Raw genomic sequence first — 54,568 nt, forward strand, 5'->3', positions numbered from 1 at the left:
ATGCCACGGTTGTGGAAAAGTTGCGTCCGGGTGCCGGACGGGGCGGAGACATTGAACATCTTGATGGTCGCGTGCTCGGTCAGCACAATGGCGTGATCCACTACACGATCGGCCAGCGCCGGGGGCTTGGGGTTGCGACGGGTGACCCGCTCTATGTGGTCAAGATCGACGCGCCCAACCGCCGGGTCATTGTTGGCCCGCGTGAAGCCTTGATGACGTCCGGCCTGTTGCTGGAAGAACTCAATTGGCTGGGCGAAGGATCGCTCCAGGCGGCTGCTGATGCAGGGATGCCCGTGCTCGTCCGTGTGCGGTCCACGCGGCCGCCCGTGCCGGCCCGTTTGGGGTGGAGTGATGGCGTTCCCGTGATCTGGTTCGATAATCCGGAAGAGGGTGTCGCGCGTGGCCAGGCCGCCGTGCTCTACGACGCAGAAGGCAGCACGCGTATTCTGGGCGGCGGCTTTATTCTGAAGCCGATCCCGGCCGATGAGCGGGTTGTTGCTGCCTAGCGGGGCTTTCGGGCGCCGGTCACTGACAGCCCGATACCACCGAGTACAATCAGCGCAGCAATTGCAAAGCGTAGTGTCAGATCCTCGCCGAGCATCGCGATGCCGCCAAGCGCGGCGAGGATCGGGACGCTGAGTTGTGCGATGGCCGCGGTGGCTGAGGTGATACGGGGCAGGATAGCGTACCAGAGTGCATAACCGAGCCCAGACCTAACAATGCCTGACAGGCAGGCCAGCAAGACGCCTACTGGGGTCAACTCTGGCCCGATGGCGAAGAGACCTAGCAGGCTGAGCGGAGCTGCCAGCGCGAAGTTTGCTGCGGTATCCTCGGTGGCATTTTGTGCACCGCGACCGAGGAGTGAATAGATTCCCCAACCGAGCGCCGCGATGCCCATCAACGCCGCGCCCACTGGGTCGACCGGAGCGGCGTCAGTCGGCCAAAGAAACCAAGCCAGGCCACCTGCCGCCACGAGTGCACCGATCCATTTCAGGGCCGGGACGTGCTCTCTGGCCAGCAGGGCGCCAGCGAACATGGTGATTTGCACACCGCCGAACAGGACCAGCGCCCCGACGCCCGTATCGAGCGACAAGTACGCAAACGAGAAACCGAGCATGTAAGCGAGCAAGGCGGCGACGCTGACCCCCCGCTTTGTAGACAAGAGAGCCGGACGTGTCGAAGACTGTGCGAGCACGATCAGGCCGAGAATGATCGCGCCGCTGAACAGGCGGATCACTGCGAAGCTTGCTGGATCAATCAGGTCGCCCGCGAGTGCCAGCCGGTTGAGCACCGAATTGGCAGCGAAGGCGAGCATGGCGAGCAGGGTGAGTGCGAACAGCTTCATGCTGCACCGCTCCGCCACTGTCGACAAAGTATCATTCCATCCAGTCCGGCGGCGCGACTTTCGACCCATCGCCGCCCATGTCTGGCTGGGGGTGGCGCTCCAGAAGCTTCTCGACGATTGCATCTGCAACGCGGTCTGCCTCACGCAATGCTGGATAGCTCCATGTTTCCAATGTGCCCCCGAACCAGCGAGCGGCGCCATGATCGATCAGGCTCTGGTGCAAGCTGTCGAATTTCTTGGAGCGACCTTCCAGACGCGCGATGTGGATTGGCAGATCATGCCAGGCCGCATCGGACAGCATGTTGGCGCTGTCCTCTGTCACGATGGCGCAATCGGAAAAGACCAACCATGCAAGATAGGGATTGTCGCCATCTTCGGGGCCGGCCCAGAATCGAGCTCCGACTTCATCCGCCATCGAACGGAACCTGGATACAATCGGCACAGGCGTGCGGCGCGATGTTGTAATCCGCAGACGCCAGCCTTGCCCCGCCAGGATGCGAAGCTGGGATTCAAGACGCTCGGCAGCAGCATCGGTAAATGTATGTGTGCGGGAGTTCCCCCCCAGAATGACGATCGCGCTCTTGTTGCGCTCGTCGGCCAGATCGGCAAAGGATTGGCCCGCATCTTCGATCAGGTCAGGGGCAAAATAGGATGGCGAACCGATCGTCTGAATGACATTCGGGCCGTTTGTCTCGTCATGCGCCGGTGTGACCAGAAGGTCGAAGTTTTCTGAGGGAATCCTTGGGTCGAGGATTTGGACGGTCAGCGTTTTTCCGCCGGACAGTTCCCGCACGGCACGAGTCAGGGCAGCTGAACGACGGCCCGCAGCAATCCAGATCGTTGGCCATGGCGGGGTTAGCAGGTCGCGCTGATTCTTCGGCAGTGAAGCCAGGGGAGACGGCCATTTGTCCGCAGGCAACAGGGTCCACGGCAAGCGTGGGCTCAGCGTCAGAGGTTCGGAGCGGTGCGATTCACCATTAATGTGAGCAATCTGAATCCATCGCCGCGTATCACCCAGTGCCTGCAGCACTGCGCGAACCTGAGCAGCATTGCCTGCGCGGCCGTCCGAGACCGCCCAGACGGATGGTCCGAGCGACCCCGCCTCTGCCATTTACAGGTACTCGACCTTGGCAACTTCGTAAGCGCGTGCTCCGGACGGGGCGGCCACTTCGGCTTCGTCGCCTTCTTCCTTGCCGATCATTGCACGAGCAATTGGCGAGGTGACGGAGATCTTGCCGTCCTTCACATTGGCTTCGTCTTCGCCAACGATCTTGTACGTGCTCTCTTCTTCCGTATCGACATCAATCAGAGTCACAGTCGCGCCAAAGCGCACCTTGCTGCCACCCAGCTTGGAGACGTCGATCACGTCCGCGCGGGCAAGCTTGTCATCGATCTCGGCGATGCGGCCTTCGATGAAGCTCTGCTTCTCCTTGGCAGCGTGATATTCAGCGTTTTCGGACAGATCACCATGCGCACGCGCTTCCGCGATCGCCGCGATAATATTCGGGCGCTCAATGGATTTCAGCGTCTTAAGTTCTGACTGAAGCGCAGCATGGCCTTCAGCGGTCATGGGAATGCGTTCCATCTGTGTCACCTCTATTGTTGGCGGCAAAATCGTTGTCTTAATTGGTAATGGCGTCAAGTGGGGCTGATCAGGCCGATTGCAAGGCGCGCACCGAGATTTCCCGGTCTTTCATACTCTCAATGGCCTGCACCGAGGCAATCGAGGAGGCCAGAGTTGTGAAATACGGTATCTTGCGGTTTACGGCAGTCCGGCGAATGGATGCGGAATCTGCAAGCGATGCTGCACCTTCGGTCGTGTTGAAAACCAATTGCACGTTGCCATTGATCATGGCGTCCAGAATGTGCGGCTGGCCTTCGAGAACCTTGTTGATCCGGCTCACTTTCAGGCCTTCAGCCTCCAGAAAGGCAGCTGTTCCGGCGGTGGCGAGGATCGAGAATCCGAACTCCGTAAGCTTTCGAATCGCCGGAACGATGGCCTTCTTGTCGGAATCTCGCAGAGACACGAATACCGTTCCTGAGTCTGGAAGATGGACCCCGACGCCAAGCTGACTTTTCAGAAAGGCCATGCCGAAATCATCATCCCAGCCCATGACTTCGCCGGTCGACCGCATCTCCGGGCCGAGTTGCGGGTCCACACCGGGGAAGCGGGCGAATGGGAACACCGCCTCTTTCACCGCCACGCGCCGAGGATTGGCCTGGGTCAGGTCGAATTCTGTCAGGCTCATGCCCGCCATTACCTTGGCCGCAATTCCGGCAATCGGGGCACCAACGGCTTTTGCAACGAATGGTACGGTCCGACTGGCGCGGGGATTGGCTTCCAGCACATAGATTTCGTCATCCTTGACGGCGAACTGAATATTGATCAGGCCGCGTACTTTCAATGCGCGGGCAAGGGCAATCGTTTGCTCGGCGAGGCGCCCCTGAAGTGCAGGCGAAAGCGTATAGGGCGGCAGGGCACAGGCGGAATCGCCCGAATGCACACCTGCTTCTTCGATATGTTCCATGATGCCGGCGACGTGCACATTCTTGCCATCGCACAGCGCGTCCACATCCACCTCGATCGCATCGGACAAATATCGGTCAATGAATAGCGACGCATCGCCGGAATCCTTGGCGACGCTCAGGGCTTCGGCAGCAAATTTGCGCAGGTCTTCATCATTGCGGGCGATTTCCATGGCCCGGCCGCCCAGCACGAAGGAGGGTCGCAGCATGACCGGATACCCGATCTCGTTGGCTTTGACTTCGGCTTCTTCGACAGAGCGGGCCGTGCGGGACGGTGCTTGCTGGATGCCAAGATCGTCGAGCAGGGCTGCAAATTGCTCACGGTCTTCGGCGAGGTCGATGGAGGCCGGGCTGGTGCCAAGAATTGGCACGTTTTCCTGGTCAAGCGTGTTGGCGAGTTTCAGTGGCGTTTGGCCGCCGAATTGTACGATCACTCCGTTCAGCGTGCCGGCCGATTGCTCTTTGTGGATAATCTCCAGAACATGTTCTTCCGTCAACGGCTCAAAATAGAGCCGGTCAGATGTATCATAGTCCGTGGACACCGTTTCCGGATTGCAATTGACCATGATGGACTCGATGCCGATGTCATCCATCGCGAATGCGGCATGACAGCAGCAATAGTCAAACTCGATGCCCTGACCGATCCGGTTGGGGCCGCCCCCAAGGATGATCGCCTTGTTGCGATCTGATGGCAGCGCTTCGCATTCAGCTTCGTCGGCGCCGAATACGGGCTGTTCATAGGTGGAGTAAAGGTAGGGGGTCTTCGCGGCAAACTCGGCTGCGCATGTATCGATACGTTTGTAGACCGGGCGCACGCCGAGGCCGTGGCGTGCATTGCGGATTTCCGCTTCGCCCTTGCCGGCCAGCTTGCCGAGGCGCTTGTCAGAGAAGCCGAGCATCTTCAGGCGCAGCATGCCTTCATGGTCGTCAGGCAGGCCATCCTTCAGGATGCCAGCTTCAACCTCCATCAGTTCCGCGATCTGGCGCAGGAACCATTTGTCGATAGAGGTGATTTGATGAACTTCGTCCACGGATAGACCCTGACGCAGGGCTTGCGCCACCACGCGCAAGCGGTCCTGTGTCGGCACGCCAAGCGCCGTGCGCAAATCAGCTTCTGTGTCGAATGCGATATCATCAAGCCCGGACAGGCCGGTCTCCAATGAGCACAGGGCCTTCTGCAGACTTTCCTGGAATGAGCGACCAATCGCCATGGCTTCGCCGACGGATTTCATCGCCGTGGTCAGTACGGGGTCGGCGCCCTTGTACTTCTCGAAGGCAAAGCGCGGTATCTTGGTGACAACATAGTCAATTGTCGGCTCGAACGAGGCAGGGGTGACACCTGTGATGTCATTGTCCAGTTCATCGAGCGTGTATCCCACGGCCAGTTTTGCGGCGATCTTGGCAATCGGGAAACCGGTGGCTTTCGAGGCAAGCGCAGAGGAGCGCGACACACGCGGGTTCATCTCAATCACGACGAGGCGGCCATCCGCGGGGTTGACCGCGAACTGGACGTTAGATCCGCCCGTCTCTACGCCAATCTCGCGGAGCACCGCGATCGAGGCGTTCCGCATGACCTGGTATTCCTTGTCGGTCAGCGTCAGCGCCGGCGCGACCGTGATGGAGTCGCCAGTATGGACGCCCATCGGGTCGATATTCTCGATGGCACAGATAATGATGGCATTGTCCGCTGTGTCGCGGACCACTTCCATCTCGTATTCTTTCCAGCCCAGCAGGCTTTCATCGACCAGGATCTGCGCCATGGGGGAGGCAGCAAGACCGGACCGACAAATTTCTTCATACTCTTCGACATTGTACGCAACGCCGCCACCGGTGCCGCCGAGCGTGAAGGCCGGGCGGATGATGGCGGGCAGGCCAACTTCGTCCAGCGCGGCCATGGCGCGCTTCAGGCCTTCGATCCGATCATACTTGCCGTCTTCACTCTTCGGAGATGCGATGATGGCGGCGCGGGGATTTTCGAGACCGAGCCGATCCATCGCTTCGCGGAACAGCTTGCGGTCTTCGGCCATCTCGATGGCTTCGGCCTTTGCGCCGATCAGCTCCACGCCATGCTTTTCGAGGATGCCGGCATAGTGGAGGTCCAGCGCGCAATTGAGTGCGGTCTGGCCACCCATGGTCGGGAGCAGGGCATCCGGCTTTTCAGCCTCGATAATCTTTTCGACAACTTCCGGCAGGATGGGCTCGATATAGGTTGCGTCAGCGAGCTCTGGATCGGTCATGATCGTTGCCGGGTTCGAATTGACCAGGATCACCCGGTAGCCTTCGCTTTTCAGCGCCTTGATCGCCTGCACACCGGAATAGTCGAATTCGCAAGCCTGCCCGATGATGATCGGACCGGCACCAATAACCAGGATAGAGCGGATATCCGTGCGCTTCGGCATGTTGCTTTTCTCCTACCGGCCAAACGGCTGCTCCATAGCTGGGAGTCGGGGGCGGGGGCAAGACTAAAGGGGTGGGTTTCCGTTATTAGCTGCAATTGACCGTCGCGGGGCGATCAGGCTGCAAGCTCAGAGCGCTCCATTATGGACCGTCGAATGCTCATGAACCAGGTGCCACCCACCTGTGATTTTCTCCCAGATCTGAGAAACTGCCTGCGTCTGGTTCATCACCCCGTCTTCATGAGTGATGCCGCTCAGCTCGGTGAAGAAGTTTGCGGCGGCCATGTCTTGGGTGCGGCGCAAATTGATCGCGGATACGATGCTGATATGCCAGCGCTTGAACGTGTCTTCCAAAACCGGCTGCCAAAGCTGACGATATTGGGCAAGGTTTTGGCTTATCGCGACGTCGCTGCCAAAATCACTAAGCAGGCGGATACACCCAGAGCCTGTGAGGGGTATGGCTTCTCGGTCGGCATGGCCTCGCGGCCAACAGCTGTACCAGGCGCGGATCCTTTCACGGATCGCGCGATCATCTGGCGCAATCCACGGGTCGTCTGAAGCAGTTTTGTTAAGGGGCGTTACCCGTCCCATGAAGTCTCTCCTGTTTAACATAGGTAAAAGGGAAACGCGTTGTCGCGCAGGGCGTTCCGATTTTGGGCGGGGAGAGACCGGGGTGATTTGGCGGCGAAACTGTGCCGCGAAAGAAAAAGCCCCGCATCCATTGGATGCGGGGCTCACCATCACTTTGGTGCCTCGGCTGCTTACCAGCGCGTGCTGTCATTCGGGTAGCGGTCATAGATGTCCGCTCGACCGTCTCGGTCGGTGTCTTTTTCGTCAGCCTGGTCTTTCACGCCCGGCATATCGCAGTCTTCCGACTCCGTGCAGCCCTTTGCTGCGCCAGCAGTGCCGCCCAGAACGGCGCCAATCGCAGCCCCGCGTTGCGCGTCACCATCGCCGACATTATTGCCAATCACAGCACCCGCGGCTGCGCCAGCAGCAGCGCCATAGGCAGCGTTGCGTTCAGTGGTGCCAGTTTGGGTGCAGGCGGCCAGAGCGAAGGCGCTGGCGCCGATAGCGGCGAGTTTCAGATAAGCGGTCATAAGACATTCCTTTCCGTTGTGTACGGGTCAGAAACGTCTCCTTGGTGGCTTGGTTCCGTTGGATTTCCGAGGCTTACGGGATGGTAATACCGTTTGCTTGTCAGCTCCAACGCTTGGCAAGTTTCTGGTCGGTCGACCTTGCATCTTGCTTTGCGGCGCCTTGATATCCGGTAATCGTATCTGCCACGAACGGGTTGGTTTGACGCTCTTGGCCAAAAGTGGACAGCGGACCATGACCCGGCACAAACCGCATTTCATTGCCAAGTGGCCAGAGCTTGCCGGTAATCGAGTCGATCAGTTGCTGATGGTTCCCGCGCGGGAAATCAGTCCGGCCGATGGAGCCCTTGAACAGGACGTCACCAACAAAAGCGAGCGCGCCTTCTTTCTGATAGATCACAACATGGCCCGGCGTATGGCCCGGACAGTGTGCGACGCCGAATTTTGTACCAGACAGCTCCAACTCGTCGCCATCATGAAGATACTTGTCCGGAGTCACATTGCGGCCATCAGTGATGCCGTATTTGGCGCCTTGAGATTCCAGTTCATCCAGCAGCCACTGATCGTCCTCGTGGGGGCCAATGATTGGGCAGCCCGTGCGCTCCGACACTTCGGTGGCCGCGCCGGCATGATCCAGGTGTCCGTGGGTCAGCCAGACGCCGACGATCTTCACACCGAACTGCTCTGCTGCGCCCATCAATTTTTCGACCTCGCCGCCCGGATCGATGAAGACGCCTTCCATTGTGTCTGTGGACCAGATCATCGACGTGTTCTGTTGCAGCGGCGTTACGGGAATGATGCGAATTTCGAGCTTGGGCGGGGGAGCTTGGTCTGTCATGCCTCAGAAATAGCGTCCCGACATGGTTTCGTGAAGGTGCAAGCGTGCTTTCCCTCGCGGTTCTTCTTGGTTTAAACGGTTTACCAAGCAGATTTGACGGAGATTGCCCATGCGCCTGCCGCGACACGCCTATGGCCACAAGACCCGCAGTAGCGGGATTGGTGGCCTCTTGCGCAGCCGGTTCAGCCTGATCCTTGTCGGCTTGTTCCTGCTGTTTCTGTATTGGCAAGCCAACCAGACCGAAGTGCCTTTCTCGGGCCGCAAGCAACTGAACACCGTCCCGATCGAGAAAGAGGTGCAGCTGGGCCAGCAGTCCTATATCCAGATACTGAACCAGGAGCAGCAGCAGGGAAATGACGTCCTGTGCGCAGATGGCAACAATTGCGAAGGCACGGAGGCGGAATACACTCAGGCCGTTCGCGAGATTGGCGCACGCCTCCAGCGCGCCGCAGTCGAGCTGGAACAGGATCTCCTGCGCCAAGGCGCCTCCTTCACCCCGGTCGCCGACCAATTCGACTGGACCTACTATGTCGTCGATTCCGACACGCCGAACGCTTTCTGCCTGCCGGGTGGGTATGTTGCGATTTACACGGGCATTCTCGACATCACGGGAAACTATGATGGCAAGGTCGACGCCGAGGATATCAGCGATCTCGACAAGCTGGCCGTGGTGATGGGGCATGAGATTGGCCATGCCCTGGCCCATCATGGTGCTGAGCGGGTCAGCCAGCAACGCGTCGTCCAGTTCGGGCAGATCGCTGTCGGCGTGGGCCTTGGCGACATGGACGCCTCTCAACAGCGCGCCATCATGCAGGCTTTCGGCATCGCGGCCCAGGGTGGCATGCTCGCCTATTCGCGCAAGCATGAGACGGAAGCTGACAAGATCGGGCTCGATCTACTGGTTCGCGCCTGTTACGACCCGCGCGAAGCACCTGATCTTTGGGAGCGGATGGGTCAGATTGGTGGTGGCCAGCGTCCACCGGAGTGGATGTCCACGCATCCGGCGTCCGAAACCCGGGCCGAAAATTTCCGGAAATGGATGCCGGAGGCGATTGCGGAATATGAGCGTCGCTGCGAACCGCTGGGCTAGGCGCTGTCCTCGTCGCCGCGCAGGCGGTCAATAATCGCATCCCGCCAGCTTTCCGGCATCAGGAACAGTGCCCACGCGCCTGCCTCGTAATGTGCACGACGCCAGATATCGAGCGGATTGTACCCGCCATTGGGACAGGCGGCGAGCGCCTTGGCCTGCTTGCCCGGATGGCTGGCATAGACGGCCTTGGCGCGCAGGATATGCATGCAATTGGAGATGAAGACGATCTTCCCACTCTCCGAGGCGCTGGTGGTGTTGGCGAGGCTTTCCAGGCCGGAAATCGTATCGCGGCTCTCGACATCGGCGCTGACCTTCGCGGCCTGGCCGGACCGGCGCGCCGCGAGCAAGGCCATCTCCTGGCTGCCGAGACGGCCTTCCTGGGGGCGATGGCCCCCCACGACTTTCAATTGGTCCAGCTTGCCCGCTTTCAGCAGGGCGACGCCCTTGTCGACCCGCGCAGAGGCATCGGATACATTGTCGGTATAGAAGATGATCCCGCGTCCCCCCGCCAATTTGCCAGTTTGGTCTGAAAGCCGGGTGACGCCCCAGAAAAGAAGCGTCGCGGCGAGGTCCACGAGGACCAGCCAGATCAGCAAGGTTCGGATGCGTCGAATCACAGCCGCTATAATCACCAACTGGCCCCGGCCTGCTAGAGCCGAGCCGCAACAATGACTACATATTTGCAGTTTCAGCCGGTGGGGCCAGCCGGCTCCAGAGAGGCGAGATAATCTTTCACAGGCGTGGTGATCTGGTCTGGCAGGTCGTCCAGCGCAAACCAGCCGCATCCGCCATGCTTTTCCGGTTCCATGACACGTGGTTCGCCTGACACGATGCGCGCAGAATAGACTGGCGCAACCCAATGCTTCCCGTCACCCTTGTCGATGGTCTCGGCAATGCAGGCGAGGCCGGTCAGCTCGATGGTGACACCGAGTTCTTCTTCGATTTCGCGCCGGGCGGTGTCCTCGGCGCGTTCGCCAAAATCGATCTTGCCGCCGGGCAGACCCCACGCTCCCGCTTCGGGTTGCTTGAGACGTTGGATAAGCAACAGGCGCCCGTGCGCATCGCGAATGGCTGCGCCGCAACCGGCGCCGGGAAGGGAGTTAGAATCAGTCATGCTTACCAGTTTACAGGGCCATGGCGCGATTGGCAGGGCGAAATTGGAACCGTGGCCTGCCGGATCGCATTGCGTTTCTTCACAATTCAATTAGCCTTTGAGGCGCTACTGGAGATGTTTGGCATGGCCTACACAATCACCCGCACACTGGATGGCATCACGCTCGAAGAAGCCGACAAGCGCACGCGCGCAGCGCTGTCTGGCAAGGGGTTTGGGGTTCTCACCGAGATTGATGTCCAGGCGACGATGAAGAAGAAGCTGGATGCCGACATGGCCGGGTACCGCATTCTTGGCGCGTGCAATCCGGACATGGCGTTCGAGGCCATCAAGATGGAGCCCAGGGTCGGCGCGATGCTGCCTTGCAATGTCATTCTGCGCGAAGTCGATGGCGGCATTGAGATCAGTGCGATTGATCCGGTCGCGTCCATGCAGGCGATTGAGAATCCGGAACTCCATGCCGTAGCCGGGCAGGTGCGTGACATGCTGGAGGAGGCATTGGAGGCGATCTAGCCGATTAGAACAAGTGGGGGGGAAAACATGGCAAAAGTGGTTGGGTTGGGTGGACTGTTCTTTCTTTGCAGAGACGTGGATGCGACGCGGGCGTGGTATAAGCGGGTACTCGGTGTGCAGATTGACGAATATGGGGGCGCGAGTTTCTCCCAAGCGGATGCTGCTGCACGATTCCCGCAAGGTGCCCGCACGATCTGGGCGCCCTTCAAGGCAGGAAGCGACTATTTCAAACCTTCAGACAGCGACTTCATGATGAATCTGATGGTGGATGACCTCGACGCCATGATTGAGCAAATCAAGGCTGAGGGCGTTGAAATGGAAGGCGAGCCCATGACGGAAAGTTATGGAAAGTTCGCCTGGATCATGGATCCTGATGGCCGCAAGGTCGAACTCTGGGAACCCATCGAGGCGCAACCCGCGACCTGAAGCGGTGACTCTCAGAACCAGCCAGCCACCCGTCCCCACGGGACAAACAGGAATGTGATGGTAAGAGCGGCGGCCGTTGCCGCGAAGCCAGCAAGCATCAGCGCGCCATCCTTGGCGACGAGCGCCAAACCGAACAGGACAATCGCAACACCCGGCGCTGCGACGGCGAACGGCACGAGTTCCAGAGGGATCATCAGAATAGCGAGCAGGGAAACCGCGATCGCGGCCAGATAGGTGGCCACACGTCCTGTCGCCCAAGCGAGCCGCTCGGTGATCATGCGATCAATGCGTTCCAGCCAGGGTTTCACCTTGTCTTCGGCTTCTTTGAGCTTCGAGGTTTCGATGGATCGTTTCTCAACGAAGGACGGCATCCAGATATGATCGGCGCCGAACAGAATCTGAATGCTGAAAAGCAGGATGATAACCCCGATCACCGCTGGCAGGCCGGGTATTCCGCCTAGCGGCGGCAAGACCACCAGAAGGCCCAGCAATGTGATGATGGGACCAAAGGATCGGTGCCCGAACATGTTGAGCAGATCCCCAACCGAGATTGTGCCTTCGCCACCTTCTTCAATGGCGGTCTCGAGTACGTTCTCCAACGGATCGCTCTGTGATGCGGGCATGGCCTTCCTCTTGGTTACTCATGGTAACGCATCAAGTCGGCTGGGGTTCGCACTGCGCGCAAAAAAAGAGCCGCCTGGCATGACACCAGAGCGGCCCGAGGAGAGGTCTGCTATTCAGGAAAGTGAGTTAGCGTGCGGACTTCTTGCACGCTTCAATATCGTCTGCTTCCAGCTTGGAATTGGAGTTTCCGTAGGAGATGATTTCGCCGGCCTTCTTCGCAATCTTCTTGCAATCGCGAACAGAGGCCTTCTTGCGGTCGAGGTCGCCTTTGCAGACAGTGCCTTCGCAAAGCCAAACAGTGCCGATGGCCACGACCTGGCCTTCGTCGACAGGGGCGACTGTTTCGAAGGTGAATGTGTTGGCGAAAGCTGGTGCGCCGAGCGCAAGGAAGGCTGCGGCGGTGAGAGCGGAACGGATCATGGGAGGATACCTTTCGGTGGGTGGACTTCAAAACAGTGTCGGACCCTAAGCGTCCGTTCGCACTCAATAGCGATTACTGACGAAAACGTCAATCATTCAGCCTTTCTGGCCTTGGTGACTAGTTCGCGTCAGCCAGAATGCGCCTGTTCAGGCCAGAACGCGACACATAGGCTTCGGTGAGCTTCGGGTGGTCAATCTTGTTCACAGCCTGCGCGATAACCTGCGAGACGCACGAATCATCGACACGGGGTGCCTGCGAGACAGGGGCATCGTAGCGGCAGATGGAATCAGCCTGCATTTGCAGGGAATCCAGAACGACTCCGGCCCCGGCACGAGAGTGCAGTGCGCTGTTATCATACTGGATTTCTGCTGACACAGTCTGGGCCGGATCGGCCATGGCAGGGGCGGCATAGGCGAGGCCGGCAAGACCGGCAGCGACAACGATAAGAGAGAGGCGGGAAGACGGCATGGGAGGAAACCTTCTTGCAGTTGCGGTCGGTGGTGACCGTAACGACAGAATATGATCATTGAATAAAAAGTCAATTGTTCATTGATTATATTTTTGTTTCAATCCTGCCGTGGCGGCATAATTTGCCGCGCGGTTTCAGTGCGGTAGTCTCGAAGGTGGAAAAGAGATCGCCACCGAGGCGACCGCCCAGGAGGACAAAGCATCATGGATTTCAATATCCCGCAGGACATCGCCGATTATCTGACCGTGCTCGACCAGTTCATCGAGGACGAGATTAGGCCGCTCGAACAGCAGGACGACAACATCCGCTTCTTCGACCATCGGCGCGAATGGGCCCGGACTGATTTCGAAAATGAGGGCCTGCCGCGGCCCGAATGGGAAGAATTGCTGCGCGAAGCAAAGCGCCGCGCCGACAAGGCCGGACACCTGCGCTATGCGTTGCCGAAGGAGTTCGGCGGGCAGGACGGCTCGAACCTCGGCATGGCAATTATCCGCGAGCATTTCGCCGAACAGGGCCTCGGCCTGCACAATGATCTCCAGAACGAACATTCCATAGTCGGCAATTTCCCGCAGATCCTGATGCTGCGCGACTTCGCCCGGCCGGATCAGAAGCATCTTGCCGAAGACGCTTTGAACGGGAAGTTTCTCGCTTGTTTCGGCCTGACCGAACCTGATCATGGGTCCGATGCGACCCATATGGAAACCCGTGCGGTGCGCCAGAAGCGCGACGGCAAGGATGGCTGGCTGATCAATGGCGAGAAGATGTGGATCACCGGCATGCATGTGGCCACGCACATCATGATGTTCTGCCGCACAAGTGGTGAAGATGGCGACGCCAAGGGCATCACCTGTCTTCTCGTACCGGCGCGTGATCCCGGCGTCATCATTGAAGAATACATGTGGACCTTCAACATGCCGACCGACCATCCGCGCCTGACCATCAAGGATGTCTGGGTGCCTGAAGATGCCGTGTTCGGCCCGCCGGAAGGGGGCCTCGCCCTGGCCCAGCATTTCGTGCATGAGAACCGTATTCGCCAAGCCGCGAGTTCGGTGGGCGCCGCGATGTATTGCATCAATGAGAGCGTGCAATATGCCCGTGAGCGCAAACCGTTCGGCAAGCCGCTCGCGACCAACCAGGCGATCCAGTTCCCGCTTGTGGAGCTCGCCACCGAGGCCGAGATGCTGCGCCTGCTGATCTTCAAGACGGCCTGGGAAATGGACCAGATGTCCAAGCCGGACGTCGCGATCCATCTCTCCGACAAGGTCTCCATGTGCAACTACCGGGCAAACCGGCTCTGCTGCAATGCCGCCGACCGGGCGATGCAGGTGCATGGCGGGATGGGCTATTCGCGCCACAAGCCGTTCGAGCACATCTACCGCCACCATCGCCGCTATCGCATCACCGAAGGCTCGGAAGAGATCCAGATGCGCAAGGTCGGTGGCCACCTCTTCGGCTTCATGGGCCCCAACAAGCACGGCCAGGCCAAGGGCGAAAAAGACGCCAAGGGCAAGAGCACCGAGCCCACCGATTTTGCGGTGCGGTAGGCGCAGCAGAAACTTCCCCTCCCGCGCGAATGGTTAATGATGGCGTAACTATCATTAGGCATTTCTCGTTTGATCCAGATTGAATCAGGCGGGAAGGGAGACGGGCATGTCTCTGCTCGAACGAGTAATTCGCGGCCATCGGTGCCGCTCGACGCACCACTATATCGCGATGGACGCGCTGTCGCTCATAGCCTCGGAGGAGGCCGACAAGTGGAAGGACCTGTTCCTGGTTCACCACGAGCACCTGCTCGAAGGGGCCAAGGCGCCGGATTCCAAGTTCAAGGATTTCCGCAACCATGTCCTGCACGTTTCCGAAGGGGAGTGGGGCGGCGCGCCGGGCAAGGCGATGGAATGGTTTGCGACGGCGGTCGACCATCTCCGTCGCAAGCAATGGAGCAAGGCCGCCTATGCGTTCGGCGTGCTGAGCCATTATTATGCCGATCCGATCCAGCCCTTCCATACCGGCCAGACCGAGGAAGAGGGCACGATGCACCGGGCGGTGGAGTGGAGCATCGCCAAATCCCGCGACAAGATTGATGCCCGCATAGAGACGCTCGGCTATCCGGATGTGCCAGTGCCGGACGGCGCAGGATTCATCGCCGACATGGTCCGCAATGGCGCGCGCCTTTCGCATCCCCACTATCAGACCTTCATTGACCATTATGATCTCGACGTGGGCGTGAAGGATCCGCCCGCCGGGCTGGACGAGACCATGTTCGATGCGATCGTGGAACTGGTCGCCTATGCCACGGCCGGATTCGGCGCGATCCTCTCACGCGGTATTGCGGAGGCTGCTGTCAGCCCGCCCAAGACCAATCTCACCCTTCAGGGCTATATCGAGACACTGGACATTCCGCTGCGCTGGGTAACGGCGAAACTGTCGGATGCGGCCGACAAGCGCACCGTGACGCGGATGTACAAGGAGTATCAGAAGACCGGTAAGGTCATCCGTACCCTGCCGGATGATGACAAGGAAATCCGCAAGCTTCACGCCAAACAAGTTTTGCGCGTTCCGCTGAAAGAGCTGAACAAACAGGAGATTGGCCCAATAGGTTCGAAGAACAAGGCGGTCGAGGAGCGCTTGCTGACCGCACTGATCGAGGATGAGGCCGAGATCGCCGCTGAGGCGACCGTTATTGAAGAGGATGCGGTCGAGGAGGCTGTAGTCGAAGCGGCGCCAACCGACGAAACACTTCACCCGGCCGAAGCAGAAGCGCCGCTGGCCGAGGAAGCCCCTCCGCCGAAGAAAAAGGCTCCCCCAAAGGCAGAAGAAGTCTTGTTCGAGCCGGAGCCCGAGGCCGCTGTCCCCGCGCCGCTTGCTGATGATCTTGGCGAGGAGTCCGGAGACATCGCCCGCCGCAGCCGCATCACGCGCGAGTCCCCCGTTGTCGAGGCGCCCAGCATCGGCAAGAAGACCGCCAAACGCCTGTCGCGCGCCGGCATCACCACGGTCGGTGACCTGCTGGATTGCGACACGGAGGAAACCGTCTTCCTGGTCGATGTCGCCTATATCGATGTCGACACGCTGAATGACTGGAAGGACCAGACCATCATGATGATGGAAGTGCCGGGCCTGCGCGTGCACGACGCCCAGATCCTTGTCGGCGCGGGCATCCGCAATCGCAAGGAACTGGCCGAGGCGCCTGCGCGCACCCTGTTCATGTTGGCGAGTGAATTCCTCCAGACGCCACAGGGGGACCGTGTGATCCGTGATGATGACTACCTCGCCGAAGAGGAAGTCGAACAATGGATCGATATGGCGAAGACGGGCAGCTAGAGCGGCGCAAACTCCGCCGTGAAGTGGCGCATCATGGGCGGCTCTTTCACGATCTTCAGGCCGCGAATGTCATCTTTGCGCTTCGCGAGTTCCTCGAACACTTCGACGATATAGTCCGCATGCGACTGGGTGTAGACGCGGCGCGGCATGGCTAGGCGGACAAGGTCCATCCGGGCGGGTTCTTCGGTGCCATCCGGTTTGCGACCGAACATGACCGTCCCGATCTCACAGCCCCGAATGCCGCCTTCCTCATAGAGCGCGCAGGCGAGGGCATGGCCCGGATATTCCAGCGGCGGGATATGTGACAGCCATTCCCGCGCATCAATGAACACTGCATGGCCGCCCGCCGGCTTCATCACCGGCACGCCCAGCGCGTCCAGCCGTTCGGCGATATAGGCATTGGTGCGCACGCGGTAGCGCAGATAATCCTCATCCACGATCTCGGTCAGGCCCTGTGCGATCGCGTCGAGGTCGCGGCCGGCAAGGCCGCCATAGGTCGGGAAGCCCTCGGTCTGGATCAGCCGCGTGCGGGCCTGTTCGGCCAGCGCGTCATCATTCAGCGCGAGCCACCCGCCGATATTGGCGAAGGCGTCCTTCTTGGCGCTCATTGTCATGCCGTCGGCCACGTCAAACGTGTCGCGCACGATCTCCTTGATCGAGCGGTCCTGCTGGCCGTCCTCGCGCAGCTTGATGAACCAGGCGTTCTCGGCGAACCGGCAGCCATCAATGAAGAAGGGCTTGCCATGCGCATGGGCGATCTCGGCGGCGCCGCGAATATTGGCGAGGCTGACCGGCTGGCCGCCGCCGGCATTGTTCGTGATCGTCATCATCACACACGGCACGGCATCGCCGCGCTCACTCATCAACTTGGCGAGGGCGTCCAGGTCCATGTTCCCCTTGAAGGGATGGTCGAGGGAGGGAATCTTGCCCTCTGCGATGGGCAGGTCCAGTGCCTCGGCGCCTGCGGCTTCGATATTGCCGCGCGTCGTGTCGAAATGCGTGTTTGACGGAATGACATGACCGGATTTGGCAATCAGCGAGAAGAGGAGATGCTCCGCAGCGCGCCCTTGATGGGCGGGGATGATGTGCTTGAAGTCCATCAGATCCTTCACGGCCGCTTCGAACCGGTAGAAGCTCGGCGCGCCGGCATAGCTCTCATCGCCGGTCATCACCGCGCCCCATTGCGCCGCGCTCATGGCCGACGTGCCACTATCGGTCAGCAAATCGATCAGCACGTCATCCGAATGCAGCTTGAACAGATTGTAGCCCGCATCTTTCAGCAGTCGTTCGCGCTCGTCTCGCGTGGTCATGCGGATCGGCTCGACCGATTTGATGCGGAAGGGTTCGATAATGGTCTTCATCTGTCAGCACTCCTGGCTCTGAATGTCCTGGGGGGTGCCGACAACGGCGCACACACAGGACTTATCCTGCGCCGCGGTTGCCTCGTCTTTGTGACGCGACCGCGCTCAGCGCCTGTTGTGAGATGGGTCGAATATCACGGAGCCAGCCCGCCATGCAAGATGCCGCGCAGGGCGCTCGTCAGTCGTCAAACACGTCCGACAGGGCCTTGTCCATTGCCAGCAGGGCGACGCCGAAGAACAGCATGTTGATCCCGGCCAATATGCCAATGGCCCAGGCCGCTGTGCTGGGCAGGCCGATCAGGATCAGCGCGCCTGCGATGATGCCGGCAAGGCCTGCCACGATCAGCATGGTCTTGCTGTTGCCGCGCAGACGCGGGCTGTTGGAGGCGAGGGCAAGCTGGACCCCGCCCTGGACCAGGAAGGATACGCCCAGAATTATGGTGAAGGAGATGAGCCCGATCCACGGAAAGACGAGCAGGCTGATCCCGCCAGCAAGGAAGAGCAGGCCGAGCAGCAAATGCTGCGTTCGCCCTTCAAGGCTCGGCCGCCAGGCCCACCAGAGATGCGCCGCGCCCGCAAAGATGATCAGATAGGCGAGAATGAAATTGTAGGAGAGCCCGGCAACATACGGGAAGAGGATTGCCAGCGCCCCGAGGATAACAAAGACGATGCCTGCGATTTTCATGTGATCAGCTCCCGGTCAAATTCAGACCAAGTCAGCTTATCATGTCCTGCCATGCGCTTGTACCGGACTGTGCCGTATTGACTACGCGCGGCGCGCCTGCATGGGTGTCTCGCCCGGACGCAAGGTCAGCACTTCAACACCGGTTTTCGTCACAGCAACCGTATGCTCGAATTGGGCGGAGAGCTTTCCGTCATTGGTCACCACCGTCCACCCATCAGCCTCGGTCGAAACCTGGCGTGTGCCCAGATTGATCATGGGTTCAATGGTGAAGACCATGCCTTCGCGCAGCTTGAGGCCGGTGCCCGGCTTTCCGAAATTGAGAACCTGTGGATCCTCATGCATTTCGCGGCCAATGCCGTGCCCGCAATACTCCCGTACGACAGAACAGCCATTTTGCTTGGCATGGCGGTCAATCGCAAAACCGATATCGCCAAGGTGCGCGCCGGGACGTACCTGTCCAATGCCTTTCCACATGGCTGTCTCGGCGATCCGAACAATTCGCTTGGCGGCGGCTGAGACATTTCCGACCATGTACGTCTTGCTTGAATCCGCGATGAATCCGTTCTTTTCGAGGGTGATATCAAGATTGATGATATCGCCATCCCGGATGATCTCATCCGAACTGGGCACGCCATGACACACCACATGATTGATTGAGCAGTTCAGGACGAATTTGAAGCCATACTGCCCTTTGCTTGCGGGGCGGGCGCCGAGGTCTTCGGTGATGAAGCGGTCGACCAGATCGTTGACCTGTAGCGTCGACATGCCAGCCAGGTCCTGCTGGTCCAGCATTTCAAAAACGGATGCCAGCAGTTTGCCAGAGATGCGCATCAGCGCGATCTCACTCGGCGTCTTTACCATGTCAGGCGACCTTCAGGTCGGCCAAGGGCGCATCGGCCGCTTCGAGCTGCATCTTCACAATGTCATTGAAGGAGAGCGTTGGATTGGCTTCGGCGAGCCGGCCGATTTTAATCCAGAATTCGGCTTGCGCATTGATGGATCGACACATGACCCCGCTCGCCCGCCGGACTTCTTCATGCAGGTCATTGTCGATCTTCACGATACCCATATTTGTCCTCGATATGAATTATATACATACCGTATACGTTTTGTATATTCATGCGTCAAGCGAGCCTGGACGCTTTATCGGGGCGAGAGGCCTGCCGCTGCATAGATTGCGTCGATCACGGCCATGTTGCCGATCGCGTCGGCGCCACCGGTCAGCGGCACGGCGCGTCCGGCCATCACGTCCATGACATGGGCCAATTGGTGCTCATAGGTGATCATGCCGTCGGCCGTCTCGGTGCGTTCGTGGCCGCCTTGCCGGATGGTGATCTGGTGGCCGCGATGCGGGTGTACCGGGTTGAGCAAGGAGACACAGCCATCCTTGCAGACGATTTCGAGCCTGATATCGCGGTCCACATCTTCGGCCATACTGCATTCCACAATTGCTGACGCGCCGCTTGAAAAACCGAGATGCGCCTTGGTGCCGATATCAACACCGGGCCGGTCGCACTGCGCACTGGCCGACAGCACATCGGGTTCTGCGTCCGCAAGGGTGCGGATCATGTGGACCGAGTAGCAGCCCAGATCCATTAATGCGCCTCCACCGAGTTCCAGCGTATGGCGCAACTCGCCCTCGCGATACGGGATCGACACATTGAACACCGCCTCCATGGTCTTGATCGCGCCGAGGTCTCCGCTGCGCACGATTTCCAGAACGCGCAGGAAAGCTGGGTGGAAGCGATAATGAAACGCCTCGATCAGTGGCTTGCCGGCCCGGTTGGCGGCGTCGACCATGCGCGTGGCTTCGGCGGCGTTCATGGCGAAGGGTTTCTCGCACAATACCGCCTTGCCAGCTTCCAGCGCGGCGATGGTCAGATCGGCATGGCGATGCGGGGGCAGGGCGTTGTAGATCAGGTCGACATCCTTGCGGTGCACCAGCGCGTCGTAATCGGTCTCAACATGCGCGATGCCGTTCGCTTCGGCATAGGTGCGTGCCTTGTCCGCGTCGCGCGCTGCCACGGCGACGATTTCGCAATCATCACGTTTTGCAGCGGGCTCGATGATGGCCTTGGGGCCAATCTTGGCGGCGCCGAGTATGCCGATACGGATCATGAAAACTCCTTGGGACGTACGGATGAGGGGTCAAAGGTAAATGATTTGGGGCGGTTTGTTTACCCGGCCCTAATGCATCTTAACGCTCTTGGTCGCATTTGCCTTGCACAGCAATGCGCCCGGTAACCAAGCGGTAAGCACAATGAGGGTTAATGATAATTCCGAAGCCGTTAATCTCAGGAGTGCCATCGCACATGTTGAACGATCTTACAGCACACCTCGCCCGGCATAATGGCCTCTCGGAAGACGCGTCCCGACAAGCCCTCGGCATTGTCCTGAACGCGGCAGAGCGTCAGGATTCCCCCTTCGCCACGGCCATGTTCAAGACCATTCCGGGCGCACGCGCCCTGTCGGCCCGCACAGGCAGCACGATCGGCGCCCCGGTTGGAGAGATTGCTCGCCTGATCGAACAGACGCCCGGCGGCAAGCGCATTGTCGCGCAATCCATGATTTCCGAACTCCACAAGCTGGGTTTGGACCACAAGGCCATCGGCCTGCTATTGCCGAGTATTTCCACTTATATGGACGAGCACCACGCCCTGGTCGGCTTTGGCCATCTGGGTGACCTCATCGGGTCGGACCTCGACGCGGTCGCAGCCGCGGCCCAAGCCGCCTGATCTGGCTCGAAAGACAAGCTTTGGATGAGCCGCCGCGAGGGCGGCTTTTTCATGCGCGAAACTTTTTTCGTTTTCCGCGGAACCAAGCCAACTGAAGAGCGTAAACCTTGTATCTTGCAGGCAGACACCCCCCTGACACCGTCAGTTGCCTCAAGACGTTCCCAATATGGGGCCAAGTCGGTTCTCCCTCTCTTCCCCCCAACCGGCTTGGCCCTTTTCTTTTGGAACGGGCCTGTCTATGTGCAAGGCCAGTGATTGAGGGCTTCCACCACATGCAAGACGTAACCACTCTGAAACCGGACGAACGACTGGCGCTGGACCTGATGGCGGCGATACGTGCCGATGCTGAAGCGATCTGCGCTCCCAATCCGGTGGAAATGGTTTCTGTCACGATCGACGTGTCCTCTGAGGCGGCTCAAGGCGCCGATGTCACGTTGGAGCCCAAGGTTGACCGGCAAACACGCACAATCCTGTTCACCGGCGGCATGGCCCGCCAAGGTGACAAGCCCCTGATGAAAGCAACTGCGGTCTACCGGATTTTGCCAGAGTCGTAGCGGCCCTGTCGCAGCGTTTGCCGACGCGTTCCCATATACCCAGACCTATCCAGACGGAGAGTTTCTATGACTACCACGCTTATCACCGGTGCAAATCGTGGGATCGGTCTGGAGCTTGTCCGCAAGTTTCTCGCTCAAGGTCATGACGTGATTGCCACGGCGCGCGACCCTGAGACTTCAAACGAACTGAACGCGACGGGCGCCAAAGTTTATCCGCTCGAAGTGACCGATGCAGCTTCGGTGGCGGCATTGAAGGAAGCGGTCGGCGACCAGCCCATCGACTATCTGATCAACAATGCCGGTATTGGCAGTTTCGCTGCGTTCAAGGATCTCGATTATGACGCGTTCGCCAACATGCTGGCGGTGAACACGATTGCGCCGATTCGAATGATCGACACGTTCCTGGACAATATTGCGGCCAGCGATGTGAAGATGGCGGCCAGCCTGTCCAGCATGATGGGATCCATCGAGAACACGCAGGCGTCTTTCGGACTGATTTATCGCACGTCCAAGGCGGGTCTGAACATGGCCCTGCGTGCCGCCGCGCCCGAACTTGCGGAGAAGGGGGTGACCCTGCTCGCGCTGCATCCGGGCTGGGTGAACACTGACATGGGTGGCAAGCAGGCGCCAGTCAATCCGGCTCAGAGTGCTGCTGGTCTCTACACGGTCATCACCACGGCAGGGCCATCAAGCGAGCTGCGCTTCCTGGACTTTGAAGGCAAGACCCATCCCTGGTAGCGACTAACCCTGCTGGGGCGCAAAGCCGCCGAAATCCTCTGGCAATTTTACATCCGTATCAGCGCGCAGCCGGGGCAGGGCTTCGGGATGCTCGGCCTGAAGCCATTCGATCATCTGCTCACGGATCAGGCAACGCAAGTCCCAGGCTTTCGGAGACGTGCTGGCCGAGGCGAGCCCGCGCACAGTTACAGAATTGCCCGAGGCTTCGGTAACCTGCAAATTCACCACGTCGCCATTCCAGAGCGGGGTGGACTTGCAGATCTCTTCCAGCTTCTCGCGCATCCGCGCGATGGGTGCGTGATAATCTACCGTCCAGTAGACGCTGCCGATGATGGAGGCGCTCTTGCGGGTCCAATTCTGGAAAGGCGTCTCGATGAAATAGGAGAGCGGCACGACGAGGCGTCGCCAGTCCCAGATCTTGATGACAACATAGAAGAGGCCGATTTCCTCGATCCAGCCCCATTCACCTTCGACGACGACGGCGTCATCCAGCCGGATCGGCTGGGTGAAGGCGATCTGCAGACCGGCGATCAGGTTGCTGAGTACGGGACGGGCCGCCAAGCCGATGGCGATGCCCGCGATTCCGGCCGATGCAAACAGGCTGACGCCAATCTGCTTCACGCCGGGAATGACAGTGAGCGCAGCGGCGAGGGTGACGATTCCGGCAATGACGATCCAGACGCGGCGCACGACATCCAGCCGCGTGGCCGATTTGCGTGCTTCCAGATTGTCTTCTGCATCAAGGTGCAGACCAGCCAGACGGCGTTTGATCAAGGCATCGACAATGGTGCCGACCAGCCAGCCAAAGGCGATGATGAACAATACGCCTGAACTGATCCCTGCCATTCGCTCGAGCCGGTCGCCTGAGACAAAGCCGTCAGGGATGTACTGAGGTAGGTAGGGCGTCGCAAAGACCAGCGCCGCGCCGGCCAGCGCAAACAGAAGGGGCGGGCGAAAGCGCTTCAGCCAGCGCGTATTCCTGTGGGCAGTGATCTTCGTCCGGATACGCAGATTCCCTTCCAGTCGCTCGACGGGACTACGTCTCAGCCTGAGAAAGGTTTCATCGATTCAGCAAGCCACGTGCCCGGAATAGGTCAAGCCATTGCTGGCCTGCGCGCGGTTCGGTCAGTGTTTGCTGAAGTTTGCGGCAAGGATTCCCGTATTATTTCACGCGTTCGACCCGGAATGCGATGCCGCCATCCAGTTTCATCTTGTAGCTGCCGAAGGCCGCTTCATAGATCTGGGCTTCGGTCTGGCCATTATTGCGCAGCGCCTTGGAATCGGTTTGCCGCCAGACCTGTCCATTTTCCAGCGTGATCACCAGATTTCCACGATTGCCGCGCACGGCTTTCACAGGGAGCGTCATCTCCTTGAGGCTCTGGTCGTCAGATTTGCCGAGCGTCAGAGAGGGCAGGGACGGAATGGAGAAGCCGAAGGAATCCTGGCGGACCTGTTCGACTTCCTGTCGGGTCACGGTTGTGACGTCGCCCGCCGCTTCGGCGGCTTGCAGCCGTCCAACAGCCGCATCGTAACAGGTAAGGCGCTCTGCATCTTCGGCGACGGATGTGCAGGCATAGACGTCATCGGTTGAGACATCTTGTGCAGTGGCTGTTGCGCCAAGCGCAAAAATCATCCCTGCAATGCACCAAATTCGGGTCATTCCTGTTACCTCATGTGCGACTTCCAGCAGGAAGGCTTTGCAAAACCGTAATGGTCTGGCAGCAGTGTTGCAAATCGCGCGATCGCGGAAAAGACGTTGGAGACACAAAACCCATGAAGTTGAACGCCTTGATGACAACCGGCCTGGCTGCCGCACTTGCCCTGACACTGGCCGCCTGCGGGGGCGGTGGGGATTCCGCAGCCTCTGACGTGCCGACCCTGCGCCGGGGAATTTCGGCCAAGGTGGACACGCTGGACCCCAACAAATCATCCGCGCAGTGGGAGAACATTATCATTGGCGACATGATCATCGGCCTGACCACGGATGGCCCAGATGGCCGCCCGGTGCTGGGTATGGCCGACAGTTATGAAGTCAGTGAAGATGGTTTGGTCTGGACCTTCACTTTGGGTGATCATGTCTGGTCTGACGGCACGCCCGTCACTGCCGGCGACTTCGTCTACAGCCTGCGCCGCATCCAGAACCCGGAAACTGCTTCGCAATACGCGTCGCTCCTCTGGTTGATCAAGAATGCGCAAAAGGTGAGTTCACAGGAATTGCCGCCCGAAGAACTGGGCGTGAAAGCCATCGACGACAAGACGCTGGAAATCACTTTGGAATACCCGGCGCCTTATTTGCTTGGCTTGCTGAGCCATTACACGACCTATCCGTTGCCGAGTTGGGCCATCGAAGCGCACGGAGATGCGTGGATCCAGCCGGAAAATATTGTCGTCAACGGTCCTTACAAGCTGGTCTACTGGCGCACGGGTGACCAATTGGTCGCCGACAAGAACCCGACCGGATTTGGCGCGCCAGAGGCGTGTTTTGATCGGGTCGTGTATCTGGAACTGGAAGACCTGTCGGCCGTCGAGAACAAGATTTCCGCCGGCGAACTGGACATCAACAATGCCTTTGACGGGTCTCGCTATACCGAATTGGATGCGAAATTCCCCGGCTGGCTGCGCACGACACCTTCTCTCATCTCGACCTACTGGACATTCAACACCACCGTTGAGCCGTTCGACGATGTGCGCGTGCGCAAGGCCCTTTCAATGGCGCTCGACCGGGAGTTCATGGTTCGCAACGTGCTGACACAGGGCTATCTGCCAGCGTATTCCTTCGTGCCACCGGGCATCAATAATTACGATGTCAGTCGGCCATCCATGGATTGGAAGGACACCTCACGCGAAGATCGGCTTGCCGAGGCGCGCAGCCTGCTGGAAGCGGCAGGGTTCGGCCCGGGCAATCCGCTTGAGTTCGAATTCATTCACCGTTCGACCGACGACAATCCGAAGGTGGCGCCGGTCGCTCAGTCCAATTGGAGTGATATCGCCCCCTGGGTTAACCCGACCATCGTGAAACAGGATACAAAAGTGCTCTATTCGCGCTTGCGCACCGGAAACTTCTCGGTAGCGGATGCGGCATGGGTCGCGGATTTCGATGATCCGATCAACTTTCTTTACCTGCTCGATTCCAATACGGGCCAGCAAAACTATGGCGACTATGCCAATCCGGAGTATGATGCGCTTCTGAGCCAATCGAACCAGCAGCTGGACCTGCAGATGCGGGCAGAAGTCTTCGCAGCCGCTGAAGAACTGATGCTCGAAGAATATCCGATTACGCCGATGTGGTTTCAGGTGACCAAGAACATGGTCGATCCGGAGCTGACCGGCTGGGAAGAAAATGCGAAGGATCAGCATCGCTCGCGCTTTCTGTGCCGGGAGGGGCTCAGCGCCGAGTAGCGGTAAACAGACGGGGGTCTCGAAATGGAACATGAAATGGAGGCCGCAGGTCTCGGGTCGGCAAGTGGCTTGTCGACCGGAGACCATCATCCGGTAAAGTCCGGTTTGCCTTGTGCAAATTGCGAGACCATCGTCGAGGACCGGTTCTGCACAACGTGCGGCCAATTGGCGTCTGACTTCCATCGCCCGGTCTGGGATCTGGTGGCGAGCAGTCTGGCGGACGTATTTGCGCTGGATGGCCGCTTGTGGCGGTCCTTGCCCATGTTGTTGTTCCGCCCCGGCCGGATGACCCGGAACTATCTGGATGGAAAGCGCGCACGCTATGTGCCGCCTTTCCGCATGTTCCTGATGGCGTCTGTGATCTTCTTCCTGACCCTGTTCACGCTCGGCGATCAGATGGGCTGGTACAATTCTCTCAAGATCGACCGCCTCCTGGAAAACGGGATCGATGTCGGGATAGGGGAGGATGGTGAGCCTCTTCCGGTGGTGACCGAAGAGGGGCTGGAGGAATTGCGCGCCCGGGCAGAAGACCCCGACCTGACGCCGGATGAGCGCGAGCTCATCCAGCTGGAATTGCTACAGGCGGAGCACGGCATCACATTTCAGCGTATCATGACGGATGACGGCCGCATCAATCGCGACGCGCTTTATGATGAGGTCACTTCAAGACTGGACGAGGATGCGACCCCCGCGGAGCGCGAGCAGGCATGGCGCGCCGCCGACCATGCGGCGACCGTGTACGAGAACCAGGATCGCTATGGCGCGCGCATTCGGGAATGGGCGCCGAGATTCAGTTTGATGTTCCTGCCTATCCTGGCCTTCATGCTGACGATTCTGTATGCGTGGCACCGCAGCCGGTACATCTATGACCATGTGATCACCGCGCTGCATGTGCAGACCTTCATCTATCTGACAGCGACCTTCTTAATTGTGCTCGCCGCCGTGAACGCAGCTTGGCTTGGCGAGCTTATCTTGGGTGGGGTGCTGGTCGGCATTGCGTATCTCTATCGCCAATTGCGCGTGACTTACGAGACGGGGCGATTCATGGCTGCCTTGCGAACCCTGATCCTGTTGTTCTCAATCCTGATCGTGGGCGTGACGCTGGGCATTTCCCTGGTCGTTGTCAGCTTCATGCTGGTCTGAACAGGGCGAATTGCCTGAAATGCGATCAGGCGCAGCATGAAGCTCGGCTCGAATTCAGGTGGCCTGCCTGAAAAACAAGCATAGTGGAGGGCGCCGCAAAATCCGTTCGGGGCATTTTTTCGGATTTATCAGGCGTATCTGGAACAATATTGCCCCAAATCGACCAAAAAGGTGATGCGATTCTGTCACACTGGTGTCATTTTGCTTGTGAGCGCCGCTGCATCCAATTGACTATGCAAGGTGCTCAATCCTTACTGCTCGGTAAGACTTGGTCTAGGGGGCCAGGTTTGTCTGCATGATGTGGACACATTTTTTGACAATCCTTTCGGAGGTTCAAGTGAGCGAACTTAACTTGAAGAAGCGCCTATTGGCGTCGTCGGTGTTTGCCGGCGCTGCACTTGCTGCAGCTGCTGCGCTGCCAGCGTACGCCCAAGACGCAGATGAAGACGTAATTGCTGTAGCAGAGGCGGACGGGGAAGAAGCATCCGTACAACAGACCATCGTCGTCACGGGCTCGCTGATCCCGCAAAGCGGCAACCTGGTTGAGACCAGCCCGGTCACGTCCCTCGGCTCCGCCGACTTCGACGTGCGCGGTGTTGTCCGTGCGGAAGACATGATCAACGCCCTGCCACAGGCATTCGGTGCTCAGGGTTCCGCCCTCGCCAACGGCGCGACCGGTACGGCTTCGGTCAACCTTCGCGGCCTGGGTGCTTCCCGCACGCTGACGCTCTTGAACGGCCGCCGCCTGCCATACGGCTCGCTGAACACGGCTGCTCCGGACATCAACTTCATCCCAGCCGCAATGGTGAAGAAAGTTGACATCCTGACCGGTGGTGCGTCCGCAACCTACGGTTCTGACGCTGTTTCCGGTGTTGTGAACTTCGTGCTCGACACGGATTTCGAAGGTGTTCGCCTGGAAGGTAACTACTCCTTCTACCAGCACGACAATTCCAACAGCTACATCCAGGACATCCTGGGTGGCTTCGCAGCTGACAACCCTTCCCAGTTCACGGTTCCGGATGGCTCGACGTCTGATGGTGAGTCCGTTGACATCACCGCAGCGTTCGGTGGCAAGCTGGACAATGGCCGCGGTCACGTCATGGGCTTCGCCAGCTTCCAGAACACCAAGGAAGTTCTTCAGGCTAACCGCGACTATTCGCAGTGTGCCCTGTCCACCACCAATGGTGGTAACGACTTCACATGTGCCGGTTCGTCCACGAACCAGTTCACCAACATTCTGGACCTCGGCTCCAACCTGCCGACCGGTCTGTGGGCTCGCGTTGACCCGACCACGGACGAGTTCGTTGAGCGGAACTTTGTCTCTGACACGTTCAACTACAACCCGTACAACCACTTCCAGCGTCCGAACGAGCGCTACTCCTTCGGTACGTTCGCGAACTATGACATCAACCCATATGTGAACGCATATGGCGAATTCATGTTCATGGACAACCAGACCAATTCCCAAATCGCGCCGTCTGGTGTGTTTGGTTACGGTGTGACCGGCGGAAATGGCGGCATCAACTGTGACAACCCATTCCTGAGCGCACAACAGGTCGACTTTATCTGTACGTCGCGCGGTGCAGCGGGTGATGACATTGCCGGTATCGGCGACGTCCTGTTCCTTCGCCGGAACGTCGAAGGCGGAAACCGCAACAACGACATCCGTCACACGACCTATCGTGGTGTGATCGGCCTGCAGGGCACCATCGGCGACTCGCCATGGGGTTATGACATCTCTGCTGTGTACGCCAACGTGCACCGTTCGGAAGTCTACAATAACGACCTGTCGATCTCGAAACTGTCCAAAGCGCTCTACGCTGTTGATGACGGAACGGGCAACATTGTCTGTGCGGTCAATGCCGATGCCGATCCGAACAATGACGACGCGGCTTGTGCTCCTTACGACATCTTCTCAGGTGCCGGCCCAAGCGACGCTGCTGTGAACTACATCGTCAACCCGCTGTTCAGGGATGGCGACGTCAAGCAGACGGTTGTGACTGCCAAGACCTTCGCAGACCTCGCCGACTATGGCGTCGTGTCTCCGATGGCTGAAGAAGGCATCAAGGTTGCCTTCGGTGTGGAATATCGTCGTGATAGCCTCGACTCCAACCCAGACAGCAACTTCCAGTCCGGCGACGGTGCTGGTCAGGGTGGACCTACGAACCCAATCGCTGGTTCGCAGGAAGTCTATGACTACTTCGCAGAGGTCAACGCACCACTGATCGAAGGTTATGAGGGTGTTGAGTCCCTGGGTGTCGACCTTGCTTATCGCCGGTCGAACTATGACGCCGTGTCTTCTGACGCTTACAAGATCGGTGTTGAGTACGCTCCGGTTGAAGACATCCGCTTCCGCGGTTCATTCCAGCGCGCCGTGCGTGCTGCGAACATCTTCGAGCTCTTCTCGACACAGTCCATCGGCCTGTTCGACCTGACTCAAGGTTCAAACGGCATCTACGATCCATGTGCCGGCACGACGCCAACCGCAACGGCTGCACAGTGTGCAAACACTGGCGTGACCGCTGCCCAGTACGGCAGCATCGCGGATAACCCAGCTGGCCAGTTCAACACGCTGACCGGTGGTAACCCAGACCTGGAACCAGAAACGGCTGATACGTACACGATTGGTTTCGTGGCCACGCCGTCGATGATCCCGGGCCTGACAGTTTCCCTCGACTACTTCGACATCACTGTTGAAGACCTCGTGGGTACGGTTCCACAGGAACTGGCACTCGATACCTGCCTTGAAACCGGCGACACGTTCTTCTGTTCGCTCGTCAATCGCGGCAATGGCGGCACACTGTGGGCGGGTCAGACCGGCTACATCGTTGCAACCAACATCAACACCGGTTCGCTTTCGACCTCCGGCTTCGACCTTCTGGCCAGCTACGCTCTGGACCTGGATGCTCGCGGCGGAATCGACTTCGACTATGTCGGTACGATGCTTGAATCTCTCGAGACCAAGCCACTGCCGAACTCCACCGGCGCTGATATCTTCGACTGTGTCGGCTACTACGGCGGCAGCTGTGCCTCCGGTGGTGGTACGGAAGTTGCCAACGGTGCTTCGCCAGAATACCGCCACAAGGCTTCCATGACCTGGGCCGATGCCGAAGGCCTGTTCAGTGTCACCGGTACGTGGCGCCACTTCTCGGAAGTCGAAATCGCAGGTGGTGACGATGGCACCATCAACGGTGTTCTGGATGCCCAGAACTACTTCGATCTTTCCGGTTCCTGGAACGCGACGGACTACATGTCCCTGCGTCTCGGCGTGAACAACGTCCTGGACGAAGATCCACCGCTTTCCTCGGTTGTCGGTACGGCGCCGGGTAACGGTAACACCTACCCACAAGTGTACGACGCTCTTGGTCGCTACATCTTCATGGGTGCGACGTTCGACTTCTAAGTCTGACGACGTAACAGAAACAGGAACGGCGGCTCTTCGGAGCCGCCGTTTTTGTTTTAACGGGTGCGGTGTCAGCGCTTAGCGCTTCACCCGAACCGGGCTAAGGGCTGTTTTGTCTGGCTGCGCAGAAAGAGGCGTGCGGTCAGGCGCCCGCGTGCCAACGTGCATAGATGGCTGTCGGCAAGAGCCGGTCTGAACCTTGCTGGGGCAGGGCCATCTCGCCGGTCTCCATCACGCCGCCCAGCGGGGAGAGCCGGTCAGCCAGCGCCTGTGACAGGGCCAGATAAGACAGGCGCACGGCATAGGCCGTCAGGATCACAAACAGGGGCCGGTCACTCAGCAGCTGCTTCACGACGTCCAGCAATTCGGGCAAGTTTTCCTCGAACCGCCAGGTTTCATTCTTCGGGCCGCGTCCGAATTTCGGCGGGTCCAGGATGATGGCGTCATATTCGTTGCCACGCCGGACCTCGCGGGCGGTAAACTTCATGGCGTCATCGGCGATCCAGCGAATGGACCGATCCTGCAGGCCACTCATCGCCTGATTGTCCTTGCCATAGCCGTTTGATTTCGGGCTGGCATCCAGATGAACCACTTCGGCGCCCGCGGCTGCGCAGGCGAGCGACATCATGCCGGTATAGCCGAACAGGTTGAGCACCTTGATCGGACGGCCGGCTGCGCGGATCTTCTCCTGCGCGAAGCGCCAGTGAACCGAATGTTCCTGGAACACGCCCATATGCCGGAAGGCAGCACGGCGCGCCTCGAAGGTCAGGCCATTCCATTGCATCGGCCAGCTGTCGAGCGCCTTGGGAGACAGCACTTCCCAATTGCCCGCGCCGTCATCATCTTGCGACTTCGCAGAAAACTGCGCATCAGCGCGCCAACTTTCCAAGGGGCGGGCTGGCTCCCAGAAAGCTTGGGGATCGGGCCGGATGACGGTCTGGCTGCCGAAGCGCTCAAGCTTTTGCAAGTGGCCACTGTCGAGCAGGGCGTAGTCGTTCCAGTCGTCGGCGATCAGGAGGCGGGTTTCGGTCTTCATTTGAAATCCCTCTGGCGCCACGCTTCATAGGTCATGATGGCGGTGGCCTGGGCGAGATTGAGGCTGTCGGCGCCGCCCCGCATCGGGATCAGGCAGAGCTGGTCGCAGGCGGTTTCGGCTTCGGGCGGCAGGCCGGATTGCTCATTGCCCATGATGATGACCGCGCCGGAGGTGAAATCGGTGCGGTCATGGCGGGCCGTCCCGTTGACCGACGCGGCGCTCATGGTCAGGCCAAGCCTTTTGCGCCAGGCGTTGAACGGGTCGAACGAGGCGGTCGCAAAGGGCATGTCGAAGATCGAGCCCATGGAGGCGCGCACGGCCTCGAAACTGTAAGGGTCACAACAGGTTTCGATCAGGATCACGCCGGAAATGCCCGCGCAGTCGGCCGTACGCAGGATCGTGCCCAAATTGCCGGGGTCGCGCACTTCATACAGGGCGACAAACAGCCCATTGCTGTCCTGCGGCAGGGCATCAAGGCCGAGATGGCGCTGGTGGAACGCCGCGACCACGCTCTGCGCATTATCCTTGTGAGTGATACGCGACATCAGCTTGTCGGCGGCCAGCACGACCCGCGCGCCGGAAGTCTCTGCCTGACGGATCAATTCCGCGAGGTGTGGCCGATCTGCCATGCTTGCCGCGACAATCAGCGAGTCCGCCTTCCAACCGTTTGCAAGCCCCTGGCCAATCAGGCGCGCGCCTTCTGCGAGAAACAGGCCCGTTTCGGCTCGGCCTTTCTTTCTTTCAAGACTTTTCAAGGACTTGATGAGCGGGTTTGATGCGCTGCTGATCGTCTCAATCTGGCGGGTCATGCTGGGGATTCGGCGTCTCTGACTCTGCGGGGTAACTCTTGCGAGGACATGCTGAATAGGGCATCCCTGATTATCAGGGGATTAGCAATGGAGGAGGTCGCGGGGCCTCTATGAGACTGCTCGACTACCTTTTTGGATTTGTGGCCCTTGTTGGCTTGATCTGCACGGGCTGGTGGGCCGTGTACCAGTCAGCGAACACGCCTGTAAACCTCCAAGCGCGGCTGGAGGCCAACGCCAATGCGGCGCTGGCCGAGCAGGGCTTTGACTGGGCAGGCGTGCGCATGCATGGCCAACGCGCCGAGCTGACCGGCAAGGCCCCCTCCATGGATGCCATAGAAGCAGCAGCTGAAACCGTGCTGACATCCAGCGGGTCAGGCGGGATCATCCTTGGCGGAGTGACCATGGTCGAGAGTGGGGTGGGCACTGCGCCGCCGGTGACCCCCTATGTCTGGCGCGCCATCAAGACTGGTGCAGGCGACTATATCCTGATGGGGCATGTGCCCTCGCGTACCATTCGCGCTGACCTTCTGGACTATGCCGGTTCGCATGCTGGCGATGGCGCGGTTGAAGACCGTATGCAGCTGGCCAATGGCGCGCCAGCCGCTTACTGGCAGGGCATGGCCCGGCTCGCATTGGACAGCCTGGCTGAACTCGATACAGGCGAAGCCCGCCTGCATGACACGCGCGTCCGGTTGCGCGGGGTCTCTATGGAGACTGCGACCCGCGCGCGGGTTTCGGCCGACATCGCCAATGTGACCGCCCCGTTCCGGGGAGAGCCTTTCCTGCGCGGCCCGGCCTTGTGGAGCGCGGCGCATGGCGACGGCGAACTGGTGCTGTCCGGCAAGGTCGCCAGCGAAGCCGAGCGCGAGGAAATCCTGACGATCGCCAAGCAATATTATGCGCGCACCGTACGTGACGAGATGGAGGTCGCTGGCGAGCCTCATCCGGGCTGGCTGAACGGCGTGCGTGTGGGCTTGCCGCATTTTGCCAAGTTCCGGTCCGGCGAAATGGCGTTCGAGCCAGAGGAAACCGGTCTCAGTTTCGAGGGCGAGGCGTCAGGGTCCACGATTGCCTACCTCCAGCAGGATATGGCCAATCTTGGCGGCCCTTATCCTGTCACAGTCTTCGCCGATACGGTGCAGGTAGATGTGGACGAGATTCGCGACATCGACTTTCAGGCAGACCCGGTTGCGGCCTGCCAGCAGGCCTTTGACGCGGTGATGGAGACCAACAAGGTGTATTTCGAGACCGGCCTGGCAAACATTAGCCGTGAAAGCGGCCTGACGCTGGACAAGGTCATGACCGTATCTGAGCGGTGTGCGCGAGATCTGGTGTTTGAAGTGGGCGGCCATACCGACTCCACGGGCGAGCGGGAGGCAAATATTGCCCTCAGCGAGGCACGGGCGCTGGCTGTGCGGGATTATATGGTTTCGGCCGGATTTTCTCCTTCTCGGCTGACTGTAATTGGGTATGGTCCCGACGAGGCTGTGCAGAGTAATGACACAGAAGACGGTCGGGCGAAGAATCGCCGGATTGGGTTCAAGGTTCGAGAACGGAGCGAATGATGGCGTGGCTATTGGCACATATGTGGGCGGCGCTGGCAGGGGTTGCCGTATTCGGTTTGCTGCTGGGTTGGTCCATTCGCGGCATGATGCTGGTTGGAAAAATGCGGCGCGCAATGGTCGAGCGCGATGTTACCCAGACCGAACTCGAACAGGCCAAGGAAGAGATTGAAAGCCTGTATGCGGCCCAGCGTGGTCAGCCGGTGGGCAATACGAATGCGCGTGAGGCTCAGGCCGAGCAGAATGTGAAATTCCAGCGCATGAGTGATGAATTGAGCCGCGCCAAGAGCGAGCTGGAAGCGCTGAAGGCGAAAGCCGACGAGGCGCTGGTGAGCGGCGCAAAGGCTGCGGGTGCGGCAGGAGCTGGCGCTGTGGGCACGCTTGCTGCTGTTGGCGGCGCGACCGATCCGAACCCGGCGCTGGTTTGGCGCAACCGTCACCTCGAAAGCCGTGTACGCCATCTGGAAGCCATGATCGGCGAGGGGGGCAGCGAAGCCGCTGGCGCATCCCCTGCGGAGGCGGCACCTGCTGCGATGGCGACTGGCGAGACCAGCGACGCCGATGCGGCCAAGGCAGAATGGCAACAGAATTTCCTGAAGCAGCGCGTCGAAGCGCTGGAAGATGAACTCGCCAAGGTGAAAGCCCCGGCAGCTACGCCAAGCGGGCGTAACGGCAATGGTGAGGCGGAAGAAGAACTGGCCCGCCTGCGCTGGCGCAATCGTTTTCTGGAAGGCCGCCTTGCCTATTTCGAAGGCGACCAAGACGCCGAGGAAGAGGGCATTGAGGCCGATGCGGTTGCCGAAGCGGCCATCACGCCGGAGCCTCTTCCGGACTTGCCGGAGACCGAGCCCGAATCTGAACTGGAATCCGTGCCGGACTTTGATGGCGAAGCTGAAAACGAGCCGGAGGTTGAGCTTGCCGAGCCTGAAGCCGAGCCAAGTGACGAAGCCGACTTTGCCGAAGAACTCGCGGAAGATGCCGAAGATGACATCGAAGAGGCGATTGAGTTTGAGGCTGAACAGGAGCCGGAAGCGCCAGCCGAGCTGGCCGCTGATCCTGACGCTGAACCGGATGTACCTGCTTTCGAGATTGTTGACCGGTTCGCCGATGAGGCGCCTGCTGAGGCAGAGACAGCGTTCGACGATACAGAACTGACGCCCGTCGAGGACGAACTGACTGAAGACTATGCAGAGACTGCCGAGGTCGATGCAGATGATGAAGTGCCCGCCGACGGGTCAGACGAAGAGACCGATATCGACCGCGCAGATGAGGCCAGCCGGGCTATCCTGGCAGCGCTCGAACTGACCGATGAGGAAGACGAAGCGTCAGACAACGCCGCCGAACTGGGCGTGGCCGAGAGTGAGTCCGCGCCCGAAGACGAGGCGGATTTCGTCGAAGCGGACACGGAAGAGGCGAATGACGACTCCGGGTCCGACGAGACCGCAGAAGAGGGGCCCGCAGGCGTACAGCCGATGGCGCTCGACAAGCCCGTTGCCAACACGCCGGATGATTTGACCATCATTGGCGGTGTGGGGCCGAAGATTCAGGAAGTGCTGAACAGTATGGGCATCTGGCACTATGACCAGATCGCTGCCTGGACGCCTGAAAACGTCACATGGGTGGATCATGAGCTCAATTTCTCCGGTCGGATCACACGTGAGGGCTGGGTGCAGCAAGCGGCGATCCTGGCAGGCGACACGGTGGACGAGGACGCCTAGGCAACCGCCCATTCAGGACCTATTCAGCCGTAATCGTTCAAGTTGGGAACCAATCGTGCAGGGGTGCGATTGCTTTTTGAGGGTGCAGGGGTAACCTCTGGCTCGAGGCGATAGGGAGAATGAGATGGCCGATCTAGTTGAATTTGATAGCGAAGTTCTGGCCGGAGCACCGCAGGTGCGCCTGTCGCGCCGCGCGCTGATTACCGGTATTGCCGCAGGCACCGTATTCCCCTTCATTTCCAGCTGCACCACAAACCCGGCGACCGGATCCAGCCAGCTGATCCTGTTCGGGGAAGAGCAGGTGGCCAGCATGGCCGCAACGGCCTGGACCGACATGAAATCGCAGACGCCCGTTGTCTCGAACTCGCGCCTGAAAAACCAGGTGCTGAGCATCTGGGAGCGTACGTCTGATGGCGCAGTGAAGGCGGGTCATATCGACCCGAACGCTAATTGGGACGTGGCGGTGTTCGACACCGATGACGTCAACGCGTTCGTGATGCCTGGCAACCGCGTCGGCATTTATCGCGGCATTACCGAACTGACCGAGAATGACGACCAGCTGTCGTCCGTTCTGGGCCATGAGACCGGCCACGTGGTCGGTCGCCATGCTGCAGAGCGCCTGTCGGTTTCGACCGCAGCGCAAGTTGGCCTGATGGCGGGTCAGATCGCCGTCGCGCAGTCAGAAGAACTCAGCAAGTATGGCACGGCCATCGGCGCTCTCGGTGGCGCGGCCATGCAATTCGGCGTGATCCTGCCCTATAGCCGCCGGCATGAGCTGGAGGCTGACAAGCTGGGCGTCGATTACATGCACAATGCCGGCTATGACACCCGCGAATCCGTGCGCTTGTGGGAATTGATGGCCGCGCAGTCGGAAGGCCAGCGCCCGGCCGAGTTCATGTCCACCCACCCGGATCCACTGCGCCGGGCCGAAGAGCTGAAGCGTTATATCAATGCGCGGGGTTATGCGCTGATGTAGTCGGTCGGCCGACCAGAATTTCGAGAGCCCGGTTGCCCTGTGCTGCCGGGCTTTTGCGTGTTTTAAACAGTCGCGGGTGGAGACGCGCGGTTGTATTGGTGGAAATACCCGTTATATGGGGAATTCGACTTTTCGCCGGACGATCAGGCATTGAGTGAACGGGCTTGCCCTGCCACTCCTTCAGAGACCTCCCATACAAAATTCGTGTTCCCGCGGACCCGCATGTTGCAGGACCGCATCTATTCAGGAGTGTTTCATGACAAGTGGCACCGTAAAATTCTACAACGACCAAAAAGGCTTCGGCTTCATCCAGCCAGACGATGGCGGCACCGACGTGTTCGTGCACGCCACGGCGCTTGAGCGCGCTGGCATGCGCGCCCTGTCCGAAGGTCAGAAGGTTTCCTTCACGACCGCCGTTGACAAGCGCAGCGGCAAGACCGCCGTCGACACGATCACCGCTGAATAGTCCGTCAGGACTTTTCCAGTTGTATCAGATTGGCCGTCTCCGAAAGGAGGCGGCCTTTTTGATTCCGGGGGGTGTGATAACTCCGCCATCCGTGGTGTTCTGACAGCGGGATGAACGCGCGCCAGTAAACTGCGCCAGTCAACCGCGCAGGACCGGGGGGAACAGATGACAGCAACCAACACGTCCAGGACGGCCGGGGCCAATGGCCGTTTGTGGGGTATGCGGGCGCGTGACTGGGCCGATTTGCAGGAGGGTGGATTCCGCGCCGGATACGTTGCCGCGCTTGAGCACGCAGCGGTCGGGGCAGGCACGCGCTATCTTGATGCCGGGTGCGGATCCGGCATGGCTGCGGCGCTGGCGGCGGATCGCGGCGCGCAGGTGACGGGAATTGATGCCTCGGACTCGCTGCTCCAGATTGCCCGCGACCGTGTCCCGCAGGGCGCTTTCCAGACAGGCGACCTGGAAGACCTGCCATTCGGGGATGACAGCTTCGATGTGGTCGTCGGCTTCAACTCTTTCCAATATGCCGGAAATCCCGGCGCGGCGCTGGCCCAAGCACGGCGCGTGACGGCGCCTTCGGGCACTGTGGTCATCATGACCTGGGGCGAGCCGGACGGCATGGAGGCGGCCGCGATTGTCGGCGCCCTGAAACCGCTCCTGCCGCCTCCGCCACCGGGCGCGCCCGGACCGTTTGCGCTGTCGGACGAAGCCAGGCTGCGGGCGTTCGCAGCCGAGGCAGGGCTGACGCCGCTGGAGGTCGTGGATGTGTCCAGCCCGTGGGAATATGAAAGCGAGGCCCTGGCCGTGCGCGGGATCGGCTCCTCCGGTGTGGCGGCGAAGGCCATGGACGCCTCGGGTGAGGCGGCTGTGAACGCAGCCCATGCGGCGGCGATTGCGCCCTTTGTTCAGGCCGATGGCCGCGTGCGCATTGGCGCGACCTGCCGACTGTTGTTTGCGACGCCGGCGGGAAAAAGGACTTGAACTCTGCCGGTGATCTGGCAGCCCTTCAGCATGACTGACCTGATGAGAATTTGCCCGGTAGGGCCCGAAGACCTGCCTGTTTTGCGGGATCTGGCCGAGGCCACTTTCCTCGACACGTTTTCAAGCCAGAACGCCCCGCAGGATATTTCCGCCTATACGTCCGTCGCCTTCGACATGGACAAGGTCAGGGCAGAGTATGAAAACCCGCATTCCCGCTTCTATTTTGCCCGGACCGGCTCTGACATTGCGGGATATCTGAAGCTGAACACCGGGCCTGCCCAGACCGAGCAGGACCTCGAAAACGCGATGGAAATCGAGCGCATCTATGCGACCCGTGCCTTTCAGGGCAGGGGCATCGGAAAGCGCCTGATGGCCACCGCGCTGGAGGCGGCGCAGGAGGCCGGTGTGAACTGGGTCTGGCTGGGCGTCTGGGAACACAACCAGAAGGCCATCGCCTTTTACGCGCATCAGGGCTTCGAGCCCTTTGGCCGCCATAGTTTCCGCCTGGGGGACGACGTGCAGATCGACGTGATGATGAGGAAGAAGATTGCGCAGGATTAGCCGCGCAGGCTGAGGTGCAGCGATTCAGCTGGGGAGTTGCAATTCCCTGCACTTTCAGCCATACGCCCCACTTCCGTGGGAGGCCGTTAGCCCGGCCAGACCACGAACCTCCAAAGTAACCGGGCGGATCGAAAGACCACCGCCCCATCTGAAACGTTCGAGAGGACAATATGGCTAAGAAACTCCTGGGGCACCTCAAGCTCCAGATTCCTGCCGGCCAAGCCAACCCGTCGCCGCCAGTCGGCCCGGCGCTCGGTCAGCGCGGAATCAACATCATGGAATTCTGTAAGGCGTTCAACGCCAAGACACAGAGCATGGAACAGGGCCTGCCCGTTCCCGTCGTGATCTCCTATTATCAGGACAAATCCTTCACCTTCATCGTGAAGTCTCCACCGGCCACTGTGCTGCTGAAGAAGGCTGCCAAGCTGAAGCTCGGCAAGAAGCCTGCTTCCGGCGCCAACAAGCCCGGCTATGAGACGGTCGGCAAGGTCACCATGGCTCAGGTTCGCGAGATCGCGGAAATGAAGATGGAAGACCTGAACGCAAACGACCTCGACGCAGCCTCGAAAATCATTGCCGGTTCCGCCCGCGCAATGGGCATCGAAGTGACGGAGTAAGCATCATGGCGAAACCAGGAAAGCGTACCCGCGCAATCATCGAATCCGTGGATGCCGACAAGGCCTACACGATCACCGAAGCTGTTGCTCTGGTGAAATCGAATGCGAAAGCGAAATTCGACGAGACCGTCGAGATCGCCGTGAATCTCGGCGTTGACCCGAAATATGCAGACCAGATGGTCCGCGGTGTGGTCAACCTGCCATCGGGCACCGGCAAGGACGTTCGCGTCGCCGTGTTCGCAAAGGACGCCAAGGCGGACGAAGCCAAGGAAGCCGGAGCCGATTTCGTCGGCGCTGAAGACCTGATGGAAAAAATCCAGGGCGGCTTCATGGACTTTGATCGCGTCATCGCATCGCCAGACATGATGGCCGTTGTCGGTCGTCTCGGTAAGGTGCTCGGGCCCCGCGGCCTGATGCCGAACCCGAAAGTCGGCACGGTCACGCCAAACGTGGCGCAGGCCGTCAAGGACGCCAAGTCCGGCTCGGTCGAGTTCCGCGTCGAGAAGGCCGGGATCATCCATGCCGGTATCGGCAAGTCCAGCTTCTCCGAAGGCGACATCGAAACCAATGTCAAAGCCTTCCTTGATGCCCTGACCAAGGCACGCCCATCGGGCGCCAAAGGCCAGTTCGTTCGCAAGATCACCCTGTCGTCCACAATGGGCGCTGGCGTCACGATCGACACGGCCGAGGCCAACCAGACGGCTTAAGTCCGACATCGGATTGAGAGAGAGAACACAGTAAAGCCCGGCGCAGCGATGCGCCGGGCTTTTTCGTTTGGGATACAAATAGCCCCCATGGTCGCATCCCCGGCGCATGCCTGCATCAAGGTCAAAGCCGATCAGGCGCGCCTCGACATCGGTGAAGCGCAAGGAGGCGGAGATGTCTGAACAGCGCAGGCATGGGGCGCGGCTATAGCGCGCCCTTTCCAGGATGCGAACGCGACACTTGCACACGGGGGGAGGGTGAACCCGCAGCAGATGCGCCGCCGCCGGTGGGACCGGGGCGTTTGGTCAGGACTGGCGATGAGTGTGGGGGTCAGCTCGTATCCGAGCCAAGCGCCATCAGGACGAGGAGGTAGAGATCGGACAGGACCGGCACGGCTGGCTCCGTCTTTGCGATCTCAGCATGTTCCGGCGCGGGCGCGGCGGCGAGGGGGCTCAACCGCTTTGCGCCATTCGATGCCTGCCGGGCCATCCAGTGGGCCATGCGCATCGCATAAGTGTCGAGGTTGGCAAGGGCATCGGCGAGCGCCTGGGTCCGGCGGAGATAACGATCTTCGAAACCGGGCCTTGGGCGCGGGAGCTTGGGGGCCGCCTGGATGGGCGGAATGAAGGGCTGCGCCGTGTCATCCATCAGCGTTACGCGCGGGCATTCAGCCGGGGTGAGCAGGCGGCGCGGATCGCGGTCCTGTTCCGGTTCGATCAGGCGGAAGCGGGGCGCGCGCGGTTCGCGTTCCATCTCGGCAGAGGGGGCGGAGGCAGCCGGGCGCTTCGGGATTGCCGCAGGCGCCGGGGCGGGCGCATCCAGCCGCAGGGCCATGAGATAGATCACGCGGCGCAGCAAGTCTTCCACGAAGGGCAAGTCCTGCATGCCGCGCCGGGCGAGCGCGAGGCCGTTGCCCGCAAGCCTTGTCAGCGCGGCCACCATCTTCGCGGCGATCTCCAGCGCGACGGCTTCAAGCCGGTCCGGTTCAGCGGCCGTGGGGATAGGGTCGGGATGCGTTTCCATGCGGTGCAGTATCGCCCAGCCCCAGACGAGGGGGATGAGATTGGCGAACTATTTCGCAAGCGATTGATTTGATTGAGACGGAGGGTTGGGAGTTCGTCGGATAGGCAATGCTCGCTTGCGCGAAATCCTGATTCGTGATGAAGGAATTGCAGCGATCCGAATGCGGGCCCGGTTTGCCCGCCGGCATATTATCGGGCTGTTCCCGCAGGCCGCGATTGGCTTTCCAGCCCGCCCTTGACTTTTTATCACAATGGGGGGTTGCGGGTTTCCACAAGAAGCGTTAACAACCCGCTCTTGACGGGAGTTCTCTGATATGCATCGGGGACCTCCCGTTTTCCTGTCCTAGACCATAGGCCCCTCTTTTCAGGGGGATAAAGACAGTCTTCTGTCACCTATGCAGACGGGGTGAGGCGTATAAACGGTTCGGATACAAGGGGTTAGCGCCCTGAGTTAAAAAACCGGGCAGGCCAATCCCTGGGCAGGCGCTGGAAGGCTGCAAGGCCAGAAGGCGATTACCAGGGCGGCCGGATGGTCCGGGCGCCTCAAACTGGAGACCCGCTATGGATAAAGCTGGAAAAACAGTGGCTCTCGAAACCCTCAAAGGGGTTTTCGGCGAGTCCGGTGCTGTCGTCGTGACGCACTATACCGGTCTTACCGTTGCGGAAATGACCAAGTTGCGCGGCATGCTCCGTAAGGATGGCGCACAGCTTAAGGTGGTCAAGAACCGTCTGGCGAAAATCGCTCTAGACGGACAAGGCGGCGATGCTGCCCAGGAACTGTTCTCAGGTCCTGTGGCGATTGCTTACTCTCCCGATCCGGTGTCGGCGGCGAAAGCCACTGACGAGTTTGCCAGGGAAAACGACAAACTCGTAATCCTCGGCGCGGTGATGGGCGATCAGGTTCTCGATGCCAAAGGCGTCGAAAGCCTCGCGAAACTGCCTTCTCTCGACCAACTTCGTGGCAAGCTTATTGGCCTCCTGCAGGCACCGGCAACGAAAGTTGCAGGCGTCGTTCAGGCTCCGGCTGGCCAGCTCGCTCGCGTGGTGGCGGCCTACGGCTCCAAGGATGCCGCATAAGCTACCCGTTTTCGCACTTTAAAGACTACAAACACCGAACCAAACAGGAATTAGAAAAATGGCAGATCTCGAAAAGATTGTCGAAGACCTCTCCGCTCTTACCGTTCTCGAAGCGGCTGAGCTGGCGAAACTGCTCGAAGACAAGTGGGGCGTTTCCGCCGCTGCTCCGGTTGCTGTTGCAGCCGCTGCTGGTGATGCGGGCGGCGCTGCTGCTGCAGAAGAAAAAGACGAGTTCGACGTGGTTCTGACCTCCGCTGGCGACAAGAAGATCAACGTGATCAAGCTTGTCCGCGAAGTTCAGCCGTCCCTCGGCCTGAAAGAAGCCAAGGAGCTCGTTGAAGCTGCTCCAAAAGCTGTCAAGGAAGGCGCTCCGAAAGCAGAAGCTGAAGAGCTCAAGAAGAAGTTCGAAGAAGCCGGCGCAACAGTCGAGCTCAAGTAAGCTCCGGCGACTTCAAATCCGGGCGGCGTTCGCGCGAGGCGTTGCCCTATCAAGACTTGCGCGGCGGTTTCATTTTGAGGCCGCCGCGAACTCGCGTTCTGGCGATATAGTTGTCAGCCCGGTGGCTGACGACACAAAAAATGGGATCCTGGGATGGCACTCTCCTTCACGGAAAAGAAACGTATCCGCAAATCCTTCGGGCGCATTCCCGAAGCCATCGAAATGCCAAACCTGATCGAGGTTCAGCGCGAAAGCTACGAACACTTCCTCCAGATGCACACCCCCGCCGACAAGCGGACGGATGATGGCCTGGGCGGCGTGTTCAAGTCTGTGTTCCCGATCTCCGACTTTTCCGAGCGCGCGACGCTGGAATATGTCTCTTACGAATTTGAAACGCCGAAATTCGACGTGGAAGAGTGCGTCCAGCGCGACCTGACCTATCAGGCGCCGCTGAAGGTTCGCCTCCAGCTCGTCGTGTTCGATGTCGACGAGGACACCGGCGCCCGCTCGGTCAAGGAAGTCAAAGAGCAGGAATGCTATCTCGGCGACATCCCGTTGATGACTGACAAGGGTACGTTTGTGGTGAACGGCACCGAGCGTGTGATCGTCTCGCAGATGCACCGCTCTCCGGGCGTGTTCTTCGATCATGACAAGGGCAAGACCCACGCCTCCGGCAAGCTGCTGTTCGCAGCCCGCATCATTCCTTACCGTGGTTCGTGGCTCGACTTCGAGTTCGATGCCAAGGACGTGCTGAACATCCGTATCGACCGCAAGCGCAAGCTGCCGGCGACGACGATGCTGTATGCGCTCGGCTATGACACCGAGCAGATCCTCGACCTGTTCTACACCAACTCCATCTATCGCATGGACAAGGCTGGCTGGATCACCGGTTTCCGCGCCGATGCGTGGAAGGGTGTGAAGCCCGAATACGACCTTGTTGATGCCAAGACCGGCAAATCCGTTGCCGAAGCTGGCAAGAAGATCACCGCCCTGAAGGCAAAGCGGATCGCGGAAGCCAATACAGACGAGATCCTCGTGCCGTCCGACGCTCTGGTCGGCAAGTTCCTGGCGCGTGATGTTGTGAACACCGAAACCGGTGAGATCTTCGGCGAAGCTGGCGACATGCTGGAAGAAGAAATCATCGCGGAAATGCGCGATTACGGCATCAGCACGATCGAAGTGCTCGACATTGATGCGTCCGGCCGTGGCCCTTGGCTGCGCAATACGCTGAAGGCCGACAAGAACGAAACCCGTTTTGAAGCCCTGTCGGACATCTATCGCGTGATGCGCCCAGGTGAGCCACCAACCCAGGACGCCGCTGACGCCCTGTTCGGCCAGCTCTTCTTCGATCCGGAGCGTTATGATCTCTCGGCTGTTGGCCGCGTGAAAATGAACATGCGCCTGAATGTGGGCGTGCCCGGCTATGAGGCCGCTCCTGACGACATGCGCGTGCTGCGCCATGACGACATTCTGGGTGTCATGAAGGTCATCCTCGACCTGAAGGACGGCAAGGGCGAAGTCGACGACATTGATAACCTCGGCAACCGTCGTGTCCGTTCTGTCGGCGAGCTGATGGAAAACAATTACCGCATCGGCCTCGTGCGCATGGAGCGCGCGATCAAGGAGCGTATGGGTTCTGTCGATATCGATACGGTCATGCCGCATGACCTGATCAATGCGAAACCGGTTGTGGCTTCGGTGCGTGAATTCTTCGGCTCCTCGCAGCTGTCGCAGTTCATGGACCAGACCAACCCGCTGTCGGAAATCACCCACAAGCGCCGCCTGTCAGCGCTTGGCCCAGGTGGTCTGACCCGCGAACGTGCCGGCTTTGAAGTGCGCGACGTGCACCCGACCCATTATGGCCGGATCTGTCCGATTGAAACGCCGGAAGGCCCGAACATCGGCCTGATCAACTCACTGGCGACTCATGCCCGCGTCAACAAGTACGGCTTCATCGAGAGCCCGTACCGCAAGGTCGTGAACGGCAAGCAGACCGATGAAGTGGTCTACCTGTCGGCCATGGAAGAGAGCATCTATTCCATCGCGCAGGCCAATGCGACCGTGGACGAGAAGGGCATGCTGGCGAATGAATTCGTCAACGCCCGTGTGGCTGGCGAAGCGACCATGGTGTCGCGCGACGACATCCAGTTCATGGACGTCTCGCCGAAACAGGTTGTCTCGGTGGCTGCCTCGCTGATTCCGTACCTCGAAAACGATGACGCCAACCGCGCGCTCATGGGATCGAACATGCAACGTCAGGCTGTGCCGCTGGTCCAGTCCGAAGCGCCATTCGTCGGCACCGGCATGGAAGCCGTTGTGGCTCGCGACAGCCGCGCCGCCATCACGGCCCGCCGCTCCGGTGTGGTCGAGCAGGTCGACGCAATGCGGATCGTGGTTCGCGCCACCGAAGATCTCGAAGGCTCCAAGTCGGGCGTTGATATCTATCGTCTCGCGAAGTTCCGCCGGTCGAACCAGAACTCCTGTATCAACCAGCGTCCGATCGTGCGCGTGGGCGACGTCGTTTCCAAGAGCGACATCATTGCTGACGGTCCGTCGACGGATCTGGGTGACCTGGCGCTCGGTCGCAACGTGCTCGTCGCGTTCATGCCGTGGAATGGCTACAACTTCGAAGACTCCATCCTGATCTCCGAGCGGATCGTGAAAGACGACGTCTTCACCTCGATCCATATCGAGGAATTCGAAGTCGCTGCCCGTGACACCAAGCTGGGCCCTGAAGAAATCACCCGCGACATTCCGAATGTCGGCGAGGAAGCGCTCCGCAACCTCGACGAAGCCGGCATCGTGGCCGTGGGCGCCGAAGTCAAAGCTGGCGACATTCTCGTCGGCAAGGTGACGCCGAAGGGCGAAAGCCCGATGACGCCAGAAGAGAAACTCCTCCGCGCCATCTTCGGTGAGAAGGCGTCTGATGTGCGGGATACATCCCTGCGCGTGCCTCCGGGCGACGCCGGTACGGTCGTGGATGTTCGCATCTTCAACCGTCATGGTATCGACAAGGACCAGCGTGCCCTCCAGATCGAGCGTGAGCAGATCGAGAAGCTGCAGGAAGACAAAGAAGACGAACAGGCCATCCTGGAACGCAACACCTATAACCGTCTGCGCGACCTGCTGACGGGCAAGGAAGCAGCGGCCGGGCCAAAAGGCTTCACACCGGGCAAGATCAGCGCGTCCGCACTGGACGAGTTGAGCGAGACCCAGATGTGGGACATCGCCCTGAAGTCCGAGAAGGCCCAGGCCGACCTCGACGCCCTCCGCGATCAGTTCGATGGCGCGATCGGCGAGCTGGAAGCCCGTTTCAACGACAAGGTTGAGAAGGTCCAGCGCGGCGATGACTTGCCGCCGGGCGTGATGAAGGTCGTCAAAGTGTTCCTGGCCGTGAAGCGCAAGCTGCAGCCGGGCGACAAGATGGCCGGCCGTCACGGCAACAAGGGGGTTATCTCCAAGATCAACCCGCAGGAAGACATGCCGTTCCTGGAAGATGGTACGCCAGTCGATATCGTTCTGAACCCGCTGGGCGTTCCATCGCGGATGAACGTCGGTCAGATCCTCGAGACCCACACAGGCTGGGCCTGCCGTGGTCTTGGCCGGATCATCCAGAACGCACTCGACGAGTTCCACCAGAACAATGATGTCGAAGGCCTGAAGAAAGCCCTGAAGACCGCCTATGGCGAAGAGCAGGAGCTGCCGGCAGAAGATAGCGAGATCATCGAACTCGCCGGAAACCTTCGCAATGGTGTGCCGATGGCCACGCCAGTGTTCGATGGTGCCCGCGAAAGCGACATCAACGCGATGCTGGAACGGGCGGGTCTCGACTCGTCTGGTCAGGTCAAGATGTTCGATGGCCGGACCGGTGTCCAGTTCTCGCGTCCTGTCACCGTGGGCTACAAGTATCTTCTCAAACTGCACCACCTGGTGGACGAGAAGATCCACGCCCGTTCGACCGGACCTTACTCGCTTGTTACGCAGCAGCCTCTGGGCGGCAAGGCCCAGTTCGGCGGCCAGCGCTTCGGGGAGATGGAAGTCTGGGCACTCGAAGCCTATGGCGCCGCTTACACGCTGCAGGAAATGCTGACCGTGAAGTCCGATGACACGGCCGGTCGTGCGAAGGTCTATGAGGCCATCGTTCGCGGTGATGACACGTTCGAGGCCGGTATCCCGGAATCCTTCAACGTGCTCGTCAAGGAAATGCGGTCGCTTGGCCTGAATGTCGAATTGATCGAAGAAGGTGGGGGCAACGACGATGCCGATACCCCCGTCGCCGCCGAGTAGAGCTGATACCAACCGGATAGCCCCGCCAGACCGGCGGGGCGACCCGGACGAAACTGAGATTTCATAGGGCAGGGGCCCGCCAGCCCCGAAACAACCGCCCACCCAAGGAGCAGACACCCATGCGCCAGGACGTCGCCAGCATTTTCAACCCGAATACCCCGTCGCCAACTTTTGAGGCGATCCGTATCTCTATCGCCAGCCCGGAAAAGATCCGGTCCTGGTCGTCAGGTGAGATCAAGAAGCCTGAAACCATCAACTACCGGACCTTCAAGCCGGAGCGGGACGGCCTGTTCTGTGCCCGTATCTTCGGCCCAACGAAGGACTATGAGTGCCTTTGCGGCAAGTACAAGCGCATCAAGTATCGCGGCATCACCTGTGAGAAGTGCGGCGTTGAAGTGACGCTGGCGCGCGTGCGCCGCGAGCGGATGGGCCACATCGACCTGGCTGCGCCGGTCGCGCACATCTGGTTCCTGAAGTCGCTGCCGTCCCGCATCTCCGCGCTGCTCGACATGGCGCTGAAAGATGTGGAGCGCGTGCTCTACTTCGAAAGCTATATCGTCATCGAGCCGGGCCTGACCGAGCTGGAGCCGCGTCAGCTGCTCACCGAAGAAGAATACATGGACAAGCAGGACGAGCTTGGCGAGGACGCGTTCACCGCCATGATCGGTGCCGAGGCCATCCGCGAATTGCTGCAGGCGCTGGACCTGCCGGTTCTGGCCGAGACGCTTCGCGAAGAGCTGGCTGAGTCCACGTCCGAACTGAAAACCAAGAAACTGTCCAAGCGGCTGAAAGTCGTCGATGCCTTCCTGACATCGCGCGCCAAGCCGGAATGGATGATCCTGCACGTGATCCCGGTCATTCCACCGGATCTGCGCCCGCTGGTCCCGCTGGATGGCGGCCGCTTTGCGACCTCCGACCTCAACGACCTCTATCGCCGCGTGATCAACCGGAACAACCGCCTGAAGCGCCTGATGGAACTTCGCGCGCCGGACATCATCATCCGGAACGAAAAGCGGATGTTGCAGGAATCCGTTGACGCCCTGTTCGACAATGGCCGTCGCGGCCGTACGATCACGGGCACCAACAAGCGCCCGCTGAAGTCGCTGTCCGACATGCTGAAAGGCAAGCAGGGCCGCTTCCGTCAGAACCTGCTCGGCAAGCGCGTCGACTATTCCGGCCGTTCGGTCATCGTGGTTGGCCCAAGCCTGAAGCTGCACGAGTGTGGCCTGCCGAAGAAGATGGCGCTGGAACTGTTCAAGCCGTTCATCTATGCGCGTCTCGACGCCAAGGGCCTCGCTGGCACCGTGAAAGCGGCCAAGAAGCTGGTCGAAAAGGAAAAGCCGGAAGTCTGGGATATCCTGGACGAGGTCATCCGTGAGCACCCGGTTCTGCTGAACCGTGCGCCTACGCTGCACCGTCTCGGCATCCAGGCGTTCGAGCCGAAACTGATCGAGGGCAAGGCCATCCAGCTGCACCCGCTGGTCTGCGCCGCGTTCAACGCTGACTTCGATGGTGACCAGATGGCCGTGCACGTGCCGCTGAGCCTTGAGGCCCAGCTGGAAGCCCGCGTCCTGATGATGTCGACCAACAACATCCTGTCGCCTGCCAACGGCAAGCCGATCATTGTTCCGTCCCAGGATATCGTCCTCGGCCTCTACTACCTGTCGCTGGATCGCGATGGCGAAGTTGGCGAAGGCATGATGTTCACCGACGTGGCAGAGATCGAACAGGCCATCGATAATGGCCACATCAGCCTGCACTCCAAGATCAAGGCCATGTATGAAGGCGTTGATGATGAGGGCAATCCATGGCGCCGTGTGATCGACACGACCGCGGGTCGCTTCATGATCGCCAACATCCTGCCGCGCTTCAAAGGCATCCAGCCTGACCTCGTCAACACGACGATGACCAAGAAGACGATCTCCAAGATCATCGACGAGGTCTATCGCCTGTGTGGCCAGAAGGCGACGGTGATCTTCTGTGACAAGATGATGGAGCTGGGCTTCCGTGAAGCCTGCAAGGCCGGCATCTCGTTCGGCAAGGATGACATGGTCATCCCGGCCGCCAAGCAGAAACTGGTCGACGCCACCAAGGAGCAGGTCTCCGAGTACGAACGCCAGTATGCTGACGGTCTCATCACGCGTGGTGAGAAGTACAACAAGGTGGTCGACGCCTGGTCGACCTGTACCGACAAAGTGGCTGATGCCATGATGGATTCGGCGGCTGAGGCACAGGTTGCCAAGGGTGACCGGAAGGCGCAGGTCAACTCGATCTACATGATGGCCGACTCCGGTGCACGTGGTTCGAAGAACCAGATGAAACAGCTGGCCGGTATGCGCGGCCTGATGGCCAAGCCATCGGGTGAAATCATCGAGACGCCGATCATCTCGAACTTCAAGGAAGGCCTGACCGTCCTTGAATACTTCAACTCGACGCACGGTGCCCGTAAGGGTCTGGCCGATACGGCTCTGAAAACGGCAAACTCGGGTTACCTGACCCGCCGTCTCGTTGACGTGGCCCAGGACTGCATCATCAACGAAGATGATTGCGGCACGGAAAACGGCATTGACATCGCTGCTGTCCTGGAAGGTGCCGACGTGGTCGTCTCCCTGGCTGAGCGCATCCTTGGCCGTGTCACGGCCGTGGACGTGAAGAATGTCGAAGGCGAACTGGTCGTTCCGGCCAATACCTATATCGACGAGGAACTGGCCGATACGATCGAGAAAGCCGGCGTAGACATGATCAAGGCCCGTTCGGCCCTGACCTGCGAAGCCAAGAACGGCATTTGTGTCCAGTGCTATGGTCGCGACCTTGCACGCGGCACCGTGGTCAACCGCGGCGAAGCCGTTGGTGTCATCGCGGCCCAGTCCATTGGTGAGCCGGGTACCCAGCTGACCATGCGGACGTTCCACATTGGTGGTGCGGCCCAGGTGGCAGACCAGTCCTCGGTGGAATCGAGCTTCGAAGGCACGATCCGCTTCAAGGATGCCGAGATCGTTGCCCGCAAGGACAAGTCGCTGATCGTGGTGGGCCGCCGCATGCAGGTGGAACTGGTGGACGCCGATGGCCGTACCCGTCAGTCTTTCCGCCCGGCATATGGTACGCGCCTGATGGTCACCGATGGCCAGAAAGTGCCTGCCGGTACGCTGCTCGCTGACTGGGATCCGTTTGCCCAGCCGATCGTTTCGGAAGTCACAGGCCAGATCAAACTGGTCGATGTGATCGACGGCGTGTCTGTCCGTGAAGAAACCGATGAAGCGACGGGCATCTCCTCGCGCGTCATCATTGACTGGCGTTCGGCTATCAAGTCGGCAGACATCAAGCCGTCGGTTCAGATCATCGGCAAGGATGGCGAGCCGGTGAAGCTGCCGAATGGTTCCGATGCGGTCTACCTGCTGTCCGTGGGCGCGATCCTGTCGGTTGCCGATGGTGACACGATCTCTGCCGGTGACACGATTGCACGTGTCACGACCGGTGGTGCGAAGACGAAGGACATCACCGGTGGTCTGCCGCGTGTGGCCGAATTGTTCGAAGCGCGTCGTCCGAAGGACCACGCAATCATCGCGGAAGTGGACGGCAAGGTCGTCTATGGTCGCGACTACAAGAACAAGCGTCGCGTCTCGATCGTTCCGCTGGAGGAAGATCGCGAGCAGATCGATTACCTGGTGCCGAAAGGCAAGCACCTTGCCGTTCAGGACGGGGACTTCATCAAGCGCGGTGAATACCTGATGGACGGTAACCCGGCCCCGCAGGACATCCTGCTGACGCTGGGCGTTGAGGCGCTCGCCAATTACCTGATCGACGAAGTGCAGAAGGTCTATCGCCTGCAGGGCGTGCCGATCAACGACAAGCACATCGAAGTGATCGTGCGTCAGATGCTGCAGAAGGTCGAGATCACTGATCCGGGCTCCACAGCACTGATCAAGGGCGAGCATGTCGACGTGATCGAGTTCGAACAGGCCAATGAAGCGGTGCGCAAGTCCCGCAAGAAGGACCAGGTCGAGGCGAAAGCCAACCCGCTCCTGCTTGGTATCACCAAGGCCTCCCTGCAGACCCGCAGCTTCCTGTCGGCAGCTTCGTTCCAGGAGACGACCCGCGTCCTCACCGAGGCGGCCCTCATGGGCAAGATCGACACGCTGGAAGGTCTCAAGGAGAACATCATCGTGGGCAGCCTGATCCCAGCGGGTACGGGCGGTGGTATCCGCCAGTTCCGCCGGGTTGCTGGCGATCGCGACCAGAAGCTTCGTGCCAAGCGTGCTGCTGCGGCGGCCAAGGAGCAGGAAGCGCTGGAAACGACGGCCGCGCTGCCGGCACCAGAGCCGGAAACCTCCGCCGAATAGGCCGGGCCTCCAGCTTGTACCATTCGGGAAAGCCTGCCAGTCTTGGCAGGCTTTCCTGCGTTTCGGGCCTAGGTCTGAACCAGACAGAAAGCCTGAACAGGAGCCTGAACGGGGAGCGCCATGCGCCGCACGCATTTTGATCGCAAGGATTTGATCGGCGCCGCCTGCGCGGCGCTGGCAATCGGGCTGATCGGCTTCCTGGCACTGGATGGCTGGGCCCGGGCGGACTGTCGTGAGTTGCTCAGATTCGGTGATTTTGCCTCTGCGGAAGGCGATGTGACAGACCCTGAACTGGCCGCATTGGAGGCCCGCTTGCGGGCCGGGCAGGGGACCATTGAAGAGGCTGCATGCGTCCAGCAGATCGGATTGCCGTTTTAGGCAGACCGTGACGGGACCGAAACAGCTGTAGCCAGACAGCACGCCGCCCTTGACGCCAGCCCCTGAGAGGCTTAAACGCCACCAATCGTCAGAGAGGTAGAAGGCTTGAAAAGGCTGACTGCCGCACCGGAACAGGCGGTTTCGGTCAATCTGGCCCCCAAGTTTTCGTCCGTCCCGGAAGCCATTCTCGGCATTCGGGGCATCATTCGTTACCGGCCCATCGGGCCACTGAGATCAAAAGAGACAGAAGGCCCGAATGCCAACGATTCAACAGCTTATTCGCAAACCGCGTCAGCCAAAGCCGACGCGTACCAAGACACCGGCCCTCAAGGCTTGCCCACAGCGTCGCGGCGTTTGTACGCGCGTCTACACAACCACGCCAAAGAAGCCGAACTCCGCGCTTCGTAAAGTGGCCAAGGTGCGCCTGACGTCCGGCTTCGAATCGCTGTGCTATATTCCGGGCGAAGGCCACAACCTGCAGGAGCACTCTGTTGTGCTGATCCGCGGCGGCCGTGTGAAAGACCTTCCGGGCGTGCGCTATCACATCGTGCGTGGTGCCCTGGATACCCAACCCGTCAAAGACCGTAAGCAACGCCGTTCGCACTATGGTGCGAAGAAGCCTAAGTAAGGAAGCCGAAGCATGTCTCGTCGTCACTCTGCTGAGAAGCGCCAAGTCCTTCCTGATCCGAAGTTCAAGGACATCATTGTCTCGAAGTTCATGAACCAGATCATGCGCGACGGTAAGAAGTCCGTTGCCGAACGTATCGTCTATGGTGCGTTCGACCTGGTCGAAGGCCGCGCCAAGAAGAACCCGGTTGAAGTTTTCCATGAAGCCCTGGAAGCTGTTGCTCCGTCCGTCGAAGTGCGTTCGCGCCGCGTCGGTGGTGCCACCTACCAGGTTCCGGTTGAAGTCCGCACCGAGCGCCGTCAGGCTCTCGCCATTCGCTGGTTGGCCGCTGCTGCCGCTGGCCGCAATGAGAACACCATGCGTGAGCGCCTTGCTGGCGAACTGATGGATGCCTCTCAGGGCCGCGGCAATGCCGTGAAGAAGCGGGAAGACACCCACCGCATGGCAGACGCCAACAAGGCGTTTTCACACTACCGCTGGTAATCAGCACTGGAACTGCGGAGCGATTGCGGGTAACGCGCCCGAAAATCGCTCCGAACTTCCTCCCGGAAACCAGACACGAAGGTATATCTCATGGCCCGCGAATATACGCTGGATCGTTATCGTAACTTCGGCATCATGGCTCACATCGATGCTGGTAAAACGACCACGACTGAACGCATTCTCTATTACACCGGTAAATCTCACAAGATCGGTGAAGTCCACGATGGCGCTGCCACAATGGACTGGATGGAGCAGGAGCAGGAGCGTGGCATCACGATCACGTCGGCTGCGACCACGACGTTCTGGTTCCGCACCGAGGACGGCGTAAACCCAACCGGCATTTATGGCGACACGGCTGACGAAGCCAAGTTCCGCTTCAACATCATCGATACGCCCGGACACGTTGACTTCACGATCGAAGTTGAACGCTCCCTGGCCGTGCTCGACGGCGCAGTTTGCGTGCTCGACGCAAACGCCGGTGTTGAGCCGCAGACCGAAACGGTCTGGCGTCAGGCTGACCGCTACAAGGTTCCGCGGATCGTGTTCGTCAACAAGATGGACAAGATCGGCGCAGACTTCTTCAACTGTGTTCACATGATCAAGGATCGCACTGGTGCGATCCCGGCTCCGATCCAGCTGCCAATCGGCGCTGAGACCGAGCTGGAAGGCCATGTCGACCTGGTCACCATGAAGGAATGGGTCTGGGAAGGTGAAGACCTCGGCGCAAGCTGGGTCGTGCGCGAAATCCGCGACAGCCTGAAGGAAAAAGCCGAACAGATGCGCGCCGAGCTCATCGAGATCGCCGTCGAAATGGACGACGCGGCCATGGAAGCCTATCTGGAAGGCAACGAGCCTGACGAAGCCACCCTGCGGTCACTGATCCGCAAGGGCACGCTGTCCATGTCGTTCGTGCCGGTCATGGCGGGTTCTGCGTTCAAGAACAAAGGCGTGCAGCCAATGCTGAACGCTGTCATCGATTATCTGCCGGGGCCGCTCGACGTGCCGGCCTATATGGGCTTTGCCCCGGGCGACGAAGACGAAGTCCGCAATATCGAGCGCCGCGCAGATGATTCGCAGCCATTCTCGGGTCTTGCCTTCAAGATCATGAACGACCCTTACATGGGCACGCTGACCTTCACGCGTATCTATTCCGGTACGCTGTCCAAGGGCGACAGCTTCATGAACTCGACCAAGGGCAAGAAGGAGCGCGTCGGCCGTATGGTCATGATGCACTCCAACAAGCAGGACGAGATCACCGAAGCCTATGCAGGTGACATTGTTGCGCTTGCCGGCCTGAAGGAAACGACCACGGGTGACACGGTCTGTGATCCGAACAAGCCGGTCGTTCTGGAAACCATGACCTTCCCGGATCCGGTGATCGAGATCGCGGTTGAGCCGAAAACCAAGGCTGACCAGGAAAAGATGTCGGTTGGCCTGCAGCGCCTTGCTGCAGAAGATCCGTCCTTCCGTGTCGAGACCGATTTCGAATCCGGCCAGACGATCATGAAAGGCATGGGCGAGCTTCACCTCGACATCCTGATCGACCGTCTGAAGCGCGAATTCAAGGTTGAGGCCAATATCGGTCAGCCACAGGTGGCTTATCGTGAGAAGATCGGCCGCGCTGCCCAGATCGACTACACGCACAAGAAACAGTCCGGCGGTACCGGTCAGTTCGCGCGCGTCAAGCTGGACTTCGAACCCCTGGAATCGGGTTCGGGCTTCATCTTCGAAAGCAAGATTGTCGGTGGTGCTGTTCCGAAGGAATACATCCCGGGCGTCGAAAAAGGCCTGGAAAGTGCCAAGGAAAACGGCCTGCTGGCTGGCTATCCGGTGACGGATTTCAAAGCCACGCTGACAGACGGTGCGTTCCACGATGTCGACTCCTCGGTCCTCGCATTCGAGATCGCAGCCCGCGCTGCGTTCCGCGAACTGAAGGGGCAGGGCGATCCGCGCCTGATGGAACCGGTCATGGCAGTGGAAGTTGTCACTCCGGAAGACTATATGGGCGATGTGATCGGCGACCTGAACTCTCGCCGTGGCCAGATCCAGGGCTCCGAGCCGCGCGGCAACGCCGTTGTGGTCAAGGCCTTTGTCCCTCTGGTCAACATGTTCGGTTATGTGTCCGACCTTCGCGGCATGTCGCAGGGCCGCGCCCAGTTCACGATGCTCTTCAATCACTATGATGAAGTGCCGCGTGCTGAAGCGCAGAAGATCATCTCGGACGTCGCTGGTTCGTAAACAATTGAGGCCGGTTCCCGGCTCGGTATTTGAATAAAGGAGAGGCCCGA

The 54,568-nt window shown here is 59.9% G+C and carries 50 protein-coding genes (1 of these 50 only partly in view); 28 read left to right on the plus strand and 22 right to left on the minus strand.

Annotated features, from left to right (window positions below; all coding sequences use genetic code 11):
• Nucleotides 1-506, plus strand: the final stretch of a protein-coding gene (gene mnmA, locus B3527_RS03530; RefSeq protein ID WP_290478537.1) for a tRNA 2-thiouridine(34) synthase MnmA. It extends 679 nt beyond the left edge of the window; the window shows 506 of its 1,185 coding nt (coding positions 680-1,185); its start codon lies off the left edge, out of view; it ends in the stop codon at nt 504-506.
• On the opposite strand, the gene B3527_RS03535 is transcribed toward mnmA, so the two are convergent.
• From B3527_RS03535 to B3527_RS03565, 7 genes are all read right to left on the minus strand, one after another.
• Entirely contained in the window at nt 503-1,345 is an 843-nt protein-coding gene (locus B3527_RS03535) for a DMT family transporter (protein ID WP_290478536.1), read from the minus strand. The two genes, mnmA and B3527_RS03535, sit on opposite strands and share 4 nt — an antisense overlap.
• A 31-nt stretch (nt 1,346-1,376) precedes the next feature.
• Entirely contained in the window at nt 1,377-2,456 is a 1,080-nt protein-coding gene (locus B3527_RS03540) for a mitochondrial fission ELM1 family protein (protein WP_290478535.1), read from the minus strand.
• Entirely contained in the window at nt 2,457-2,930 is a 474-nt protein-coding gene (greA, locus tag B3527_RS03545; protein WP_034812620.1) for a transcription elongation factor GreA, read from the minus strand.
• A 67-nt stretch (nt 2,931-2,997) separates the two neighbouring features.
• Nucleotides 2,998-6,270 (minus strand): carbamoyl-phosphate synthase large subunit, encoded by a 3,273-nt coding sequence (gene carB, locus B3527_RS03550; RefSeq protein WP_290478534.1) that lies wholly within the window; start codon nt 6,268-6,270, stop codon nt 2,998-3,000.
• Between the two features lie 126 nt (nt 6,271-6,396).
• Entirely contained in the window at nt 6,397-7,008 is a 612-nt protein-coding gene (locus B3527_RS16890; RefSeq protein ID WP_290481952.1) for a nuclear transport factor 2 family protein, read from the minus strand.
• Nucleotides 7,009-7,028: 20 nt separating this feature from the next.
• Complete coding sequence (locus B3527_RS03560) at nt 7,029-7,367, minus strand: YMGG-like glycine zipper-containing protein (protein WP_206992451.1); 339 nt, start codon at nt 7,365-7,367, stop codon at nt 7,029-7,031.
• 100 nt (nt 7,368-7,467) lie between these two features.
• On the minus strand, nt 7,468-8,202 hold the full coding sequence (locus B3527_RS03565; RefSeq protein ID WP_290478532.1) for an MBL fold metallo-hydrolase: 735 nt from the start codon (nt 8,200-8,202) through the stop codon (nt 7,468-7,470).
• Between the two features lie 109 nt (nt 8,203-8,311).
• Between B3527_RS03565 and B3527_RS03570 the strand changes: the two genes are divergently transcribed.
• The gene (locus tag B3527_RS03570) at nt 8,312-9,292 is read left to right on the plus strand and encodes a M48 family metallopeptidase (RefSeq protein ID WP_206992453.1); all 981 of its coding nucleotides are present in this window, start codon (nt 8,312-8,314) and stop codon (nt 9,290-9,292) included.
• On the opposite strand, the gene B3527_RS03575 is transcribed toward B3527_RS03570, so the two are convergent.
• Entirely contained in the window at nt 9,289-9,909 is a 621-nt protein-coding gene (locus B3527_RS03575; protein ID WP_206992454.1) for an ElyC/SanA/YdcF family protein, read from the minus strand. The two genes, B3527_RS03570 and B3527_RS03575, sit on opposite strands and share 4 nt — an antisense overlap.
• A 71-nt stretch (nt 9,910-9,980) precedes the next feature.
• On the minus strand, nt 9,981-10,406 hold the full coding sequence (locus B3527_RS03580) for an NUDIX hydrolase (RefSeq protein ID WP_206992455.1): 426 nt from the start codon (nt 10,404-10,406) through the stop codon (nt 9,981-9,983).
• Nucleotides 10,407-10,529: 123 nt separating this feature from the next.
• On the opposite strand from B3527_RS03580, the gene B3527_RS03585 reads away from it, so the two are divergent.
• Nucleotides 10,530-10,916, plus strand: a complete 387-nt coding sequence (locus B3527_RS03585; RefSeq protein WP_290478531.1) for a DUF302 domain-containing protein — start codon at nt 10,530-10,532, stop codon at nt 10,914-10,916.
• Between the two features lie 27 nt (nt 10,917-10,943).
• Nucleotides 10,944-11,342, plus strand: coding sequence for a VOC family protein (locus B3527_RS03590; RefSeq protein ID WP_290478530.1), 399 nt, complete (start codon nt 10,944-10,946; stop codon nt 11,340-11,342).
• A gap of 11 nt (nt 11,343-11,353) precedes the next feature.
• Here the strand turns inward: B3527_RS03590 and B3527_RS03595 are convergent, their stop codons facing one another.
• The 3 genes from B3527_RS03595 to B3527_RS03605 form a co-directional block, all read right to left on the minus strand.
• On the minus strand, nt 11,354-11,965 hold the full coding sequence (locus tag B3527_RS03595; RefSeq protein WP_290478529.1) for an exopolysaccharide biosynthesis protein: 612 nt from the start codon (nt 11,963-11,965) through the stop codon (nt 11,354-11,356).
• A 127-nt stretch (nt 11,966-12,092) separates the two neighbouring features.
• A complete protein-coding gene (locus B3527_RS03600; RefSeq protein ID WP_290478528.1) occupies nt 12,093-12,386 on the minus strand; it encodes a CC_3452 family protein in 294 nt (97 codons plus the stop codon).
• Nucleotides 12,387-12,504: 118 nt separating this feature from the next.
• Entirely contained in the window at nt 12,505-12,855 is a 351-nt protein-coding gene (locus tag B3527_RS03605; RefSeq protein ID WP_290478527.1) for a UrcA family protein, read from the minus strand.
• A 204-nt stretch (nt 12,856-13,059) separates the two neighbouring features.
• Here B3527_RS03605 and B3527_RS03610 point away from each other — a divergent pair, with 204 nt between their 5' ends.
• Nucleotides 13,060-14,400, plus strand: coding sequence for an acyl-CoA dehydrogenase family protein (locus tag B3527_RS03610; protein WP_290478526.1), 1,341 nt, complete (start codon nt 13,060-13,062; stop codon nt 14,398-14,400).
• A gap of 106 nt (nt 14,401-14,506) precedes the next feature.
• Nucleotides 14,507-16,177, plus strand: a complete 1,671-nt coding sequence (locus B3527_RS03615) for a DUF4332 domain-containing protein (protein ID WP_290478525.1) — start codon at nt 14,507-14,509, stop codon at nt 16,175-16,177.
• Here the strand turns inward: B3527_RS03615 and B3527_RS03620 are convergent.
• The 5 genes from B3527_RS03620 to B3527_RS03640 form a co-directional block, all read right to left on the minus strand.
• Nucleotides 16,174-17,538, minus strand: coding sequence for a tryptophanase (locus tag B3527_RS03620; protein WP_290478524.1), 1,365 nt, complete (start codon nt 17,536-17,538; stop codon nt 16,174-16,176). The genes B3527_RS03615 and B3527_RS03620 overlap by 4 nt on opposite strands.
• A 178-nt stretch (nt 17,539-17,716) precedes the next feature.
• Nucleotides 17,717-18,223, minus strand: coding sequence for an HdeD family acid-resistance protein (locus tag B3527_RS03625; RefSeq protein ID WP_290478523.1), 507 nt, complete (start codon nt 18,221-18,223; stop codon nt 17,717-17,719).
• 81 nt (nt 18,224-18,304) lie between these two features.
• Nucleotides 18,305-19,084, minus strand: coding sequence for a type I methionyl aminopeptidase (gene map / locus B3527_RS03630; protein ID WP_290478522.1), 780 nt, complete (start codon nt 19,082-19,084; stop codon nt 18,305-18,307).
• A gap of 1 nt (nt 19,085) precedes the next feature.
• On the minus strand, nt 19,086-19,292 hold the full coding sequence (locus B3527_RS03635; protein ID WP_034812582.1) for a ParD-like family protein: 207 nt from the start codon (nt 19,290-19,292) through the stop codon (nt 19,086-19,088).
• Between the two features lie 74 nt (nt 19,293-19,366).
• A complete protein-coding gene (locus B3527_RS03640) occupies nt 19,367-20,341 on the minus strand; it encodes a Gfo/Idh/MocA family protein (RefSeq protein WP_290478521.1) in 975 nt (324 codons plus the stop codon).
• 194 nt (nt 20,342-20,535) lie between these two features.
• On the opposite strand from B3527_RS03640, the gene B3527_RS03645 reads away from it, so the two are divergent.
• From B3527_RS03645 to B3527_RS03655, 3 genes are all read left to right on the plus strand, one after another.
• Nucleotides 20,536-20,958, plus strand: a complete 423-nt coding sequence (locus B3527_RS03645) for a hypothetical protein (RefSeq protein WP_034812575.1) — start codon at nt 20,536-20,538, stop codon at nt 20,956-20,958.
• Between the two features lie 272 nt (nt 20,959-21,230).
• On the plus strand, nt 21,231-21,512 hold the full coding sequence (locus tag B3527_RS03650) for a hypothetical protein (RefSeq protein ID WP_290478520.1): 282 nt from the start codon (nt 21,231-21,233) through the stop codon (nt 21,510-21,512).
• Between the two features lie 66 nt (nt 21,513-21,578).
• Nucleotides 21,579-22,250, plus strand: a complete 672-nt coding sequence (locus B3527_RS03655; RefSeq protein ID WP_290478519.1) for an SDR family oxidoreductase — start codon at nt 21,579-21,581, stop codon at nt 22,248-22,250.
• A gap of 3 nt (nt 22,251-22,253) precedes the next feature.
• Here B3527_RS03655 and B3527_RS03660 read toward each other — a convergent pair whose 3' ends face one another.
• Both B3527_RS03660 and B3527_RS03665 read right to left on the minus strand, forming a co-directional pair.
• Nucleotides 22,254-23,096 (minus strand): mechanosensitive ion channel family protein, encoded by an 843-nt coding sequence (locus B3527_RS03660; protein ID WP_290478518.1) that lies wholly within the window; start codon nt 23,094-23,096, stop codon nt 22,254-22,256.
• A gap of 316 nt (nt 23,097-23,412) precedes the next feature.
• Nucleotides 23,413-23,910, minus strand: a complete 498-nt coding sequence (locus tag B3527_RS03665) for a hypothetical protein (protein WP_290478517.1) — start codon at nt 23,908-23,910, stop codon at nt 23,413-23,415.
• A gap of 113 nt (nt 23,911-24,023) precedes the next feature.
• Here B3527_RS03665 and B3527_RS03670 point away from each other — a divergent pair, with 113 nt between their 5' ends.
• The 3 genes from B3527_RS03670 to B3527_RS03680 all read left to right on the plus strand — a co-directional run bounded on the left by B3527_RS03670 (nt 24,024) and on the right by B3527_RS03680 (nt 30,195).
• Complete coding sequence (locus B3527_RS03670; RefSeq protein WP_290478516.1) at nt 24,024-25,649, plus strand: peptide ABC transporter substrate-binding protein; 1,626 nt, start codon at nt 24,024-24,026, stop codon at nt 25,647-25,649.
• A 24-nt stretch (nt 25,650-25,673) separates the two neighbouring features.
• Nucleotides 25,674-26,792, plus strand: a complete 1,119-nt coding sequence (locus tag B3527_RS03675) for a DUF3667 domain-containing protein (RefSeq protein ID WP_206992473.1) — start codon at nt 25,674-25,676, stop codon at nt 26,790-26,792.
• A 337-nt stretch (nt 26,793-27,129) separates the two neighbouring features.
• Nucleotides 27,130-30,195, plus strand: a complete 3,066-nt coding sequence (locus B3527_RS03680) for a TonB-dependent receptor domain-containing protein (RefSeq protein WP_290478515.1) — start codon at nt 27,130-27,132, stop codon at nt 30,193-30,195.
• A gap of 142 nt (nt 30,196-30,337) precedes the next feature.
• Here B3527_RS03680 and B3527_RS03685 read toward each other — a convergent pair whose 3' ends face one another.
• Together B3527_RS03685 and B3527_RS03690 are read right to left on the minus strand one after the other, a co-directional pair.
• The gene (locus B3527_RS03685) at nt 30,338-31,231 is read right to left on the minus strand and encodes a class I SAM-dependent methyltransferase (protein WP_290478514.1); all 894 of its coding nucleotides are present in this window, start codon (nt 31,229-31,231) and stop codon (nt 30,338-30,340) included.
• Nucleotides 31,228-32,040 (minus strand): TrmH family RNA methyltransferase, encoded by an 813-nt coding sequence (locus B3527_RS03690; RefSeq protein ID WP_290478513.1) that lies wholly within the window; start codon nt 32,038-32,040, stop codon nt 31,228-31,230. The genes B3527_RS03685 and B3527_RS03690 overlap by 4 nt, the downstream gene beginning before the upstream one ends.
• Nucleotides 32,041-32,150: 110 nt before the next feature.
• On the opposite strand from B3527_RS03690, the gene B3527_RS03695 reads away from it, so the two are divergent.
• From B3527_RS03695 to rplA, 8 genes are all read left to right on the plus strand, one after another.
• Complete coding sequence (locus tag B3527_RS03695) at nt 32,151-33,605, plus strand: OmpA family protein (RefSeq protein ID WP_206992477.1); 1,455 nt, start codon at nt 32,151-32,153, stop codon at nt 33,603-33,605.
• Nucleotides 33,602-35,320, plus strand: coding sequence for a hypothetical protein (locus tag B3527_RS03700; RefSeq protein ID WP_290478512.1), 1,719 nt, complete (start codon nt 33,602-33,604; stop codon nt 35,318-35,320). Before B3527_RS03695 ends, B3527_RS03700 begins: the two co-directional genes overlap by 4 nt.
• A gap of 124 nt (nt 35,321-35,444) precedes the next feature.
• Nucleotides 35,445-36,296: a M48 family metallopeptidase gene (locus B3527_RS03705; RefSeq protein ID WP_290478511.1), complete on the plus strand. Its 852-nt coding sequence runs from the start codon at nt 35,445-35,447 to the stop codon at nt 36,294-36,296.
• A gap of 256 nt (nt 36,297-36,552) precedes the next feature.
• A complete protein-coding gene (locus B3527_RS03710; RefSeq protein WP_034812549.1) occupies nt 36,553-36,762 on the plus strand; it encodes a cold-shock protein in 210 nt (69 codons plus the stop codon).
• Nucleotides 36,763-36,927: 165 nt separating this feature from the next.
• Entirely contained in the window at nt 36,928-37,743 is an 816-nt protein-coding gene (locus B3527_RS03715; protein ID WP_290478510.1) for a class I SAM-dependent methyltransferase, read from the plus strand.
• 30 nt (nt 37,744-37,773) lie between these two features.
• Complete coding sequence (locus B3527_RS03720) at nt 37,774-38,304, plus strand: GNAT family N-acetyltransferase (RefSeq protein ID WP_290478509.1); 531 nt, start codon at nt 37,774-37,776, stop codon at nt 38,302-38,304.
• A gap of 170 nt (nt 38,305-38,474) precedes the next feature.
• Nucleotides 38,475-38,921, plus strand: a complete 447-nt coding sequence (gene rplK / locus B3527_RS03725; RefSeq protein WP_034812546.1) for a 50S ribosomal protein L11 — start codon at nt 38,475-38,477, stop codon at nt 38,919-38,921.
• A 5-nt stretch (nt 38,922-38,926) separates the two neighbouring features.
• On the plus strand, nt 38,927-39,628 hold the full coding sequence (rplA, locus tag B3527_RS03730; protein ID WP_206992481.1) for a 50S ribosomal protein L1: 702 nt from the start codon (nt 38,927-38,929) through the stop codon (nt 39,626-39,628).
• A 328-nt stretch (nt 39,629-39,956) separates the two neighbouring features.
• Here the strand turns inward: rplA and B3527_RS03735 are convergent, their stop codons facing one another.
• Entirely contained in the window at nt 39,957-40,649 is a 693-nt protein-coding gene (locus B3527_RS03735) for a hypothetical protein (RefSeq protein WP_290478508.1), read from the minus strand.
• A gap of 560 nt (nt 40,650-41,209) precedes the next feature.
• Here B3527_RS03735 and rplJ point away from each other — a divergent pair.
• The 8 genes from rplJ to fusA all read left to right on the plus strand — a co-directional run bounded on the left by rplJ (nt 41,210) and on the right by fusA (nt 54,518).
• Nucleotides 41,210-41,725: a 50S ribosomal protein L10 gene (gene rplJ, locus B3527_RS03740; protein ID WP_034812533.1), complete on the plus strand. Its 516-nt coding sequence runs from the start codon at nt 41,210-41,212 to the stop codon at nt 41,723-41,725.
• Between the two features lie 58 nt (nt 41,726-41,783).
• On the plus strand, nt 41,784-42,164 hold the full coding sequence (rplL, locus tag B3527_RS03745) for a 50S ribosomal protein L7/L12 (protein WP_034812531.1): 381 nt from the start codon (nt 41,784-41,786) through the stop codon (nt 42,162-42,164).
• Nucleotides 42,165-42,317: 153 nt separating this feature from the next.
• A complete protein-coding gene (rpoB, locus tag B3527_RS03750; RefSeq protein WP_206992486.1) occupies nt 42,318-46,451 on the plus strand; it encodes a DNA-directed RNA polymerase subunit beta in 4,134 nt (1,377 codons plus the stop codon).
• Nucleotides 46,452-46,570: 119 nt separating this feature from the next.
• On the plus strand, nt 46,571-50,791 hold the full coding sequence (gene rpoC / locus B3527_RS03755; RefSeq protein ID WP_206992487.1) for a DNA-directed RNA polymerase subunit beta': 4,221 nt from the start codon (nt 46,571-46,573) through the stop codon (nt 50,789-50,791).
• Nucleotides 50,792-50,911: 120 nt separating this feature from the next.
• Nucleotides 50,912-51,169: a hypothetical protein gene (locus tag B3527_RS03760; protein ID WP_290478507.1), complete on the plus strand. Its 258-nt coding sequence runs from the start codon at nt 50,912-50,914 to the stop codon at nt 51,167-51,169.
• A 256-nt stretch (nt 51,170-51,425) separates the two neighbouring features.
• Nucleotides 51,426-51,797: a 30S ribosomal protein S12 gene (gene rpsL, locus B3527_RS03765; protein WP_027837380.1), complete on the plus strand. Its 372-nt coding sequence runs from the start codon at nt 51,426-51,428 to the stop codon at nt 51,795-51,797.
• Nucleotides 51,798-51,809: 12 nt separating this feature from the next.
• The gene (gene rpsG / locus B3527_RS03770) at nt 51,810-52,280 is read left to right on the plus strand and encodes a 30S ribosomal protein S7 (RefSeq protein WP_034812523.1); all 471 of its coding nucleotides are present in this window, start codon (nt 51,810-51,812) and stop codon (nt 52,278-52,280) included.
• Nucleotides 52,281-52,370: 90 nt separating this feature from the next.
• Entirely contained in the window at nt 52,371-54,518 is a 2,148-nt protein-coding gene (gene fusA, locus B3527_RS03775) for an elongation factor G (protein ID WP_034812521.1), read from the plus strand.
• Nucleotides 54,519-54,568: the final 50 nt, after the last annotated feature.

The sequence above is a fragment of the Hyphomonas sp. UBA4505 genome, from assembly GCF_002388685.1.
GTDB lineage: Bacteria > Pseudomonadota > Alphaproteobacteria > Caulobacterales > Hyphomonadaceae > Hyphomonas.

What these genes read in the sequence shown, in the direction of transcription:
- B3527_RS03535 (WP_290478536.1), bottom strand. Translation starts at nt 1,345, where the DNA reads ATGAAGCTGTTCGCACTCACCCTGCTCGCCATGCTCGCCTTCGCTGCC.
- B3527_RS03540 (WP_290478535.1), bottom strand. Translation starts at nt 2,456, where the DNA reads ATGGCAGAGGCGGGGTCGCTCGGACCATCCGTCTGGGCGGTCTCGGAC.
- greA (WP_034812620.1), bottom strand. Translation starts at nt 2,930, where the DNA reads ATGGAACGCATTCCCATGACCGCTGAAGGCCATGCTGCGCTTCAGTCA.
- carB (WP_290478534.1), bottom strand. Translation starts at nt 6,270, where the DNA reads ATGCCGAAGCGCACGGATATCCGCTCTATCCTGGTTATTGGTGCCGGT.
- B3527_RS16890 (WP_290481952.1), bottom strand. Translation starts at nt 7,008, where the DNA reads ATGGTGAGCCCCGCATCCAATGGATGCGGGGCTTTTTCTTTCGCGGCA.
- B3527_RS03560 (WP_206992451.1), bottom strand. Translation starts at nt 7,367, where the DNA reads ATGACCGCTTATCTGAAACTCGCCGCTATCGGCGCCAGCGCCTTCGCT.
- B3527_RS03565 (WP_290478532.1), bottom strand. Translation starts at nt 8,202, where the DNA reads ATGACAGACCAAGCTCCCCCGCCCAAGCTCGAAATTCGCATCATTCCC.
- B3527_RS03570 (WP_206992453.1), top strand. Translation starts at nt 8,312, where the DNA reads ATGCGCCTGCCGCGACACGCCTATGGCCACAAGACCCGCAGTAGCGGG.
- B3527_RS03580 (WP_206992455.1), bottom strand. Translation starts at nt 10,406, where the DNA reads ATGACTGATTCTAACTCCCTTCCCGGCGCCGGTTGCGGCGCAGCCATT.
- B3527_RS03585 (WP_290478531.1), top strand. Translation starts at nt 10,530, where the DNA reads ATGGCCTACACAATCACCCGCACACTGGATGGCATCACGCTCGAAGAA.
- B3527_RS03590 (WP_290478530.1), top strand. Translation starts at nt 10,944, where the DNA reads ATGGCAAAAGTGGTTGGGTTGGGTGGACTGTTCTTTCTTTGCAGAGAC.
- B3527_RS03595 (WP_290478529.1), bottom strand. Translation starts at nt 11,965, where the DNA reads ATGCCCGCATCACAGAGCGATCCGTTGGAGAACGTACTCGAGACCGCC.
- B3527_RS03600 (WP_290478528.1), bottom strand. Translation starts at nt 12,386, where the DNA reads ATGATCCGTTCCGCTCTCACCGCCGCAGCCTTCCTTGCGCTCGGCGCA.
- B3527_RS03605 (WP_290478527.1), bottom strand. Translation starts at nt 12,855, where the DNA reads ATGCCGTCTTCCCGCCTCTCTCTTATCGTTGTCGCTGCCGGTCTTGCC.
- B3527_RS03610 (WP_290478526.1), top strand. Translation starts at nt 13,060, where the DNA reads ATGGATTTCAATATCCCGCAGGACATCGCCGATTATCTGACCGTGCTC.
- B3527_RS03615 (WP_290478525.1), top strand. Translation starts at nt 14,507, where the DNA reads ATGTCTCTGCTCGAACGAGTAATTCGCGGCCATCGGTGCCGCTCGACG.
- B3527_RS03620 (WP_290478524.1), bottom strand. Translation starts at nt 17,538, where the DNA reads ATGAAGACCATTATCGAACCCTTCCGCATCAAATCGGTCGAGCCGATC.
- B3527_RS03625 (WP_290478523.1), bottom strand. Translation starts at nt 18,223, where the DNA reads ATGAAAATCGCAGGCATCGTCTTTGTTATCCTCGGGGCGCTGGCAATC.
- map (WP_290478522.1), bottom strand. Translation starts at nt 19,084, where the DNA reads ATGGTAAAGACGCCGAGTGAGATCGCGCTGATGCGCATCTCTGGCAAA.
- B3527_RS03635 (WP_034812582.1), bottom strand. Translation starts at nt 19,292, where the DNA reads ATGGGTATCGTGAAGATCGACAATGACCTGCATGAAGAAGTCCGGCGG.
- B3527_RS03640 (WP_290478521.1), bottom strand. Translation starts at nt 20,341, where the DNA reads ATGATCCGTATCGGCATACTCGGCGCCGCCAAGATTGGCCCCAAGGCC.
- B3527_RS03645 (WP_034812575.1), top strand. Translation starts at nt 20,536, where the DNA reads ATGTTGAACGATCTTACAGCACACCTCGCCCGGCATAATGGCCTCTCG.
- B3527_RS03650 (WP_290478520.1), top strand. Translation starts at nt 21,231, where the DNA reads ATGCAAGACGTAACCACTCTGAAACCGGACGAACGACTGGCGCTGGAC.
- B3527_RS03655 (WP_290478519.1), top strand. Translation starts at nt 21,579, where the DNA reads ATGACTACCACGCTTATCACCGGTGCAAATCGTGGGATCGGTCTGGAG.
- B3527_RS03660 (WP_290478518.1), bottom strand. Translation starts at nt 23,096, where the DNA reads ATGGCAGGGATCAGTTCAGGCGTATTGTTCATCATCGCCTTTGGCTGG.
- B3527_RS03665 (WP_290478517.1), bottom strand. Translation starts at nt 23,910, where the DNA reads ATGACCCGAATTTGGTGCATTGCAGGGATGATTTTTGCGCTTGGCGCA.
- B3527_RS03670 (WP_290478516.1), top strand. Translation starts at nt 24,024, where the DNA reads ATGAAGTTGAACGCCTTGATGACAACCGGCCTGGCTGCCGCACTTGCC.
- B3527_RS03675 (WP_206992473.1), top strand. Translation starts at nt 25,674, where the DNA reads ATGGAACATGAAATGGAGGCCGCAGGTCTCGGGTCGGCAAGTGGCTTG.
- B3527_RS03685 (WP_290478514.1), bottom strand. Translation starts at nt 31,231, where the DNA reads ATGAAGACCGAAACCCGCCTCCTGATCGCCGACGACTGGAACGACTAC.
- B3527_RS03690 (WP_290478513.1), bottom strand. Translation starts at nt 32,040, where the DNA reads ATGACCCGCCAGATTGAGACGATCAGCAGCGCATCAAACCCGCTCATC.
- B3527_RS03695 (WP_206992477.1), top strand. Translation starts at nt 32,151, where the DNA reads ATGAGACTGCTCGACTACCTTTTTGGATTTGTGGCCCTTGTTGGCTTG.
- B3527_RS03700 (WP_290478512.1), top strand. Translation starts at nt 33,602, where the DNA reads ATGATGGCGTGGCTATTGGCACATATGTGGGCGGCGCTGGCAGGGGTT.
- B3527_RS03705 (WP_290478511.1), top strand. Translation starts at nt 35,445, where the DNA reads ATGGCCGATCTAGTTGAATTTGATAGCGAAGTTCTGGCCGGAGCACCG.
- B3527_RS03710 (WP_034812549.1), top strand. Translation starts at nt 36,553, where the DNA reads ATGACAAGTGGCACCGTAAAATTCTACAACGACCAAAAAGGCTTCGGC.
- B3527_RS03715 (WP_290478510.1), top strand. Translation starts at nt 36,928, where the DNA reads ATGACAGCAACCAACACGTCCAGGACGGCCGGGGCCAATGGCCGTTTG.
- B3527_RS03720 (WP_290478509.1), top strand. Translation starts at nt 37,774, where the DNA reads ATGACTGACCTGATGAGAATTTGCCCGGTAGGGCCCGAAGACCTGCCT.
- rplK (WP_034812546.1), top strand. Translation starts at nt 38,475, where the DNA reads ATGGCTAAGAAACTCCTGGGGCACCTCAAGCTCCAGATTCCTGCCGGC.
- rplA (WP_206992481.1), top strand. Translation starts at nt 38,927, where the DNA reads ATGGCGAAACCAGGAAAGCGTACCCGCGCAATCATCGAATCCGTGGAT.
- B3527_RS03735 (WP_290478508.1), bottom strand. Translation starts at nt 40,649, where the DNA reads ATGGAAACGCATCCCGACCCTATCCCCACGGCCGCTGAACCGGACCGG.
- rplJ (WP_034812533.1), top strand. Translation starts at nt 41,210, where the DNA reads ATGGATAAAGCTGGAAAAACAGTGGCTCTCGAAACCCTCAAAGGGGTT.
- rplL (WP_034812531.1), top strand. Translation starts at nt 41,784, where the DNA reads ATGGCAGATCTCGAAAAGATTGTCGAAGACCTCTCCGCTCTTACCGTT.
- rpoB (WP_206992486.1), top strand. Translation starts at nt 42,318, where the DNA reads ATGGCACTCTCCTTCACGGAAAAGAAACGTATCCGCAAATCCTTCGGG.
- rpoC (WP_206992487.1), top strand. Translation starts at nt 46,571, where the DNA reads ATGCGCCAGGACGTCGCCAGCATTTTCAACCCGAATACCCCGTCGCCA.
- B3527_RS03760 (WP_290478507.1), top strand. Translation starts at nt 50,912, where the DNA reads ATGCGCCGCACGCATTTTGATCGCAAGGATTTGATCGGCGCCGCCTGC.
- rpsL (WP_027837380.1), top strand. Translation starts at nt 51,426, where the DNA reads ATGCCAACGATTCAACAGCTTATTCGCAAACCGCGTCAGCCAAAGCCG.
- rpsG (WP_034812523.1), top strand. Translation starts at nt 51,810, where the DNA reads ATGTCTCGTCGTCACTCTGCTGAGAAGCGCCAAGTCCTTCCTGATCCG.
- fusA (WP_034812521.1), top strand. Translation starts at nt 52,371, where the DNA reads ATGGCCCGCGAATATACGCTGGATCGTTATCGTAACTTCGGCATCATG.